Here is a 55898-nt window from a genome sequence, read left to right as displayed (position 1 = left end):
AAGGGCATGGCGAGGTACTCCTCCGGCACGCAGGCGAGGACGAGGGGGGTGACGAGGAGGTGGGCGGCCCCGGCCCATGGGGGCCGCTGCGGGCTCAGAGGCGGTTGCGGCCGACGGTGCGGTAGCTCAGCAGCAGGGCGGTGGCGGCCAGTGCCAGCATGATCGCGGCGGCGGTCCACTGCGTCGCCCAGAGCTGGCCGGCGTCGTGGTAGATCTCGAAGGTGCGCGATCCGGCAGGACAGCCGCCGGGCTCGCACTGGGCGTAGGAGAGCCGGTGGCCGTCGGTGGTGACGACGCCGTCGGCCATCAGCCAGTCGTCCGGGCGCAGGTCGTACCCGTGCGGCGGGAAGATGGTCCGGGCCGGCTGGAGGTCGCCCCGCAGTGCGGTCAACAGCAGTGCGACACCGCCGAATCCGGCCACGCTGGCGGCGATCGCCGGGAGGGTGCGCCGCCACAGCGCCCCGCACAGCACCCCGAGGGCGAAGGCCAGTACCGTGCCGGCGGCGAGCACCGGGCCGAAGGAGTTGAAGGGCAGCGGCGCGTAGCCGGACGACTCCCGCAGCACGGCCGGACTCGCGGCCAGGTACAGCCGGGTGCCGAGCAGCGCCGCCACGGCTCCCGTCAGCACGGACGCGCCGCCGAGAACCAGCAGTCGGCCGGTGAGCCAGCGGCCGCGGGGGACGGCCTGGGTCCAGGCCAGTCGGTACGTTCCCTGCTCGTACTCCCTGGCCAGCAGCGGCGCCCCGAGCAGCGCACCGACCAGCAGCGGGACCGCCAGGAGGGCGAGCTGCACGTCCTCGGCGGACAGGACCGCCCCGGTCAGGTCGAGGTTGAGCGCCTGGCAGACGTCGGCGAGGCGGGCCCCGCCGCAGTTCGCGGCGGACCAGGCGCTGTGCGCCGAGGCGACCGAGTCGGCCGTGGTCAGGACCGGACCGGCGAGCACCAGCAGGCCCAGGCCGAGGAGGGCGAGCAGGCGCCGGTGGTGGTGCAGGGCCTCCCCGGTCACGGCGAGAAGGCCGACGCGCACGGGCCGCTCCTCGCGCACCCTCAGCGGCACCTGTTCCAGCGTCGGCGCGCTCATGCGATCAACGCTCATGCGATCAGCGCTCCATGGGGCGCGTCGGGGCGCATTCCGGGCGCGAGCCAGCGCCCCGGGCCGGGGGCGTGCAGGTAGGAGACGACGAGCTCGTCGAGGGTGGGGCCGTCGGCGTCCGCCGCGGCGGCATCCGGCCGCTCGCGCCGGACCAGGACGCTGCTGCCGTCCCGGTCGACGAACCGGTGCGCGGTGAGCAGCTCGGACAGTTGGCCCGCGAGCCTGACCTGTCCGGCGTCGAGCAGCACCAGGTGGTCCACGACCTCGTCCAGGTCGGTGAGGATGTGCGTGGAGAGCATCACGGTGGCGCCGTGGTCGGCCACGTCGGCCAGGAGCAGGCCCAGGACGGCGCGCCGCACCAGCGGGTCGAGTTCCGCCAGCGGTTCGTCCAGGAGCATCAGTTGCGGCGCCTTGCCGCGGACCGTCGCGAGGGCGGCGAGGGTGCGCTGCCCGCCGGAGAGGGCGCCGATCCTGGCGTCGAGCGGCACCCGGCCGAGGCCGAGCAGTTCCAGGGCCCGGTCCTGGTGCCAGCGGACGTTGGTCCGCCGCCCCGTCGCCAGCAGCTCGGCGACGGTCATCCGCCGGTAGAGACTGCGGCGCTGGTCGAGGTAGCCGACCGCGGGCAGCGCCTGGGCGCTTCCCGCAGGCCTGCCGAGCACCGTGATCCGGCCGGAGTCCGGGCCGACCAGTCCGGCGGCCGCCGACAGCAGCAGGCTCTTTCCCGCACCGTTGGGGCCGACGACTCCGCACACCGCCCCGCGGGGCAGGCGCAGCGAGCACGCGTCGAGCAGGGTGCGTCGCCTGTGGCGCAGGGTCAGCTCCACCGCCTCCAGGGCGGCGGACCCGGGTATCACGCCGGCTCCCCGTTGCCCGAGTGGGACGGCTGGAACAGCCGCTCGACGGCGGAGGCCGTCAACGCCAGCACGTCCTCACGTTCCAGGCCGTGCTCGCGTGCCCGGGCGACCCAGGCGTCCAGCTCCTCCCGCAGCTCCTCGGTCGCCGCGCCCTCGGCGCGGCCGAGGGTGCGGACCACGAACGTGCCCAGCCCCTGGCGGGACTCGACGAGCCCGGCCCGCTGGAGCTCCTGGTAGGCCCGCAGCACGGTGTTCGGGTTCACCGCCGTGGCGGCCACGACCTCGCGGGCGGTCGGCAGCTTGTCGCCGAGGCGCAGCGTGCCGACCCGCAGGGCCTGCTGGGTCTGCTGCACGATCTGCTGATAGGCCGGGACGCCGCTCCCCTTGCGCAGCCGGAACTCCACCGCGATACCCCTTTCACTAATTGATTAGAGAAAGTAGTCAGGAGCGGCAGGCGTGTCAAACAAAAGTCGCCCGGCGCACCAGCGGTGCACCAGGCGACTTCCCAGGGGGCGGGCGCCCCGACCGACGCGCTAGCCGGCCACCATCTCCTCCGTCAGGCTCTGCTCGGTGTTCGGCAGCCCCAGCTCGCCCGCGCGCTTGTCGGCCATGGCCAGCAGGCGCCGGATCCGGCCGGCGACCGCGTCCTTGGTGAGCGGCGGGTCGGCAAGGGAGCCCAGCTCCTCCAGCGAGGCCTGCTTGTGCTCCATGCGCAGACGCCCGGCGGCGGCCAGATGCTCCGGCACGTCGTCGCCGAGGATCTCCAGCGCCCGCTGCACCCGCGCGCCCGCGGCCACCGCGGCCCGCGCGGACCGGCGCAGGTTCGCGTCGTCGAAGTTCGCCAGGCGGTTCGCCGTGGCCCGGACCTCGCGGCGCATGCGCCGCTCCTCCCAGGCGAGCACGGACTCGTGCGCACCCAGCCGCGTCAACAGCGCGCCGATCGCATCACCGTCGCGGATGACGACCCGGTCCACGCCGCGGACCTCGCGGGCCTTCGCCGGGATGCCGAGCCGGCGGGCCGCGCCGACCAGCGCCAGCGCCGCCTCCGAACCCGGGCAGGTGATCTCCAGCGACGAGGACCGACCCGGCTCCGTCAGGGAGCCGTGCGCGAGGAACGCGCCCCGCCACGCCGCCTCCGCGTCGCACGTCGCGCCGGAGACCACCGCCGGGGGGAGACCCCGGATCGGGCGCCCGCGCCCGTCCACCAGGCCCGTCTGCCGCGCCAGCAGATCGCCGTCCTTGACCACCCGCACCACGTACCGGCTGCCGCGGCGCAGCCCGCCCGGGGCCATCACCACCAGGTCCGAGGAGTGTCCGAAGATCTCCAGCAGGTCCTTGCGCAGCCGCCTTGCCGCTACCCCGGTGTCCAGCTCGGCCTCGATCACGATGCGTCCGCTCACGATGTGCAGACCGCCCGCGAAGCGGAGGATCGCCGACACCTCTGCCTTGCGGCAGCAAGCCCGGGTGACGGGAAGCCGACTGATTTCGTCCTTCACAGCTGCCGTCATCGCCATGGCGCGATCCTTCCATGCGTTCTGAAGATCCGGTCGTACGCGGCGGCCAGAAGCTCCGGGTCGTGTCGCGCGCCGTCGCTCGCCGCGACGGGCGCCAGGACGAGCTCGGCGCCGAGGCGCTTGGCCGCGTCCCGCAACGCCTCGCAGTCCGCGACGGCACCCACCGCCGCGGAGTCCGCGAGGACGAAGTCCAGCTCGACGCCGCGGGCGTGCTCCAGGAAGACCTCCAGGTGCCGCTGCGGCGAGAAACCCTCGGTCTCGCCGGGCTGGGCGACCAGGTTGAGCGCCAGCACCTTGCGGGCCTGCGTCCCGGTCACCGCGTCGCGCAGCTGAGGGACCATCAGATGCGGCAGAACGCTGGTGAACCAGGAACCGGGGCCGAGCACGACCCAGTCCGCGGCGTGCACCGCCTCCACCGCCTCGGGGACCGCGGGCGGATCCTCGGGCAGCAGCCTGATCGCCTCCACGGTACCCGGCGTCACGGCGACCTCGGCCTGACCGTGGACGATGCTCACCCCATCGGGCTCCGCCGGGTCCAGCCCGCGCACCGTCGCCTCGATGTGCAGCGGGACGGCCGACATCGGCAGCACCCGGCCGTGCGCGCCGAGCAGTCGGCCGACCCACTCCAGCGCGGCGACCGGGTCGCCCAGCTTCTCCCACAGCGCGACGATCAGCAGGTTGCCCAGGGCGTGGCCGTGCAGCTCGCCGTCGCTCTGGAAGCGGTGCTGGATGACCTCGGACCAGGTGCGGCCCCACTCGTCGTCGCCGCACAGCGCGGCCAGCGCCTTGCGCAGGTCACCGGGCGGGAGAACCCCCAGCTCGTCGCGGAGCCGACCGCTGGAGCCGCCGTCGTCCGCGACGGTGACCACCGCGGTCAGCTCGTCGGTGAGCCGCCGCAGGGCGCGCAGGGAGGCGGAGAGCCCCTGGCCGCCGCCGAGCGCGACGATCCGCGGGGCCCGTCTGTCACGACGACGTGCCGCTCGGAACGCTCCGCCCGGCCCGCCGGCCGCGCCGCTGTAGGTTCCCGCCAACCCGCGCCCCTATCGCCTCAGCGTGGCGAGACGCGGCCCGGTTACCGCCCGTGCCGCCGCCTCGTCACTCACGCCCCATGTCCCGGTGGACGAGCACCGTCTCCAGGCCGTCGGCGATCAGGCGCTTGGCCAGCCGTTCCGACATCGCCACACTGCGGTGCTTTCCTCCGGTGCAGCCTACGGCAATCGTCATATAGCGCTTTCCCTCGCGGCGGTAGCCCTCGGTGACGATCCGCAGCAGCTCGGCGTAGCCGTTGAGGAACTCCTTGGCGCCCGGCTGGTCGAAGACGTAGCGGGCGACCTCCTCGTCGGTGCCGGTGTGGGCGCGCAGCTCGGGGACCCAGTGCGGGTTGGGCAGGAAGCGGCAGTCCACGACCAGGTCGGCGTCGACGGGCAGGCCGTACTTGAAGCCGAAGGACATGACCGTGGCCCGGAGCTCCGGCTCCTCGTCGTCGGCGAAGTGCGCGTCCATCTTGGCGCGCAGCTCGTGGACGTTGAGGTTGGAGGTGTCGATCACGAGGTCGGCCTCGCCGCGCAGCTCGCGCAGCAGCTCCCGCTCGCGCTCGATGCCGTCGACGATCCGGCCCTCGCCCTGGAGCGGGTGCGGGCGGCGGACGTTCTCGAAGCGGCGGACCAGCGCCTCGTCGGAGGCCTCCAGGAAGACGACGCGCAGGCGGACGCCGCCCTTCTCCAGGTCGTCCAGGGCCGTGCGCAGGTCGTCGAAGAAGCTGCGCCCCCGCACGTCCACCACGGCGCTTATCCGGGCCACCGCGCCCTGGGAGCGCGCACCGAGGTCGACCATGGTCGGTATCAACGCCGGCGGCAGGTTGTCGACGACGAACCAGCCGAGGTCCTCCAGGCACTTGGCTGCCGTGCTGCGACCGGCCCCCGACATGCCCGAGATGATCACCAGCTCAGGCACCTCGGAACTGTCCTGTGGCTCGGTCTGCACCAGCCTCTCAGGCGTACTCACTTCTTTCTCCCCGCTTTCGGTCACATCAGTACAAACAACGCGCGTGGTCGTCTAGGGCTTCCCCTCATCACTCTCCGGAGTGACCAGAATCTCAGGAGTGACGCCCATGATGTCCGACTCTTCCATAATCTCGCCCGTCGCCATGTTCACCGCCGGAGCACTCGGTGTACGCGAGGCCAACGCTGCGGCAACGGCCTCCGCCGTACGCCGCCCCACCCCCGGCACCTCGCAGATCTCGTCGATCGTCGCCGCTCTGAGCTTCTTCAGCGAGCCGAAGTGCTTCAGCAGCGCCTGACGACGGGACTCGCCGAGGCCCGGGACGGAGTCGAGAGCGCTGCTCGTGGCGCGCTTGCCCCGCTTCTGGCGCTGGTAGGCGATGGCGAAGCGGTGCGCCTCGTCGCGCACGCGCTGCAACAGGTAGAGCCCCTCGCTGGAGCGCGGCAGGACCACCGGGTCGTCCTCGTCCGGCAGCCAGACCTCCTCCAGGCGCTTGGCCAAGCCACAGAGTGCCACATCGGTGACGCCGGCCTCCATCAGCGCCTGCTGTGCCGCGGCGACCTGCGGCTGGCCGCCGTCGACGACGATCAGCTGCGGCGGATAGGCGAAGCGCCGGGCCCGGCCCGTCTCCGGGTCTTTGAGATTTTCGGCCTTCGCCGGCGCCTGCTCCTGGTGCCGGAAGCGGCGGGTGATCACCTCGCGCATGGAGCGGACGTCGTCCTGGCCCTCGAAGCCCTTGATCGAGAAGCGCCGGTACTCGGACTTGCGGGCCAACCCGTCCTCGAAGACGACCATGGACGCGACCACGTCCTGGCCCTGGAGGTGGGAGATGTCGTAGCACTCGATCCGCAGCGGCGCGCTCTCCAGCCCGAGCGCGTCGGCGATCTCCTGCAGCGCGACGCTGCGGGTGGTGAGGTCGGCGGCCCGCTTGGTCTTGTGCAGCGCGAGCGCCTGCGCCGCGTTGCGCTCCACCGTGGTCATCAGCTCGCGCTTGTCGCCGCGCTGCGGCACCCGCAGGTCCACCCGGCTGCCGCGGCGCTCCGCGAGCCAGGCCAGCACCGGCTCGACCGGCTCGGGCAGCGCGGGCACCAGCACCTCGCGCGGGACGCCCTCGCCGCGCTCCTCGCCGTAGAGCTGGAGCAGGGCGTGCTCGACCAGGGAGGCGGTGTCGATCTGCTCGACCTTGTCCGTCACCCAGCCGCGCTGCCCGCGCACCCGGCCGCCGCGCACGTGGAAGATCTGCACGGCCGCCTCGAGCTCGTCCTCGGCGAGGGCGAACAGGTCGGCGTCGGTGCCGTCGCCGAGGACCACGGCGTTCTTCTCCATCGCGCGCCGCAGCGCCTCTATGTCGTCGCGCAGCCGGGCGGCCTTCTCGTACTCCATCTCCATGGCCGCCTCGCGCATCTGTGCTTCCAGGCGCTTGACGTAGGTGCCGGCGTGACCGGCCATGAAGTCGCAGAACTCCTCGGCGAGTTCGCGGTGCTCCGCACCCGAGATCCGCCCGACGCAGGGGGCGGAGCACTTGCCGATGTAGCCGAGCAGACAGGGCCGCCCGATCTGCTCCGCCCGCTTGAACACCCCGGCGGAGCAGGTGCGGACGGGGAAGACGCGCAGCATCAGGTCGACCGTCTCGCGGATCGCCCAGGCGTGCCCGTAGGGTCCGAAGTACCGCACGCCCTTCTTCTTCGACCCGCGCATCACCTGCACGCGCGGGAACTCCTCGTTCATGGTGACGGCGAGGAACGGGTAGCTCTTGTCGTCCCGGTACTTCACGTTGAAGCGTGGGTCGAACTCCTTGATCCAGGTGTACTCCAGCTGGAGCGCCTCGACCTCCGTGCCGACCACGGTCCACTCGACGGACGCGGCCGTCGTCACCATCGTCCGGGTGCGCGGGTGCAGGTTCGCCAGATCCTGGAAGTAGCTCGACAGACGCTGGCGCAGGCTCTTGGCCTTGCCGACGTAGATCACGCGCGAGTCGGCGTCGCGGAACTTGTAGACCCCGGGCGAGTCCGGAATCTGCCCCGGCGCGGGACGGTAGGTGGAGGGGTCGGCCATGCGTCCTACCGTACCGACCAGGTGTGACGACGGGGTCGCGTCCCGTGTGCGATCTCCGTCCCGGCTTCGTCCGCGCTTCGTCCGGGCGCCGGGAGTCCTCAGGCGGGGTACGGGTGGAAGGCCACCGTGGGAATCGGGAAGCCGAGCTGTTCGGGCAGCGGGATGGGCTGCCCGAAGACGCCCTTGGCGTGCTCGGCGTAGACGCCGTCGACGAGACGCAGGACCAGCCAGGTCCCGTCGCGCGGGTCGACGATCACGTAGACCGGGATGCCCGCGCGCTCGTAGGCCGCGCGCTTGTCCTCGTAGTCACGCCTGGCCGCCCCGCGCCCCGCACCCACCGTCTCGACCACTGCCCGGACGATCGCGGCCGGCCAGTCGCGGACGTCCTCCGGGATGTCGTCGCCGTGGGCGATCGCTACGTCGGGGCGCGGCTTGTCGGTGGGGCCGATGTCGATGCCGCGCTCGGAGAACGCCTGGAACGGCTCGGGCGTCGTGCGCACGAAGACCCGGCCGGGGACGTCGTGCAGGTGGGTGGGGTTCGCCTGCATCACGATCTGCGAGTCGAGCAGCTCCGCCCAGGCTCCGCCCGGCAGCTCCAGCTCGTCCCACAGGCGCAGGATCTCCCGCTCCTCGTCGCCCTGGTAGGTCATGTCCTCAGAATAGCCAGCCCGAAAACCGTTGGCGGCGAGCCGTCGCCGGACGGCACGATGGTGCGCATGTTCCCGGTCGCCATCGCCCAGTTCCCCGCACTCGCGGGCGCGATGGCTGCTGCCCTGACGGCGGCGACCGCCGCACACGCAGACGCAGGCGCACTGGCACTCGCAGGTGCTGCCGCGTTCGGCGGCGCGCGAAGCTGACCTTCCCCGGGTCGATCCCCCGGGACCTCTGCCGGGGAAGGTCGGCCCCGCCTTTGAGGTCCCGTCAGGAGCGAACCCCCGGAGAAGAGAAGCGTCATGGCCAAGCAGGCCTTCGTGCGGACCAAGCCGCACCTCAACATCGGCACCATGGGTCACGTCGACCACGGCAAGACCACCCTCACCGCCGCCATCACCAAGGTGCTGGCCGAGCACGGCGGCGCCGCCTTCGTGCCGTTCGACCGGATCGACCGCGCCCCGGAGGAGGCCGCCCGCGGCATCACCATCAACATCGCGCACGTCGAGTACGAGACGGCCACCCGGCACTACGCCCACGTCGACATGCCCGGCCACGCCGACTTCGTGAAGAACATGATCACCGGTGCGGCCCAGCTGGACGGCGCCATCCTCGTGGTCTCCGCGCAGGACGGAGTCATGCCGCAGACCTCCGAGCACGTGCTGCTGGCCCGGCAGGTCGGTGTCGAGCACGTCGTCGTCGCGCTGAACAAGGCCGACGCCGGCGACCCGGAGCTGCTGGACCTGGTCGAGCTGGAGGTGCGCGAGCTGCTCACCGCCCACGGCTACGACGGCGCGGGGCTGCCCGTCGTGCGGGTGTCCGGGCTGCGGGCGCTGGAGGGCGACCCGGCCTGGTCGGCGGCGCTGCTGGAGCTGCTGGACTCCGTGGACGCGTACGTGCCCACGCCCGTCCGGTACACCGACGCGCCGTTCCTGATGCCCGTCGAGAACGTGCTGACCATCACCGGCCGCGGCACGGTGGTGACCGGTGCGGTCGAGCGCGGCACGGTGCGCATGGGCGACCGGATCGACGTCCTCGGCTACGGCTCGGAGCTTGGCTCCGTCGTCACCGGTGTGGAGACCTTCGGCCGCACCATGGAGAGCGCGGAGGCGGGCGACAACGTCGCGCTGCTGCTGCGCGGCGTCCAACGCGGCCAGGTCCGGCGCGGGATGGTCGTCGCGGCGGCGGGCAGCGCCTCGGTGCACCGGGTGTTCACCGCCCGCGTGCACCTGCTCTCCGGCGCCGACGGGGGCCGCCGCACGCCCATCACCAGCGGCTACCGCCCGCAGTTCTACCTGCGGACCGGTGACGTCGTCGGCGACGTGCTGCTGCCGCAGGACGTGGCGGTCGCGCTCCCGGGCGAGACGGTCGAGATGACGGTGACGCTCGGTCAGGCCGTGCCGCTGGAGCCGGGGCTCGGCTTCGCGGTCCGCGAGGGCGGTCGCACCGTGGCGGCCGGCGCGGTCGAGACGATCGTCGAGTAGCGCCCGCAGCGCCGCACCGGGGCACGGCTCCACCGTGCGCGAGCGGCGTGACGCACGTGCAGGCCGGCCAGTGCGAACCGCGCTGTCCGGCCTGCACGGAGCACTCAGCCGCACGGGCTCGTATCCCCCGATCCGAGCCCGTGCGGCGGCGTTCCGACGCCCCGGAGCGAGCACCGAGTCCCGGCGATCCCCCCGCCTCGGTGCAACGGTGACGTCGGGGCACGCCCATGCCCCCGTCTGGCCGGCCGACGCTCCCCCCGGACCGTCGGCCGAGCCGATAACGGAATATTCCACGCACACGCCAACGGATCACCAACAGTCCACGCCCCCGCGGGGGAAACCCCAGTTGGGCGCGGGTCGGCCGCAGTCGAACCGGACTGTTAGCATCCTTCGCGCCTCCCTTTCGCGCACCAGGTCGCCGGGCGAGGTGAGGGGTGGGAGATGCGATTCGGGCTGCTCGGGCCGCTCATGGTCGAGGGTGCGGCGGGCACGGTGCCGCTGACCTCGCCCAAGGGACGGCTGCTGCTCGGCGCGCTGCTGCTGCGCGCCAACGAGACGGTGCCGACGCACGGCCTGCTCGACGCGCTGTGGGGCGACGCCGTGCCGCCGACGGCGCGCGCCTCGTTGCAGAACCATGTCGCCCGGCTGCGCGGCCTTTTCGGCCCGGCCGAGCAGGACCGCATCCGCACCACCCCCTCCGGCTACCTGATCCGGGTGGAGCCGGACGAGTTGGACCTCAAGGAGTTCCAACGCCGCGCCGAGGGCGCCCGGCTGGCCAGGGTCGAGCGCGACTGGGAGGCCGTCAGCAGCGAGGCTGCGCTGGCCCTGCGGCTCTGGCGCGGACGGCTGTTGGAGGACCTCCCCGCGCTGGCCGAGGCGGACGCGGCCGACACCTTCCAGCACGCGCTGGAGAACTCCCGCCTCCAGCTGCGCTCCTGGCGGGCTGCGGCCGAGCTGCGGTCCGGACGCCACCACGACCTCATCCCCGAGCTCACCAGCTGGGCCGCGGAGCACCCGCTCGCGGAGGAGCTGCAGCGCGACCTGATGACCGCGCTGCTGCGCGACGGCCGCCGGGCGGAGGCGCTCGACGTCTACGGCCGCCTGCGGCTGCGCCTGAGCGAGGAGTTGGGCGTCGACCCGGGCGCCGCCGTGCAGGAGGTCTACCTCCAGGCCCTCGCCGAGGACGCCCCGGTCGTTCCGGACACACCGACCGCCTCCTCCCCCGCGAAGACCGGCGCCGCGCCCACCATCCCATCGGCGCGCTGCCAACTCCCCTCTGAGGCTCGCGCGTTCACCGGCCGCGAAGGAGAGGTCCAGCGACTGCTCGACTGCGCCCGGCAGGCCGTGGAGGGCGACGAGACCGGCTGGGCCGTGGTCGCCGCCGTCGACGGCATGGCCGGGGTCGGTAAGTCGGCCCTCGCCGTCCACGTCGCGCAGCAGGTGCGCGCGGACTTCCCCGACGGCCAGCTCTTCCTGGACCTGCGCGGCTGGACGCCCAACGCCGCCCCGATGAGCACCGCCGAGGCCCTCGACGCGCTGCTGCGCTCACTCGACGTGCCACCGCAGACGATCCCCAAGGACCCGGCCGAGCGCGCGGTGCAGCTCCGCGACCGTCTCGCCGGGACCCGGACGCTGATCGTCCTCGACAACGCGCTCAGCAGCGCCCAGATCCGGCCGCTGCTCCCGGCCTCCTCGCGCTGCCTCGTGCTGGTGACCAGCCGCAAGCGGCTGACCGGGCTCGACGACTCGCACGCCGTGTCGCTGCGGGTGCTCAGCGAGCCCGAGTCGCTGACCCTGCTGCGCCGCGTCGCGGGCGCGGAACGGGTCCCCTCGGATCAGCCCGAGGCACGGGAACTGGCCGAGCTGTGCGGCTTCGTACCGCTGGCCCTGCGCATCGCGGCCGCACAGCTGCGCCGACGCCGGTCACTGCGGCTGTCGGACCTGGTGGAGCGCCTGCGCGACGAGCACCACCGGCTCCCCCGGCTCGACCAGCTGGACGGCTCCGACACGGACACCCCGCGTACGAACGGCCCGGACCGGCCCACGCTGAGCGCGGACGGCTCTCCGACGGACGGGGCGGACGCCTCGGAGGCGCTGGAGGACCGGGGGCTCAGCGCGGTGTTCGCGACCTCGTTCACCGCGCTGCCCGCCGCCGAGCAGCGCCTGCTCACCCTGCTCGCCCTGATCCCCGGGGCGGACGTCGACGCCACCGCCGCCGCGGCCCTGCTCGACGAGGACGCCTTCGCCACGGAGCAGTCGCTCGACTCGCTGCTCGACCAGAACCTGCTGATCCAGCACGTCCCCGGCCGCTACGGCTTCCACGACCTGATCCGGCTCTACTGCCGCGAGCCGCGGCGATGGGAGGCGGACGAGCACCAGACGGCGCTCGACCGGCTCCTGGCTCACTACGTGCGCAGCGCCGAGCGGGCCGCCGTGCTGCTGCGCCGCTCACCGCGGGCGGTGGCGGCGCCGGGCGGGGGCGGCGGGGACGCGCCGGACTGGGACGAGGAGTCGGCGCTGGCCTGGATGCGCGCCGAGCGCGAGAACCTGCTGGCCTCGGCACGGTCCGCCATCTCCGACGGTGCGACCGGCCCCGTCACCGGCGGGAGCGCTGACGGGGGCGTCGACGGACGGTCCGCGCACCGGCGCGGCGGCGGTATCGCCCTGGCCCTGGCGCTTGCGCCGCTGCTGCACCAGGAGGGCCCGCTGCCCGACGCCGCGGAGCTCCTGCGGCAGTGCGCCGACGCCGCGGACGCCTCCGGAGACCGGCTCGGCCAGGCCGAGTGCCTCACCGAGCTGGGCCGGATCCACATGCAGCGCGGCGACTTCGCCGACGCGCAGCGCGCCCACGACGTCTCGCTCGCTCTCTACCGCGCCCTGCGCTCGCAGTTGGGCGAGGCGAACGCGATCTACGAGAGCGGCTCCGTCCACATCTACCGAGGGGACTACGCGGCGGCCGCCCCGCTGCTCGAGCAGTGCCTCGAGCTCTACCGCGAGATCGGCAGCGACCTGGGCCAGGCCAACACGCTCTTCCAACTCGGCCGCGCCTACCGGCTCACCGGCGACCTCGCGCGGGGCGGCGAGCGCGGCGAGCGCGCCCTGCGCCTCTACGCCGCCCTGGGCAAACGGTGGGGTGAGGGCCACGTCCTCTGTGATCTGGCGCGCGTGCGCCAGCTGAGCGGCGAGATGCGCGCGGCGGTCGAGCTGGGCGAACAGGCACTCGCCGCGTTCCGCGCCATCGACAACCAGCTCGGCGAGGCCATCGCCTGCCAGACGCTCGGTCGCGTCCACCGGGACCTCGGCGAGCTGGACGCGGCGACGGACCTCTTCGAACGCGCGCTGCTGCTGTTCCGGGCCATGGCGGTCGAGTCGGCGGTCGCCCGCTCCCAGTGGGACCTCGGGCGGGTCCGCTTCGCCGCGGGCGACGTCGACTGCGCAGCCGATCTGCAGGAACAGTCCCTCGCCATCTTCCAGACCACCGGCAACCGCAACGGCCAGGCGAACGCCCGCCACGACCTCGGCCGGGCCCGGCACGCGCAGGGCCGCACGGCGGAGGCGGCGGAGCTGCTGGCCCAGGCGCAGGCCCTCTTCCGGGACCTCGGCGACCCCCACGGCGAGGCGGAGGTCCTCAACAGCACCGGCGCGCTGCGCTCGGACGTCTCCGGGCCGGAGGCGGCACTGCCCTGCTACGAGGAGGCACGGCGGTTGGCCCGCCGCGTCCCCAGCCCCCTGGAGGAGGCCCGTGCCCTGGAGGGCCTGGGCCGCGCGCACGCCGCCCTCGGTGATCCGGCCCGGGCGGAGACCGAACTCCGGCAGGCCCTGGAGCTCTACCGCCGCATCGGCGCCGCGGACGCGGCCGACGTCACGGAGACCCTGCTCGGAACGCTGCCGTTCGGGTAGCGGTACCGAGCCGCCGTTGCGGCCGTTGCGGCCGTTGCGGCCGTTCGCCCCGACCGGCGACCCTCTGCTCTGCCGCGTGGACGGCCGCCGGCACGCGAGCCCGGCTCCGGCCACGGTGCGAACGGCCGGGACCCAGCCACATTGGAGCGGAGTCCTCAGAGCGCCGGGGCGGGCAACGACCCGCGGCCCCAGGGGGCCTGCGGGCGTCGACTCGGGGCCCCTCGGCTCATGGCCGCGGTCGACATCGGGATGACGTGCGCCGCTCGGCGAGGCCGGCCTCCCCGGCTCTGGCCGGCCGGGCCCCGCTGGTGGCTGCCCCGGCTCCTGGAAAGCCGCCCCCGCGGGGCCTCAGCTCAGGGTCGCGACCAGCTTGCCGTTCTGGACGGCGACCGGGATGGAGGGCAGGGCCGTCTGTGCCGGGCCCTGGGCGACCGAGCCGTCGGTGGTCTTGAACTGGCTGCCGTGGCAGGGGCAGGTGATCAGGCCGTTCTGCACCCCGTCCACCACGCAGCCCGCGTGCGTGCAGATCGCACTGAAAGCCTTGTACGTGCCCGCGCTCGGCTGGGTCACGACCACCTGCTGCTCCCGGTAGACCTTGCCACCGCCGACCGGCACATCGCTGGTCGGGCCGAGGGTCACCGGACCCTTCTGCGTCGACCCCGAGGACGCCCCGCCGCAGGCGGACAGCACCGCGACGCCCGCACCGGCGATCCCGACGGCCGCCGCGCCGCGCAGCAGCTGGCGACGGCAGCAACCCGCTGCCTCGGCGCCGGTCGAGGGGTTTGCAGTCACACTGTTCACGGCGGCAGGGTCTCCTCAGGCTGGGGCGGCCCCCGCCCTCGCGGGGAACCGCCCACCACCCTATGCGGCGGGCCTGTGAAGGAGCTCAGGGCCCCGCCGCAGCTCCCGGGCCTCGATCCGCTGCCGGGCCCGCAGCCTCGGCCCGCGCTCCGGCCTACGCCTTGGACGCCGCAGCGGCCTTCTTCCGTGCGGTCGGCTTCTTCCGCGGCTTGGGAACGGAGTCGAAGACCCGCTCCTCGCCCAGGATGTCGCGGAGGAACTTGCCGGTGTGGCTCTCGCCCACGGCCGCGACCGCCTCCGGCGTGCCCTCGGCGACGACCATGCCGCCACCCGAGCCGCCCTCGGGGCCCATGTCGATGACCCAGTCCGCGGTCTTGATGACGTCGAGGTTGTGCTCGATGACGATCACCGTGTTGCCCTTGTCGACCAGGCCCGTCAGCATCTTGATCAGCTTGCTGATGTCCTCGAAGTGCAGGCCCGTGGTCGGCTCGTCCAGGACGTAGATCGTCCGGCCGTTGCTGCGCTTCTGCAGCTCCGAGGCGAGCTTGACGCGCTGCGCCTCGCCGCCGGAGAGCGTCGTCGCGGACTGGCCGAGGCGCACGTAGCCGAGGCCGACCTCGGACAGCGTCTTCAGGTAGCGTGCGATCGCCGGGACCGCCTCGAAGAAGCTGAGCGCCTCCTCGATCGGCATGTCCAGGACCTCGGCGATGGACTTGCCCTTGTAGTGGACGTCCAGCGTCTCCCGGTTGTAGCGGGCGCCGTGGCAGACCTCGCAGGGGACGTAGACGTCCGGCAGGAAGTTCATCTCGATCTTGATCGTGCCGTCGCCCGCGCAGTTCTCGCAGCGACCGCCCTTGACGTTGAAGGAGAAGCGGCCGGGCAGGTAACCCCGGATCTTCGCCTCCGTCGTCTCCGCGAAGAGCTTGCGGACGTGGTCGAAGACGCCCGTGTACGTGGCCGGGTTGGACCGCGGGGTGCGACCGATCGGCGACTGGTCGACGTGGACGACCTTGTCGACCAGATCCGTGCCCGTCACCCGGGTGTGCCGGCCCGGCACGCTCCGCGCACCGTTCAGCTCACGCGCCAGGTGCGTGTACAGGATGTCGTTGACCAGCGTCGACTTGCCCGAGCCTGAGACACCCGTGACGGCGGTGAACAAGCCCAGCGGGAAGGAGACGTCGACGTCGCGCAGGTTGTGCTCGCGGGCGCCGTGGACGGTGATCTGCCGCTTGGCGTCCAGCGGGCGGCGCACCTCCGGCAGCGGGATGGCCCTGCGGCCGGACAGGTAGGCGCCGGTCAGCGACTCCTTGTTCTTCAGCAGGCCCTCGCGGGAACCGGAGTGGACGACCTTGCCGCCGTGCTCGCCCGCGCCGGGGCCGATGTCGACGACCCAGTCCGCGGTGCGGATGGTGTCCTCGTCGTGCTCGACCACGATCAGGGTGTTGCCGAGGTCACGCAGCCGGACCAGGGTCTCGATCAGGCGGTGGTTGTCGCGCTGGTGCAGGCCGATGGAGGGCTCGTCCAGCACGTAGAGCACGCCGACCAGGCCCGAGCCGATCTGCGTGGCCAGGCGAATGCGCTGCGCCTCGCCGCCGGAGAGCGTGCCGGCGGCGCGGTCGAGCGAGAGGTAGTCCAGGCCGACGTCGACCAGGAACCTCAGCCGCTCGTTGACCTCCTTCAGCACCCGCTCGGCGATCGCCTTCTCGCGGTCGGACAGCTCCATCGCGCCGAGGAACTCGGCGCAGTCGGCGATCGACATGGAGGAGACGTCCGCGATCGACTTGCCGGCCATGCGGACGGCGAGGACGACCGGCTTCAGGCGGGCGCCGTGACAGGCCGGGCAGGCCGTCTCGCGCATGTAGCCCTCGAAGCGCTCGCGCGCGCTGTCGCTCTCCGCGTCGGCGTGGCGGCGCTGCACGAACGGCACCGCGCCCTCGAAGCCCGTGGTGTACGAGCGCTCGCGGCCGTAGCGGTTGGTGAAGGTGACCTCGATCTGCGTCTTGTGCCCGTACAGCAGCGCCTTCTTGGCGCGCGCCGGCAGGCCCGCCCACGGGATGTCGGTGCGGAAGCCGAGCTCCTTGCCCAACGCCTTGATCAGGCGCAGGTGGTAGTCCTTGATGTGCCCGTGCGACCAGGGGTGGAGGGCGCCCTCGTCGAGGCTCTTCTCCTCGTCGGGGACGATCAGCTCCGGGTCGACCTCCATCCGGGTGCCGATGCCGGTGCACTCCGGGCAGGCGCCGAAGGGCGAGTTGAAGGAGAAGGAGCGGGGCTCCAGCTCCTCGAAGGACAGGTCGTCGTAGACGCAGTAGAGATGCTCGGAGTACATGCGCTCGCGCTCCGGGTCGTCCTCGGCGAGGTCGACGAAGTCGAGCACGACCGTGCCCCCGGAGAGGACCAGCGCCGTCTCCACGGAGTCGGTCAGGCGGCGCTGCGCGCTCTTCTTGACCGTGAGGCGGTCGACGACCACCTCGATGGTGTGCTTCTCCTGCTTCTTGAGCGTCGGCGGCTCGCTCAGCTGGATCGTCTTGCCGTCGACGCGGGCACGGGAGAAGCCCTTGGTCTGCAGATCGGCGAAGAGGTCGACGAACTCGCCCTTGCGACCCTTGACCAGCGGGCTGAGCAACTGGAACCGGGTGCCCTCGGGCAGCTCCAGCACCTTGTCGACGATCTGCTGCGGCGACTGCCGCGAGATCGGACGGCCGCACTCCGGGCAGTGCGGGTGCCCGATGCGGGCGAAGAGGAGCCGGAGGTAGTCGTAGACCTCCGTGATCGTGCCGACCGTCGAGCGCGGGTTGCGCGAGGTCGACTTCTGGTCGATGGAAACGGCCGGCGAGAGGCCCTCGATGAAGTCCACGTCGGGCTTGTCCATCTGCCCGAGGAACTGCCGGGCATAGGAGGACAGCGACTCGACGTACCGGCGCTGGCCCTCGGCGAAGATCGTGTCGAACGCGAGGGAGGACTTGCCGGAGCCCGAGAGGCCGGTGAAGACGATGAGCGAGTCACGCGGCAGGTCGAGCGAGACGTTCTTGAGGTTGTGCTCGCGAGCACCGCGGACGATGAGGCGGTCTGCCACGCTACTGCGCCCTTCAAAAGCGGGATGTACGGGGAACCATCGGTAGTCAAGAGTAATGGGATCACGTGTTCGATTCTTCAGGCAATCGACCGTGTTCGCCCGAACGGATGAAACGCTAGCGCGTGGAACGCTCCGCTCGTGGGAACGACGGACAAGTGCTCCGAGTCACGACCGAACAGGTATGGGGGACATCCTTTGAGCATCGCACCCGCCACTGACATTCCCGTCCTGGCCGCCGCCACGGCCCGCCTGCTGGCCACCGTGGACGGCATGCGCGAGGAGCAGCTCGCCGAATCCTCGCTGCTCCCGGGCTGGACGCGCGGCCACGTCCTGGCCCACCTCGCCCGCAACGCGGACGGGCTCGGCAACCTGCTCACCGGTGCGCGCACGGGCGTGCCCACCCCGATGTACGCCGGCCCGGAGGCCCGCGAGCACGACATCGAGGCGGGCGCGAAGCGCTCGCTCGCCCAGCACGCGGCGGACCTGCGCGCAAGCGCGGCCCGCTTCGACGCGGCGGTCGCCGCGATGCCGGAGGCCGCGTGGGCGGTCGAGGTCCCGCACCGCCTCGGCGCGTTCCCCGCGAGCGGGGTGGTCGGCAAGCGGATCCAGGAGGTCGAGTACCACCACGTCGACCTCGGCCTGCCCCAGGCGTACGCTCCGCGGGACTGGCCGCAGGCGTTCGTCGACCTGGAGCTGAGCCGCCTGGCGGAGCGCCTCGCCGACCATCCCGACCTGCCGAGTCTCCGCCTGATCGACACGGACCACGCCTCCGACCCGGACGACGCGGAGGCCGACGCCGACCCCCGGGCGGCCCGCGACACCGGGGCGCCGCGACACTCGCCCGGCGCCGACGCCGACGTCAGCGTGACCGGCCCCGGCCCGGCCCTGCTCGCCTGGCTCTCGGGCCGCTCCGACGGCCACGACCTCGAGGTGCTGGTGGGCCGCGTCGTGGCAGCGGATCCGAAGGCCGCCCTCCCGGTGCTCCCGCCGCTAGGCTGATCCCATGACGTACCACGGAGCGGTGAAGGTCGGCGGCACGCCCGACGTCCGGGAGTTGGCCCACCTGGTGATCACCAAGATCGCCGTCGGTCCCATGAACAACAACGCCTACCTGCTGCGCTGCCGCGCCACCGACGAGCAACTGCTGATCGACGCCGCCGCGGACGCGCCGGTGCTGCAGGAGACGATCGGCGACAGCCTCGCCACCGTGGTCACCACGCACCGGCACCAGGACCACTGGAACGCCCTCGCCGACGTCGTCCGTGCCACCGGCGCGCGGACGGCGGCCGGCCGCATCGACGCCGACGGCATCCCGGTGCCGACGGACCTGCTGCTGGACGACGGTGACACGCTGCGCGTCGGCGAGGTCTCCCTCACCGTCCGCCACCTCGTCGGCCACACCCCGGGCGCGATCGTCCTCCTCTACGACGACCCGCAGGGTCACCCCCACCTGTTCACCGGCGACTGCCTCTTCCCCGGCGGCGTCGGCAACACCTGGGGCGACCCGGCCGCGTTCCGCAGCCTCTTCCACGACGTCAGCACCAAGCTCTTCGAGCCGCTGCCGGACGAGACCTGGGTCTACCCCGGCCACGGCGACGACACCACGCTCGGCGCGGAGCGCCCGCACCTGGCCGAGTGGGAGGCCCGGGGCTGGTGAGCGACGCCGCGAGCGCCCTCGCCAAGCTCGGCGCGCACCCGGGCCTGTGTCTGGGCTGTCGCCACCGCCTCCTGAACGAGACCCGCCGCGGCACCGCCTACCTCCGCTGCGGCCTCGCCACGACCGACGAGACCCTGCCGCGCTACCCGCGCCTTCCGGTGCGCGAGTGCCGCGGCTTCGCGGCGGCGGAAGATCAGGCTCCGCAGGGTATCGACAAATGATCATCCACCGTGCAGGATGACTCCCGCCTGCCCGTCCGCGCCACTCCCCCGTTGCCGCGGACGGGCAGTGCTGTCTCTGCTGACAGGCGCGGGAGGACTCGGCGATGGGACTGTTCGGCAACCGCCGACGCGAGCGGGCGAGAGCCGAACTGCAGGCCGCGTACGACGAGTTCTCCAGAATGCTGCGAGCCGAACGGCTCCGCCTGACGGAGCCGCGGATGCGGGCCGCCCGGGACCGGGCACGAGCCGAGCTCGGTGAAGGCGACCCGCTCACCCTTGAGCTGCGGCAGCTGTACGCCCACGCCCTGGGTGACCTCGGGCGTGGCCCGGAGGCCGAGCACGAGTTCCTCGCCGTGGCCGAGGCCGCCGGCCAGAAGAAGTCGGCCCACCCGGTACGGATGCTCGCCCTGACCAACCGGGCCGTTCAACTCTGCTTCCTGGAGCGGTTCGCCGAGGCCGACGCGCAGGCTCAGGAGGTCGTCGATGCGGCCGGAACGCTCCTGCCGCCGGACGACCTCCGTACCCGGCTGTCGGGGCTCAACACGCGGGCGATGGCCCTCCCCCACCTCGGCCGGGCGACCGAGGCCGAAGCCCTCGCCCGCGAGGCCATCGCCGAGGCGCGCTCCATCGGTGCGGTCGCCGGCAGCTTCCAGCGCGTCCTCGGGGTCAACCTGGCCTCCGCGTTGAACGCGCAGGGCCGCCACACCGAGGCGCTGGACGCCCTCGCCGAGGCCGAACAGGTCCGTGACACCGTCGGCAACCTGGGAGGGGCCAGCGCGATCGCGAAGGCGCGGGCCACCGCGCTGCTGGCCCTCGGCCGGATCGACGAGGCGCAGGACACGGCCCGTGCGGGCCTGACGGCCGCGCTCAGCGCCTACGGGGAGGACCACACCCGCGTGCGCGAGCTGCGCGGGCTGCTCGAGTCCGCTACCGCTTCCGCCACGTCATAGACGCCGGAGACGATCCCGACTCCGGCGGCTGGCACAATGGCGCGCCGGGGATCAAGGAGGGGTGGGCATGGGGCGTTTGCAGGACTGGAGGGCCCGGCAGCGGCTTGCGGCCGATCTGACGGCGAAGGTGCTGGGGACGCAGCCGTACTTCGAAAGCGGGCGGCAGGCCGAGATGGTGCCTCCGCTGCGGGCGTGGCTGGAGCAGGCTCTGGCCGGGCTCGGTGCGGAGCACGACGTGACGCTGGAGCTGCGCTACCGGCTGGCTGCCGCGCTGCGGGCGACGGGCGCCGTCGCGGAGTCGGGCGAGCAGGCCGCCGCGGTCGTGGCCGCCCGCGAGCGGCTCGGCACGAGCCAGACGCTGCTCCAGGCGTGGGTGCTGCACGCCGACGCGCTCGACAACCAGGGCCGCCACCACGAGGCCGCCGACTCCTGGGACGCGCTCGGCGAGCTGGCGAGGAACTGCATCGAGCGCAGTGACCTGGTCCGGATCTGCCGCGCGCAGCGGGCCGCCGCGCTGTGCCACGCCGAGCGCTTCGCCGAGGCGGAGGCGGAGGGCCATCGGCTCCTCGAGTCCGCCGCGACCGCGACGGGCCCGGCGGGTGTCGCCATCCGCCTCTCGGGGTTGATCCTGCTCTCCGTGGCCCTCACCGGCCAGGGCCGCGCGGTGGAGGCGGAGTCGGCGGCCCGCCAGGGCCTGGTGATCGCCATGTCGGAGAGCGGCTTCTCCGCCACCACCAACTCCCACGTGCTGCACGTGAACCTCGCCGACGCGCTGAACGCGCAGGGACGGCACCAGGAGGCGCTGGACCTGCTCGCGGTCATGCCCCGTCCCCCGCGCCTCACCACGGAGACCGCCGCGGCCACCGCGATCACGCAGGCCCGCGCGCTGCTCGCGCTCCACCGCCGCGAGGAGGCCGTGCAGGTGCTGCACGCCGTGCTGACGCCGACGGAGCAGAGCCTCGGCGCACAGCATGTCCGCCTCCGCGAGCTCCGCACCCTGCTGGGTCAGGCCGCGGCGACCGAGGGCCGGCTGTACGGCTAGACCAGGGCGGCAGTAAGGGTGTACTGCCGAACAGGGCTAGAGCGCAGGCTGCACGGCCGGGCCCGGCCGGAGGGGCAGGCGGACCTCGAAGGCGGTGCGGCCCGGCTCGGAGTCGACCGCGACCGTTCCGCCGTGGGCCGTCGTCACCGCGTGGACGATGGCGAGGCCGAGGCCGGTGGAGCCGGTGGCGCGGGAGCGGGCGCGGTCGCCGCGGACGAAGCGCTCGAAGACGTGGGCGGTGAGGTGGTCAGGGATGCCGGGCCCCGTGTCGGTGACGCTCAGCCGGACGCCGTCCGGCACGGCCTGGAGCGCGAGCACCACCTGTGTGCCCGCCGGGGTGTGGACCCGCGCGTTGGCGAGCAGGTTGGTGACGACCTGGCGGAGGCGGTTCGCGTCGCCGCGGATCAGCAGGGGCTCCGCGGGGAGCTCCAGTTGCCACTTGTGGTCGGGGCCGACGGCGCGGGCGTCGGTGACGCAGTCGAGGGCGATACGGGTGAGGTCGACCTCGGCGGAGGCGAGCGGGCGGCCCGCGTCCAGGCGGGCGAGCAGCAGCAGGTCCTCGACGATCGCGCCCATGCGCTGCGACTCCGCCTCGATCCGGCGCAGCGCGTGCCGCACGGGCTCGGGCGTCGGCTCGGGGTTGCGCAACGCCAGCTCCGCGTGGCCGCGGATCGAGGCGACGGGGGTGCGCAGCTCGTGGCTGGCGTCGGCGGCGAACTCGCGCAGGCGTTCCTCGACGGCCTGACGCTGGGCGAGGGCGTCCTCGACGTGACCGAGCATCAGGTTGAGGGCGACGCCGACGCGGCCGACCTCGGTCTGCGGGTTCTCGTCGGGGACGCGCTCGCGCAGCGTCACCTCGCCGCTGGCCAGCGGCAGCGCGCTGACCTGCTCGGCGGTGCGGGTGACCCGTTCCAGGGGGCGCAGCGCCAACCGGACCCAGAACGTGCCCGCCGCCGCGGTGAGGGCGAACAGCCCAGCGAAGACCAGCAGTTCGACCAGGAGCAGACGGCGGACCGTGCTCTCGACCTGGTTCAGCGGCAGGCCGCTGACGAGCGTGTCGCCCTCCTTGCCGCGCTGTGCGATGACGCGGTACCTCCCCAGCGGCCCGAGGTCGCGGGTGGTGGGGGCGCCGCCGACCGGGATGGTCTGCAGAGCGGCCTGGACGCGGGCGCCCAGGACGGGATGGTCGCGGGCGCTGCCGCCGACGGCGTCGTCCGCGTCCCCGTCGACGACCCCGTCCGCCTCGACCCGCCCGTCCCGCAGGGCGACGCCGAGGGTGCCGACGGCCTGGGCTCGGGTGTCGCCGTGCGGGTCCGTCTGCAGGCTCATGGCATAGCGGCCGCCGGTCTGGACGAGCTGCTGGTCGAGCTTGTCGACGAGGAAGCGGTGCAGCTCCGCGACGGTGACCAGGCCGATCGCCGTCCCGGCCAGCACCAGCAGGGCGAGCAGGCCCGCGACGAGCCGGCCGCGCAGCGTGCGCGGCAGGCGCAGGGACCCCGGACGGAGCGACCTCGGGTGCGTCCGGGCGAGGCCCGTCCGGCCGTTCACCGGACGCTCACGAGTGGGGGGCCTTGATCAGGTAGCCCGCGCCGCGCACGGTGTGGATCAGTGGCTCCCGCCCGTGGTCGATCTTCTTGCGCAGGTAGCTGATGTAGAGCTCGACGACGTGGGCCTGGCCGCCGAAGTCGTAGGACCAGACCGCGTCCAGGATCTGCGCCTTGCTCAGCACCCGGCGCGGATGCCGGAGCATGTAGCGCAGCAGCGCGTACTCGGTCGGGCTCAACTCGATCAGCTCGCCGCCCCGCACCACCTCGTGCGCGCGCTCGTCGAGGACCAGGTCGGCCAGGGTGAGCACGTCCTCGGCCTCCGTCTCCTCCGACGGCGCGGACACGGGCTGGGCCCGGCGCAGCAGACCGCGGAGCCGGACCACGACCTCGGCCAGGCTGAACGGCTTGGTCACGTAGTCGTCGCCGCCGGCCGCGATCCCCCCGATCCGGTCGTCGACCGCGTCGCGCGCGGTCAGGAAGAGCACCCGAACCTCGGGCTGCTCCGCGTGGACCCGGCGCAGCACCTCGAGGCCGTCGAAGTCGGGCAGCATCACGTCCAGGACGATCGCGTCCGGGCGCCAGTGGTCCGCGATGGCCACGGCCTCCTCGCCGCTTCCGGCGGCGCGCGTCTCCCAGCCTTCGTAGCGCAGGGCGCCGCACAGCACCTCGACGAGGTCGGGCTCGTCGTCGACGACGAGGATGCGTCGCGTCGGGGCCTGGGTCGGCATGAGAGTCTCCTGGGACATGGGGGCCATTGTGGTCCAGTCGGGCGGGCCGCCATGAGAATGCAATGAGATCACCCCGCCCGCCACGCGCACCGAATTCCACACGAACAAGCTGCTGACCTGCACAGATACCACAACGACGACCCCCTGGCCAGCTCTTACTCATAGGGAATTCTGAACCTGCGCTGTCAGGGTTGCTGCAGTACCGAACCAGGACAGTCAGGGACAGAGGAGCCGCAGATGAGCGCTGTCACGCAGCAGCGCGCCGTACGCACCGGCGCGCACCGCGGCGCCCCCTCCGGGTCCCAGCTGCCGGCGGACACCGTCCCCCGGCTGGTGCTCGCCGCGATCGCCCTCGGGGCCCTCGCCGTGGTCGCGATCTGGTGGAAGAACACCCTCGGCGTCGTCGGCCTCGACCAGTGGCTCACCAACGCGGGACGGATCACCGGCCTGCTGGCCGGGTACGCGGCGCCGGTCCTGCTGCTGCTGATGGCGCGGATCCCGCTGCTGGAGCGCGAGGTCGGCGCGGACCGGCTGGCCCGCTGGCACGCGATGGGCGGCCGGTACCTGGTCGGCCTGGTGACCGCACACGTGATCACGATCATCTGGGGCTACGCGCTGACGGCCCAGAGGAACGTGGTCGGCGAGGGCGTCAGCATCGTGCTGACCTACCCGGACATGCTCAAGGCCACCTTCGGCACCGTGCTGCTCCTCGCCACCGGCTTCTTCTCCGCGCGCGCCGCACGCAGGCGGCTCGGCTACGAGACCTGGTACTACCTGCACCTGGCCACCTACCTGGCGGTCACCCTCGGCTTCGCCCACCAGCTCAGCAACGGCGCCGACCTGGGCGAGGGACCGGAGAGGCTGCTCTGGTACGGGCTCTACCTGGGCACCGCCGGGCTGATCGGCTGGTACCGGCTGCTGCGCCCGTGGCGGCTCGACCGGCGGCACCAGCTGCGCGTCGCCGAGATCCGCCCGGAGGGCCCCGGCACCGTCTCGCTCTTCCTGACCGGACGCCACCTGGACGAGCTGGGCGCCGAGGCGGGCCAGTTCTTCCGGCTGCAGTTCCAGGCGAAGGGTCTGCGCTTCGCCGCCAACCCCTACTCCCTCTCGGCCCCGCCGAGCCGCGACTACCTCCGCTTCACGGTCAAGGACCTGGGCGGCCACAGCGCGGCCGTGGCCCGGCTCAGGCCCGGGACCAAGGTCCGCGCCGAAGGCCCGTACGGGGCGTTCACCGCCCGGCGGCGTCGCTCGCGGCAGGTGCTGCTGCTGGCGGCGGGGGTCGGCATCACCCCGCTGCGCGCGCTCTTCGAGACCCTGCCTGCCGCGCCCGGCGAGCTCACGCTGCTCTACCGGGCGAGCGCCGAGGAGGAGCTGCTCTTCCGACGGGAGCTGACCGCGATCGCCGAGGCACGCGGCGCGCGGCTGCAGTTCCTGGTCGGACGCCGCAGCGAGGTCGGCGACCCGATCCAGCCGACCGTGCTGCGCAACCTCGTCCCGGGCCTGGCCGGCCACGACGTGTACGTCTGCGGGCCGGAGGCGTTCATGGAGCAGGCCGTCACGGCGCTGCGCCAGGCGCGGGTGCCGCGCCACCACATCCACCACGAGTCGTTCAGCTTCTGATCCTTCTGATCCGCCCTGCGCTCTCCGGGAGGCCCCATGCGCCGCGCCATCGTCACCACCACCGCCACGGCGGCCGGCGTGGTCCTGCTGCTGTCCCTCAAGCCGCACGGGCAGACCGCGTCGGCCCAGGCGCCCGTCATCAGCTCCGGGAGCGACACGAGCAGTACGAACAGCACCACCAGCACGAACAGCTCCGGTTCCGGTGCGGGCGGGTCCGCCGCCGCCTCGCCGTCCGCCGGGCCCTCCAGCTCCACCAAGGCCGTCGGCGGCTCCTCGGGCACGTCGACGAAGGCCAGCTACACCGGCCAGGCCGTCGACACCCGTTACGGCCCGGTGCAGGTCCGGATCGACGTGAGCGGCGGCAGAATCAGCAAGATCGACGTACTCCAGTACCCCGACGAGATGCAGCGGGACCAGGACATCAACAGCTACGCGCTGCCCGTCCTCAACCAGGAGGCCCTCTCCGCGCAGAGTGCGCAGATCGACTCCGTCTCCGGCGCGACCTACACCAGCGACGGCTACACGCAGTCACTCCAGAGCGCGCTCGACCAGGCGGGTCTCAAGTGATCACCCGTCATGCGGAGCACGTGATGGGCACGGTCTTCTCGTTCGTCGTGCGCGACCCGAGCCCGGCCGTCGACGAGGCGCTGCACGCCGCCGTCGCCCGGCTCCACGCGATCGACGCGCGCTTCTCCCCGTATCGGGCGGACAGCGAGGTGAGCCGGATCGCGCACGGCGAGTCGGCGCTGGCGGACGCGAGCCCGGAGCTGGTCGAGGTGATGGCGCGCTGCGCGGAGATCGAGGCGCTGACCGGCGGCTGGTTCAGCCCCTACCCCGAGGGCCGGCTGGACCCGAGCGGCTGGGTCAAGGGTTGGGCCGTCGAGCAAGCCTGTGAACTGCTGTGCGAGGCCGGGTCGACGGAGCACTGCGTCAACGGCGGCGGTGACGTGCAGTCCGTCGGCGGGCCCTGGCGGATCGGCGTGGCCGACCCGTTCCGGCCGGGCGAGCTGGCGAGTGTGCTGGTCGGCCGGGACCTGGTGGTGGCCACCTCCGGCACCGCCGAGCGTGGCGCGCACATCCTCGACCCGCGCACGGGCGAGGCGCCGACCGGGTTGCTCTCGCTGACGCTGGTCAGCTCCGGCCCGGCCCGGCTGGCGCACACCGACGCCTGCGCGACGGCGGCCTTCGCGATGGGCGCGGAGCAGGGTCTGGCCTGGGCCGGGCGGCAGCCGGACCTCGAAGCCCTGGCGATCCTCCCCGACCCGGCGCTGCCGAAGCGCGCGACCAGCGGATTCCTGCGCTACGCGGTGTGACCCCGGCCGGAGACGGCGACGCCCCGCCCGGGGCGAACCGGGGCGGGGCGTCGACGTGAACCGGGACCGTCGGACGACGGCTCAGGCGTTGATGATCGTGATGTTCTCCGCCTGCGGGCCCTTCTGGCCCTGGGTGACGTCGAACTCGACCTTCTGGCCCTCGAGCAGCTCACGGAAGCCCTGGGCGTTGATGTTCGAGTAGTGAGCAAAGACGTCGGCGCCGCCGCCGTCCTGCTCGATGAAGCCGAAGCCCTTCTCAGCGTTGAACCACTTGACGGTACCGGTCGCCATGATTGTGTCTTTCTCCGTTCTGCGGTGATGCAAGCCACGACGGTACACGTTCGGCGATCACCTCACCACGAAGCTCGCGGCGCGCCACGCCGAAGAGTGATAGGAGCCCATCCTGTAGGCTTGCCGCAGTTGCAGTCGTGGTTCCCTAAGCTTCACCGCCCGTGGTCCCGATCACGGGCGTTCGTGCTTTCTGAGGTCTCTCCGACCAGGGTGATCATTCTGGCAGCTCGGCCTGCGCGCTCCTGCGACGGCCGACCAACTCTGGAGAATGGGGAAACCTATGGCCACCGGTACCGTGAAGTGGTTCAACGCCGAAAAGGGCTACGGCTTCATCGAGCAGGACGGCGGCGGCGCCGACGTCTTCGCCCACTACTCGAACATCAGCTCTCAGGGCTACCGCGAGCTCTTCGAGGGCCAGAAGGTCGAGTTCGAGGTCACGCAGGGCCCGAAGGGTCCGCAGGCCGAGAACATCGTCCCGCAGAGCTGATCTCAGCAGCACGCGCGAAAAAGCCCCGCTCCGGCCTGCCGGTGCGGGGCTCTTTCGTGTCGTTCAATTGTCGGGCGCGCTCTTGCGCTTGCTCTCGTCCGGGTACTTCAGGCCGCCCATGAGGAAGATCAGCAGCCCCACGGAGAAGGCCATGACGACGATCGAGAATGCGATCATCTCGAGGATCTTCACGTCTCGCCCCTTTCGTCCCTTCGGACCTTAGGCCCCCAGGGGCGCCCCTGCCAGTCCGACCCGAGCCGTCCCGTCACGCGGTCCGGCGCCGCAGGGTCACCGCCCCCAGGCCCAGCGCGAGCAGGGTGCAGCCCAGCACGACGGCCAGGTCCGCCGCCACCGCCCCGCCGAAGCCGGTCTCGGAGGTCAGCCGGTTCATCGCGTCGACGGCGTAGCTGAGCGGCAGCACGTCCGAGATCGCGTGCAGCCAGTCGGCCATCGTGTCCCGCGGCGTGAACAGACCGCAGAGCAGCAGCTGCGGCAGCAGGAAGGCCGGCATGAACTGGACGGCCTGGAACTCGGTGGCGGCGAAGGCCGAGACGAAGAGACCGAGCGCCATCCCCAACAGCCCGTCGGCGACGGCGACGGCGAGCAGCGCCCAGCTCGGCCCCGCGATGTCGAGCCCCAGCAGCCCGACCGTCAGCCCGAAGGCCAGCAGCCCCTGCACCAGTGCGACCAGCCCGAAGGCGAGCGCATAGCCGAGCAGCAGGTCCAGCCTGCCCAGCGGCATCGTCAGCAGCCGCTCCAGCGTCCCCGTGGTGCGCTCGCGGAGCGTGGCCACGGCCGTCACCAGGAACATCACGATCATCGGGAAGATCCCGAGCAGCGGCGCGCCGAGGCTGTCGAAGACCTCCTGCCGGCCGTCGAAGGCGTACCTGAGCAGCACGATCAGCAGGCACGGGACCAGCAGCAGCATGGCGACGGTCCGCGGGTCGCTGCGCAGCTGGAGCAGCACCCGGTGGGCCGTGGCGAGGGTCCGGCGGATGTTCATCGCGCACGCTCCGAGGTGGCGGGGGCGGCATCGGCGACGAGCGACAGGAACGCGCCCTCGATGTCCTCGGCGCCCGTCGCGTCGAGCAGGGCCCGCGGGGTGTCGTGGGCGAGCAGCCGCCCCTCGCGCATGAGCAGCAGTGCGGTGCAGCGGGCGGCCTCGTCCATGACGTGGCTGGAGACCAGCAGCGTCGCGCCGCCCGCGGCGAGCCGGTGGAACAGCCGCCACAGCTCCTGCCGCAGCACCGGGTCGAGCCCGACGGTCGGCTCGTCGAGCACGAGCAGCTCGGGCGTGCCGAGGAGCGCCGCCGCGAGGGAGACCCGTGCCCGCTGTCCTCCGGAGAGGCGTCCGACCAGGTCCTTCCCGTGCTCGCCCAGCCCGACCTCGTCGAGCACGCGGTCGGGGTCGGTGCGGGGAGCACCGAGCACCTCGGCGAAGTAGCGCAGGTTGGCCAGGACGGAGAGGTCGGTGTAGACGGACGGCGCCTGGGTCACGTACCCCACCCGATCGCGCAGGGTGGGCGCCCCGGCCGGCAGCCCGAGCACCCGCACCTCCCCGCTCTCGATCCGCTGCACGCCGACGATGCTGCGCAGCAGCGTCGTCTTGCCGCACCCGCTCGGCCCGAGCAGCCCGGTGACCGAGCCCCGCGCGACGGTCAGGTCGATCCCCTGAAGTACGGGTCTGCCGCCCCGCACGACGCACAGGGCGCGCACGTCGACGGCGGGAGCTGAATTCATCATGTGTTGAGTTTTGCGTGCCGGAGGACCGCCGTCAACCCACCGGCCCGGCCAGATACCTCTGGAACGTGGGGGCCAGCAGGGGGACGAGCTCCTCCTCCGTCGCGGAGGCGATCGGCTCCGCGCGGATCACGTAGCGGGCCACGGCCAGCCCGAGGATCTGGGAGAGCACCAACTCGGCGCGGAGCTCCGGGTGTTCGAGGTCCAGCTCGGCCGCCAGGCGGGTCACCAGCTCCCGGACCATGAAGTCCCGCAGCAGCGCGGCGATCTCCTCGCTGCCGACGGCGGTCCGCAGCACGGCCAACAGCCGGTCGAGGATCTCCGGCTGGCCCCAGATCGTGAGCAGGAAGCGCACGAGCCGCTCGCCCATCTGCTCCGGATCGCCGGAGGTGATCAGCGGGACGACGGCGGCAGGCTCGATCGGGAAGTCGAGCGCAGCGAGGAACAACCGTTCCTTGGTGCCGAAGTAGTGGTGCAGCAGGGCCGCGTCCACCCCGGCCACCCGCGCGATGCCGCGCATGCTCGCCTTGTCGTAGCCACGCGCGCCGAACTCCGCGCGAGCCGCCTCCAGCACCGCGCCGCGGGTGTCCGCCCCTCCCGGCCGGCGGCCGGTCCGGCGGGCTGCGGCAGCTCTCGGGGCCTCTTCCTTCTCGCTCATGCCCCCATCCTGGCCGAAGCCGTCGGATGATCCTTCATGCACGGGCCATGACTCTGCAACAGGACAGGTCCACGATGTCCTGAAACACGTTCTCGTTGGAAGGACGAAGGCCATGGCCACGGCACCAAATCCCGTGCAGATCACCCGACTCGGCGGTCGCATCGGTGCCCTCGTGCACGGCGTCAGGCTCGGTGGCGAGCTGTCCGGCCCGACCGTCGAAGCGATCCGGGCCGCGCTCCACACCCACAAGGTGATCTTCTTCAAGAACCAGCAGCACCTGGACGACGTGAGCCACGAGGACTTCGCGCGGCTGCTCGGACAGCCGGTCGGCCACCCGACCGTGCCCGCCGCCGACGGGCGGTACGTTTTCGAGCTCGACGCGACCAAGGGCGTGCGGGCCAACAACTGGCACACGGACGTCACCTTCGTCCCCGCCTACCCGGCCGCGTCGATCCTGCGGGCGGTCGAGCTGCCGCCCTACGGCGGCGAGACGGTCTGGGCCAACACCGCCGCCGCCTACAGGTCGCTGCCGCCCGCGCTCAAGGTCTTCGCCGAACACCTGCGCGCCGTCCACACCAACGACTTCGACTACGCCGCCCGGCTCGGGCTGCGCCCGGAGCTCGCGGAGAACCGCGAGGTGGCGGAGCTGTTCCGGCAGGTGTTCGTCGCGACGGCGTTCAAGACCGAGCACCCGGTGGTGCGGGTCCACCCGGTGACCGGCGAGAAGACGATCCTGCTCGGCGCCTTCACCCAGAGCCTGGTCGGCTTCTCCAGCGACGACAGCCGGGAGCTGATCGCCCTGTTCCAGCGCTTCGTCGAGAAGCCCGAACACACCGTCCGCTGGCGCTGGGAGGTCGGCGACGTCGCGATCTGGGACAACCGCGCCACGCAGCACTACGCCGTCAACGACTACGGCGACGAGCCGCGGCTGGTCCGCCGGATCACCCTCGACGGAGACATCCCCGTCGGCGTCGACGGGCAGGCCAGCCGACTGCTGGAGCCGGCGGATCCGCCGCGTGTCGCCGGGATCGTCCCGGCCGCCGAGCTGGAGCAACAGCTAACGCTGCCTCGCGTCTGAGAGCTCCTGCGCCTCGTCCCCGGAGGTGGCACGGGTTGCCCGCGCCGTTCGACGGGAGGAGAGCAGCGAGGTGGCGGTGGTGACCGCCAGCACGCCGACCACGACGGCGAGCGAGAGCGGGGTGCCGATCTCCGGCGCGCCGTGGACGCCCGCCTCGTGGAGGGCGTGCAGCAGGAGCTTCACGCCGATGAAGCCGAGGATCACCGACAGGCCGTAGGAGAGGTGCACCAGGCGGTCCAGCAGTCCGCCGACGAGGAAGTAGAGCTGGCGCAGGCCCATCAGCGCGAAGGCGTTGGCGGTGAAGACGATATAGGCGTCCTGCGTCAGCCCGAAGATCGCGGGGATCGAGTCCATCGCGAAGAGCACGTCCGTGGTGCCGATCGCCAGGATCACCAGCAGCATCGGGGTGACCAGCCGCCGCCCGCCCTCGACGACGGTGAGCCGGGTGCCGCGGTAGCCGTCCGTGGTCGGAAAGCGCCGCTCGACGGAGCGGAGCAGCTTGTTCTCCTCGTACTCCTCGTCCTTGTCCCCGCCCCTGGCCTCCTTGATCAGCTTCCAGGCGGTCCAGATCAGGAAGGCGCCGAAGAGGAAGAAGATCCACGAGAAGGAGGCGATGACGGCTGCCCCGGCGGCGATGAAGACCGCGCGCAGCACCAGGGCTATCAGCACGCCGATCAGCAGCACCCGCTGCTGGAGGACGCGCGGGACCGCGAACTTCGCCATGATGAGCACGAAGACGAAGAGGTTGTCGACGCTGAGCGACTTCTCGGTGACCCAGCCGGCCAGGAACTGCCCGGCCGGCGCCGAGCCGGAGTGCCACCACAGGAAGCCCGCGAAGAGCCCGGCGAGGCCGATCCATATCGCGGACCAGATGCCCGCCTCGCGCAGCGAAACCTCGTGCGGCTTGCGCCCGCCGACGAAGAAGTCGACGGCGATCAGCACCACGAGCACCACGACGGTGGCGACCCACATGGTCAGGGAAACGTCCATGGACGGTTACTCCTCCGGCAGAAGACACGCTTGTCTGCCGGAGGTCTCCTCCACCCGCTCTCACGAGCCGGGCCGACGAACCCGGACGGTCCGTGGACCGTCGTGATGACGGGAACGCCGTTTCAGGGAGTACTCCCCTCCGCTGGCTCCACCAGCCTAACAAACAGGGGCCGACGAGCTGCGGGGAGGACGGTGTCAGCGGTAGACGCGCAGGTAGTCGACCGCGAAGGTGATCGGGGCGCTGCCGCTCGGCGCCGGGTGGTACCGGCCGGCGCAGACGGACAGGTTGAGGATCAGGTAGGCGGACCAGTCCTCGCCGACACCGGTGTCGTCCGAGTAGACCTTGACGCCGCCCACGTACCAGTCGACCGAGTCCGCGCCGTACGTGGTGCCGACGGTGACCCAGGCGCCCGGCGTGATCGCGTTCGCGTCGGTGTAGTAGGTGCCGCCTCCGTTGACGTGGTTGGTCAGCTCCAGCAGGTTCGGGTTGTCCGGGTGGTACTCGAAGGAGTCGATCTCGCCGTTGCCGTCCTTCCAGGTCCACAGCGCCGGCCAGGCGCCCAGACCGGTCGGCAGCTTCACCCGGGTCTCGATGTGGTCGCCGGCCTGGACCTGGAAGCCCTCCTGCGAGCCCTCGGTGGTGAGCAGACCGGTGGTCCAGGCGTGCCTGCGGTTCCGCAGGAGGTGCGAGCTGGGCTGCGCGGTGAAGGTGGCGACGCCGTTCGCCACGGACACCTCGTTCGGATCCAGCCAGTCGAGCTTGTTGTCGTTGGGGTTGTGGTTGCCGTACTGGTACGCCGAGGTGGTGTCGCCCACCCAGCGTCGGCCCCAGGCGATCGGGCCGCTGAACTCCTCTGACCAGAAGGGCGTGCCCCAGGAGGCCGCCCGGGGCGGGACGGCGGCGGTGGCGGCGTCGGGCGCAGAGGCGGGGGACGGAATGAACGGTGTGGCGGCGGCGGTCGGAGTACCGGAGGTGGAGGGGGTGTCGGAAGTGGAGGACGGGTCCTGACGTGACGTCGACATGGGCGTGCTCACAGGTGGTTCTCGATCACGGGCAGCATCTCCCGGAAGGTCTGCCCCTGGCTGGGCACGCCAATCGCGGTGAGCTCCCACGCGCCCCCCTCGTCCCGGCCGACCTTGGCCAGCACCTGGCCGCGGTGCTCGCCGCCGCCGCTCAGCGTGAAGCGGGCGAACTCGGCCCCGGTGCTCTGCTCCACCAGGCGGCAGTTGAAGTGCTGGACCTCGGCGAAGCTCTGGCCGCTGTAGGAGTTCACCGTGAAGACGATCTGCGTGATCCGGTCGGGGACCCTGGCCAGGTCCACCGTGATCGACTCGCTCTCGCCGGTGTGCCGCACCGAGCCGTCGTTGCTGACCAGGTGCTGGAAGAAGACCACGTCCGCCAGGACCCTGCCGGCGAAGAGCACCGCGGACGCGTCGAGGTCAACCTCGCGCCGGCGCGAACCGAACATGCCCCGGCGCGGAGCACCCTGCCAGTCGAGGTCGAGCCGGATCGCGGGCGGGCCGCCCTCCCCGTCCGCGTGGTCGAGGCGGATGCTCTGGCCCGTGCTCAGACTCACCGACATGGCTCGGCCCTCCCCTTTGTCGGACGCCCGTGGACCTGTGTCCGTTCCATGCAGCTTCTATCGAGCACCATAGGCGCTCCGTCGGAGCTTGGGGTGGAGTAAACGGGCGTCCGTCACTCAGGCGATTCCGGCTTCCCGCATCTGGCGCAACTCCTTCTTGAGTTCGTTCACCTCGTCGCGGAGCCGGGCGGCCACCTCGAACTGCAGCTCGGCCGCCGCCGCGTGCATACGTTCCGTCAGTTCGCCGATCAGTTCCGCGAGCTCGGCGGCCGGGAGGCTCTTCGCCTCCTTGACGTCCGCCTTGAGGCCCAGCACCGGAACCGCGGCCTTCTGACCGCGACCGCCGCCCCCACTCCCCCGGTAGCCCGTGCTGAGCAGCTCGGCGGTGTCCATGTCCTCGCGGGTGAGGGTGTCCAGGATGTCGCCGATCTTCTTGCGCAGCGGCTGCGGGTCGATGCCGTGCTCGGTGTTGTACGCCTGCTGGATCTCGCGACGACGGTTGGTCTCCGAGATCGCGTGCTCCATGGCCGGGGTGATCCGGTCCGCGTACATGTGGACCTGGCCGGAGACGTTGCGCGCGGCACGGCCGATCGTCTGGATCAGCGACCGGGGCGAGCGCAGGAAGCCCTCCTTGTCCGCGTCCAGGATCGCGACGAGCGAGACCTCGGGCAGGTCGAGGCCCTCACGGAGCAGGTTGATGCCGATCAGCACGTCGTAGTCGCCGACGCGCAGCTGACGCAGCAGCTCGACGCGGCGCAGCGTGTCGACGTCGCTGTGCAGGTAGCGGACCCGGATGCCGAGCTCCAGGAGGTAGTCCGTCAGGTCCTCGGCCATCTTCTTGGTCAGCGTGGTGACCAGGACGCGCTCGTCCTTCTCCGTGCGCAGCCGGATCTCGTGGACCAGGTCGTCGATCTGGCCCTCGGTCGGCTTGACCACGATCTCCGGGTCGATCAGACCCGTCGGGCGGATGATCTGCTCGACGTGGCCGTCGCTCCGGGAGAGCTCGTACTCGCCCGGCGTGGCGGAGAGGTAGACCGTCTGACCGATGCGCTCGACGAACTCCTCCCACTTCAGCGGACGGTTGTCCATCGCCGAGGGCAGCCGGAAGCCGTGCTCGACCAGCGACCGCTTGCGCGAGGCGTCGCCCTCGTACATCGCGCCGATCTGCGGCACGGTGACGTGCGACTCGTCGATGACCAGGAGGAAGTCCTCAGGGAAGAAGTCCATCAGGGTGTTGGGCGCGCTGCCGGCGGTGCGGCCGTCGATGTGACGGGAGTAGTTCTCGATGCCGGAGCAGGTGCCGATCTGACGCATCATCTCGATGTCGTACGTCGTGCGCATGCGCAGCCGCTGGGCCTCCAGCAGCTTGCCCTGCTTCTCCAGCTTGGCCAGGGTCTCCTCCAGCTCCGCCTCGATCCCGGAGATGGCCCGCTCCATCCGCTCCGGACCCGCGACGTAGTGGGAGGCCGGGAAGACGTGGACCGTCTCGTCCTCGCTGATCACCTCACCGGTGAGCGGGTGCAGGGTGCTCAGCGCCTCGATCTCGTCGCCGAACATCTCGATGCGGATCGCGAGCTCCTCGTAGACCGGGAAGATCTCGATCGTGTCGCCCCGGACGCGGAAGGTGCCGCGCGTGAAAGCGACATCGTTGCGGTTGTACTGGATCTCGACGAACCTGCGCAGCAGCGCGTCCCGGTCGATCTCGTCGCCGACCTTGAGCTGGACCATCCGGTCCGCGTACTCCTGCGGCGTACCCAGGCCGTAGATGCAGGAGACGGAGGCGACCACGACGACGTCGCGCCGGGTGAGCAGCGAGTTGGTGGCCGAGTGGCGCAGCCGCTCGACCTCCTCGTTGATCGAGGAGTCCTTCTCGATGTAGGTGTCCGTCTGCGCGATGTACGCCTCGGGCTGGTAGTAGTCGTAGTACGAGACGAAGTACTCGACCGCGTTGTTCGGCAGCAGCTCGCGGAACTCGTTCGCCAGCTGGGCGGCGAGCGTCTTGTTCGGCGCCATGACGAGGGTGGGGCGCTGCAGCTTCTCGATCATCCACGCCGTGGTGGCGGACTTGCCGGTGCCCGTCGCGCCGAGCAGGACCACGTCCTTCTCGCCCGCGCGGATCCGGCGCTCCAGCTCCGCGATGGCGGTGGGCTGGTCGCCGTTGGGCTGGTAGGGACTGACGACCTCGAAGGGCGCCACGGACCGCTGAAGCTCGGTGATGGGTCTCACGCCACCAACCGTACGACCCGCCACTGACAAACGGCCGCGAAATTGGGAGGCGGCCCCCTCGGCGGCACTGGCAGCATCCCGTCATGAGCGTCCAATCAGAGATCATCGAGTTCTACACCGACGCCTACGACGAGTCGATGCGCCTCCAACGCAACGCCCGCGGCCGCGTGGAACGGCTGCGCACCCTGGAGCTGCTGGCCCGCCATCTGCCACCCACCCCCGCCCGGGTGCTCGACATCGGCGGCGGCCCGGGGGTCTACGCGGCGGAGCTGGCCGCGCGAGGTCACGAGGTCACGCTGCTCGACCCGGTCCCGCTGCACCGATCCCAGGCCGCGCGCCACGGCGGCTTCACCGTCGCGGACGGCGACGCCCGGAGCCTGGAGCAGGCGGACGCCTCCTGCGACGCGGCGCTCCTGCTCGGCCCGCTCTACCACCTGCCGGAGCGCTCGGACCGGATCGCGGCGCTGCGCGAGGCGCGGCGCGTGGTGCGCCCCGGGGGCGTGGTGCTGTCGGCCGTGATCTCACGCCACTCACCGCTGCTGCACCTCTCCGCGCTGGGTCGGCTGACGACCGACGAGGCGGCGGAGAACCTCGCCGCCGAGCTGGCCGAGAGCGGAGTGAACGACCCTGAGACCGGCTTCACGGTCGCCTACTTCCACACCGTCGCGGAGCTGCGGTCCGAGTACCGCGACGCGGGCCTCGGCGACCCCCGGGTCTACGGCATCGAGGGGCCGCTCTGGCCGCTGCTCGCCTCCGAGCTGGTCGAGGACCGCGAGGACCTGGTCACGGCGGCCCTGCGCGCGGCACGCGCGGCCGAACAGGACCCGGCGTTGATCGCGTCGAGCGCGCACATCATGGCGGTGGCCACGGTCTAGGTGGCCACGGTCTGGGTGGCCACGGTCTGGCGGATCAGGGCAGGAACGGCGCGGTGGTCAGGTCGGCCACGCTGCGGCGCTCCCGTGCGAGGGACGGCCCGTCGGCCGCGCGGCCGACGGCGAGCATCGAGACGATCTCCCAGCCGGGGCCGGGCCGCAGCTCGGCGGTGAGCCCGTCCAGGTCGAACGCCCGGAACTGGTGCACGGCGAGGTCCAGCGCCTGCGCCTGGACGGTGAGGTGGGCGACGGCCTGCCCGAGGTCGTAGTCGGCGAACTCCGAGTACGCGATCCCCGGCTCGTCGACCCAGCGCCGGGTGAGCGTCACCACCAGCAGCCCGGCGTCCAGCGCCCAGCGGGCGGAGCTGCGCGCGAGGTGCGGGGCCACCTGGTCGTGGGCGGGCTCCCCCGGGCGCGCCGCCAGGAAGCCCCACGGCTGCGAGTTCCCCGCGGAGGGCGCCCACCGCGCCGCCTCGAGCAGCAGCTCCAGCGCCTGGTCGTCGACCCTGCCCGCGGGGTCGAACTTGGTCGGGCTGAAGCGCGTGCCCAGCAGCGGGTGGATCAACGCGCGGCGGCTATCTGCCTGCTGTCGCGCGCGAGCGCGACCAGGCGGGAGATGGCGCGGAAGTACTTCTTCTTGTACCCGCCGTTCAGCATCTCCTCGCTGAATATGGAGTCGAACGCGACGCCGGAGGCGACGACCGGCAGTTCGCGGTCGTACATGCGGTCCGCGAGGACGACCAGGCGCAGGGCGGTGCTCTGGTCCGGGACGGCCGTGACACCGCGCAGGAAGACGGCGTCGACGCCGTCGAGGAGCGCACCGTAGCGGGAGGGGTGGACCTCGGAGAGGTGCGCGAGCAGCCGGTCGAAGTCGTCCAGGGACGCGCCGTCGCCGTAGGCCGTCGCCAGGTCCGTGACCTGGGCGTCGCTGTACGGCGGCGGGGCCTCGGGGAGGCCGCGGTGGCGGTAGTCCTGGCCGTCGATGCGCAGGCTGCGGAAGCGGGAGGCCAGGCCCTGGATCTCGCGCATGAAGTCGGAGGCGGCGAACCGGCCCTCGCCGAGCTTGCCGGGCAGGGTGTTGGAGGTGGCCGCGAGCTTGACGCCGGCCTCGGCGAGGCGGGTCAGCAGGGTGGAGACGAGGACGGTGTCACCCGGGTCGTCGAGTTCGAACTCGTCGATGCAGAGGAGCGTGTGCCCGGAGAGCGCCTGCACGGCCTGCTGGAAGCCCAGCGCGCCGACGAGGTTGGTCAGCTCGACGAAGGTGCCGAAGGCCTTGGGGCCGGGGGTGGCGTGCCACAGGGAGGCGAGCAGGTGGGTCTTGCCGACGCCGTAGCCGCCGTCGAGGTAGACCCCGCCCGGGCCGGCGGGCGCCGCGGGCTGCGCGGGGCGGCCGAACCAGCGCTTCTTCGCGGGCTTGGGGGCGCCGTCGCGCGGGGTGAGGCCTGCTGCGAAGGACTCGAGCACCCGAACGGCCTCGGCCTGGCTGGGCTGCTGCTGGTCCGGTATGTAGGTGCTGAAGCGCGCCTGCTCGAAGCGGGGCGGCGGGATCATCTCCGCGATCAGCCGCTCCGTGGCGACGACGGGCCGACGCTCGGCCAGGGCTATGTGAGGGGCAGGCGACACGAGTCCCAAGGGTACGTTCCGCGGGGGCGTGGAAGACTGCCCCATGTGCGCAGACTGCTTCCGTACGCCCCGGATGTGACGGACCTCACCTCCAGACCGGGCCAGAACGAGACCGCACCGGCCGGTGCCGACGAGGACCTGTGGAGCCTCGAGGCGCTGGCCGACGCGTATGCCTATCCCGCCGGGGTGGGCGACGCCGACCGGCCGTGGCTGCGGGCGAACATGGTCGCCAGCGTGGACGGGGCCGCCCGTCTGGACGGTCTGTCGGACGGCCTCTCCTCCCCCGCCGACAAGCGGATCTTCGGCGTGCTGCGGGCGCTCGCGGACGTCGTCCTGGTCGGGGCGCAGACGGTCCGGGCCGAGGGCTACCGCCCGGCCATGGCCCGCGCCGAGTTCGCCTCGGAGCGCGCGGCCCGCGGCCAGGGGCCCGCCCCCGTGATCGCGGTGGTCAGCCGGAGCCTGGACCTCGATCTCACGCTGCCGCTGTTCACCTCGCCGAAGGTGCCGACCGTGGTGGTGACGGCGGAGGCCGCCCCGGCCGACGCGCTGGCCGCGACGCGGCGGGTCGCGGACGTCGTCGTCGCCGGCGAGGAGCAGGTCGACGTCGGCCGGGCCGTCGCGGCGCTCGCGGAGCGCGGCTGGACGCGGCAGCTGACGGAGGGCGGGCCCCGGCTCCTGGGTCAGCTGGCCGAGGCGGACCGTCTCGACGAACTCTGTCTGACCCTCGCACCCCTGCTCGCGGCCGGTGACGCACCCCGGATCGCGCACGGTTCGAAGTCGATCGCCCAGCGCATGGAACTGGTCGGACTGCTGGAGGAGAAAGGTTTCCTCTTCGCTCGCTACGCCCGTAGCGTGAAGATTGCGCAATAACGGAGGGATTGCCTCCGGATATTGCGAGAGGATGCAGGGGCAGCGCAGAGCAGCACGCCGTGGCGGTTGGACGACAGTTTCTCCGGCTGACGAGGGAAGAAGGACTCACGTGTTCACTACCGTTCTGTTGATCGAGAAGGCGCTGTCGGAAGCCGACGTCGAGCTCGTCACCACGCTCCATGCCGACGAGAACGTCTTCTTCCACGTGGTGATGCAGCCGCGCGGCAAGCAGGACGAGTTGCTGCGCGCGATCGACGACGTGGCGTTCGGCTACCTGGACCAGGCAACGAAGGAACGGGAGGAGCCACACGGACAGGCGGCGCTGGGCGCCGCCGACGCGGCGCTCGAGCACACGCTGCGCGCGCTGCGGCACGCCGGCGCGGCCGGCGCGGAGGGCGCCGTGGTGGACCACAACCCGCTGGAGGGTCTGCAGGACCTGGTCAAGGAGGTCTCGGCGGACGAGGTGATCGTGCTGGCCGCTCCGCACTGGGTCGAGGGCCTCTTCCACCGGGACTGGGCCTCGCAGGCTCGGCACAAGGTCGGTGTGCCGGTGCTCCAGCTCTTCTCCCAGCAGGACTAGGCACGGTCGCTCCCGGGCGCGGTGGCGCTGTCGAGGGGCGCGGGGCCGTGCGAGCTGCCCGACCGAGGAGGACGGCCCTGTCCGCTCGGGATCTGACCGCGGCGGCCGGCCTGTCGCGCAGTTCCCCGCGCCCCCTTAGGTGCACGGTCCTGCGCCTGCATCGTGTCCATCCTTGGATGCGGCAGAATCGAGGGCGACCGCCCGTCGTCGATGCGACCCACCGGAGCCCGACACCATGACCGCCTCGTCCGCGCCCCTGGGCGCCCCGCACTTCATCGGCATCGGGGGCGCCGGCATGTCCGGGCTCGCCAAGATCCTCGCGCTGCGCGGGGCGCAGGTCTCCGGCAGCGACGCCAAGGAGTCGACCGTGGTGCTGGCCCTGCGCCAGCTCGGGGCGGAGGTGCACGTCGGCCACGCCGCCGAGAACGTGCCGGCCGGCGCCAGCGCCGTCGTCGTCTCCAGTGCGATCCGCGAGGACAACCCGGAGATCGCCGAAGCCCGCCGGCGCGGCCTGCCGATCGTGCACCGCTCCGACGCGCTGGCCGCACTGATGGAGGGCCGCCGGGCGCTGGCCGTCGCGGGCACCCACGGCAAGACCACCACGACGAGCATGCTGGCGGTCAGCCTCACCGCGCTCGGGCTGGACCCGTCCTTCGCGATCGGCGGCGACCTCAACGAGCCCGGCAGCAACGCCCACCACGGCACCGGCGAGATCTTCGTCGCCGAGGCGGACGAGAGCGACCGCAGCTTCCAGAAGTACACGCCCGAGGTCGCCATCGTGCTCAACGTGGAGCTGGACCACCACGCCAACTACGCCTCCATGGACGAGATCTACGAGTCCTTCGAGGCCTTCTGCGACCGGATCACGCCGGGCGGTGCGCTGGTGGTCGACACCGACCACGCGGGCGCGGCCGAGCTGGCCGCGCGGGTGTCGGGGCGGCAGTTCGACATCGTGAAGGTCGGGGAGGGCGAGCGCGCGGACCTCCGGATCCTGGGGATCACCCCGCGCGGTATGACCAGCGAGGTCACCGTCCTGCTGCCGACGGGCGAGGAGCTGACCTTCACGGTCAACGTCCCGGGCCGTCACTACGCGCACAACGCCGTCGCGGCACTCGCGGCGGGCGTCAAGCTCGGCGTCCCGGCCGCTGAGCTGGCCCCGGCGCTCAGCACCTACCAGGGCGTGCGCCGCCGCCTCCAGCTCAAGGGCGAGTCGGCCGGCGTGCAGGTGATCGACTCCTACGCGCACCACCCGACCGAGATCGCCGCCGACCTCCAGGCGATCCGGGAGGCCGCGGGCGAGGGCCGGGTCGTGGTGGTCTTCCAGCCGCACCTGTTCAGCCGCACCCGCGAGCTGGGCCTGGAGATGGGCGAGGCGCTGTCGCTGGCCGACCAGGTCGTGGTGCTGGACATCTACCCGGCGCGCGAGGACCCGATCCCGGGCATCACCAGCGAGATCGTCATCGAGGCGGCCCGCGCGAAGGGCGCTGACGTGGAGGGCGCCCACTCGCTCGCGGCGGTTCCGGACCTCGTCGCGGGAATCGCGAAGCCGGGCGATCTCGTTCTGACCATGGGCGCCGGGGACGTCACCTTCCTCGGTCCGGAGATCCTCTCCCGCCTGGACACCCTCGGCTGACCGAAGGAGCGCGACCATGGGCTACGAGATCGAGAAGACCGACGCGGAGTGGCGCGACGAGCTGACGCCCGCCGAGTACGCGGTGCTGCGCGAGGCCGGCACGGAGCGTCCCTTCGTGGGTGAGTACACCGACACCAAGACGGTGGGCGTCTACTCCTGCCGCGCCTGCGGCAACGAGCTGTTCAGCTCGGAGACGAAGTTCGACTCGCACTGCGGCTGGCCCAGCTACTTCGCGCCGCTGGCCGAGGACCGGGTCGAGTACATCCAGGACGACACCCACGGGATGCGCCGGGTCGAGGTGCGCTGCGCGAAGTGCGGCTCGCACCTGGGCCATGTCTTCGAGGGCGAGGGCTACGGCACCCCGACCGACCAGCGGTACTGCATCAACTCCATCTCCCTGAAGCTGCGCCCCGCGGACGCGTGACGGCAGCGGACGTGTGACGTCAGGACGGCCCCGGGCACGAGCCCGGGGCCGTCGTGCGCACGGGCGGGCTCACGAGCGAGCGGAGAGCCGGCCGTTCGAGCGGACCTGGTCGAAGGAGTGCGCCATGCCGCGCTTGAGCAACGGGCCGAGCGGGCGCTCCACCAGCCGGTGCAGCAGCCAGGCCGTCACCAGCATGACCGAGAGCGAGGCGGCCACCGTCGCGTAGGGCGGCAGGTAGGTGCTGAGCCGGTTGATGATCTCGAAGCCGATCTCCTGGTGGACCAGGTAGAGCGGGTAGGTGAGGGAGCCGGCCACGGTGAGCCAGCGCCACCGCACCCCGTTCATCGCCCCCATTGCTATGGCCCCGACCAGCACGAAGGACAGGGTGATCACCACGGCGGCGACCCGCCAGGACAGCGGCCGCTCCGCGCCGCCCTGGTTCGTCTGGACCATCGACTGGATCCGGTCCAGGGACATCAGCCAGCAGAACCCGACCATGCCGAAGAGCAGCAGGTTCGGACCGAACCTGTGGATCAGGAAGAACGCGATCCCGGCGATGAAGTACCAGGAGTAGTCGGCCTGCACGAGATTGCTCAGCAGCGAGAAGTTCGAGGCGATCGCCATGATCGAGGCGAAGCCCCAGATCCCGCAGAAGGCGAGCACCCGGCGGTAGGTCAGGCCGAAGGCGGTGACGACGCCGAAGAGCACGTAGAAGCAGAGCTCTATCCAGAGGGTCCAGTAGACCTGGTCGATGTTGGACTGCCCGACCGGGGACGGCATCATCGTCAGGTTGGTCAGCACCCGTACCAGCGTCGGCTTGTGTGCGTCGACGCCCCAGCGCTGCGGGGCGAGGTACAGCACGGCCGAGGTCAGCAGCACGGCGACCCAGAAGGCCGGGAACAGGCGGGTCACGCGTGAGGTCACGAACTCGCCGACGGTGCGGCCCCAGCATGTCATGCAGATGACGAAGCCGCTGATCAGGAAGAAGAGTTCGACCCCGAGCCAGCCGTAGGCGCCGATCGCGGAGCCCACCGGCATCAGCCGGCCGGTCTTCCCGTGCCATATCGCCGGCCAGTGCTGGACGCCCATCCAGTGCCAGGAGAGCACGGCGAGCGCGGCGAGAAGCCGTAGTCCGTCCAGAACGGCGAGGCGGGGACGTGCTGTACCAGGCCGTGGTGTGGCCTTGGGTGCGGCAGGGGCGGTCGGTTGGTCCAGGAGGGTGCTGGTCACGACTGTCTCTTCGCGTGGGGAACACTGCCGGGCGACCATACCCACGCATCTGTCCGATTCTCCAGATACGGAACCAAGCGTTCACAGGGTTCCCACAGCCCGGCCACCCGGGCGTGGCCGGGGCGACGGACGCCCCCGCGCCTCCGGGAGGGCGGGCCCACGCCCGCCGCTCCCCGGGGCCGTCCGCGCAGGTCAGCAGCGGCTCAGTCGCAGCGCAGATCAGTCGCGGATCAGCCGTTGAGCGGCATGGTCATCGTCGGCTTGATCGGGTTGGCGTCCGGGCGGACCTTGCTGACCGCCGTGCCGACCGCGAAGAACTCGACGCCGTGCTCGCCCCAGTAGCGGAAGTCGTCGACGAAGGTGCCGACGATGCCGTCCGCGCCCAGCTGCTGGCCCTCGTACTGCATGCGCGCCATCGCCAGCTCGCGGGCGTCGTAGAGGGCCTGGGTGAACTGCGGCATCTCCGCGTTCTGGCCGATCTGGGCGAGGGTCTGCCGCAGGGTCTGGTGGGCCACGTGGTAGACGCAGTTGCCGAGCACGAGCCGGCGGGGCAGCCAGCCGTGCTCCCAGAGCGTCCAGAAGTCCTGACCGGAGAGGCTGGTGGTGAACGGCTTGCCGTTCGGGGCGCGGTAGTTGGCGCCGTCGGTGGCCTTGACCGCGGTGCCGACCGCGATGAACTCGACGACGTCGGACAGGAATCCGTAGTTCATCGGGCGCAGCGACACGCCGATGACGCCGTCCGCGCCGAGCTGCGCGGCCTCCGCCTCCATGCGGGCCATGGCCAGTTCGCGCACGTTGTACATGGCCTGGGTGAGGATGCCGAGCTCCTGGCTGACCTTCCAGTTCCCGTTCTGGACGCCGACGTGGTAGACGCTGGTGCCCATCACCATGCCGAGCGGCTCGAAGCCCGACTCGGTGACCAGCACGAACTCGTTGACCGACAGGTCGGAGGTGAAGCAGGGACGCCCCTGCCGCGAGCCGTCGAGGCGGCCGCGCGCGATCTCGGAGACCTGCACCTGCTGATACCCGGGCGTGCTCATGGCCGCCTCCCCCTTCGGTCATGGGCCCGTCCGCGGGCCCGTCGGCTGAACCGTAGCAGCGTTGCGATTCTCGCAACACGGCCGTACCGTGGGGTCATGGACGAATCCGTCTCCGGGCGGGTACGCGAGGTGATCCGGGCGGCCGGTATGAGCCAGGCCGCCTTCGCCGCGCGCGCGGGAATCACGCCCGACAAGCTCTCCAAGTCACTCGGCGGCGTCCGGCGCTTCAGCTCGCTCGACCTCGCGCTCATCGCCGAGACGGCCGAGGTCAGCGTCGACTGGCTGCTCACCGGCCGACAGCACGCCCCGGCCGGCGTCGCCGCGCGCGGCGACGCCGTCGCGCACGGCCGGAGCCTCACCGAAAGCGCCGAGCGTTTCACCGCGGCCTACGACGTGCTCGAACTACTGGGCCGCGCGCCCGCGTTGCCCGAGCTGCCGACGCTGTCCCGCGGCGGCCCCGACGAGCAGGGCGAGTCTCTCGCAGCCGAGGCGCACGCCCGCGTCCCCGCGGCGGCGGGCGCGGAGGCCGCGCTGCTGCCCACCGGCGACCTGCTCTCGGTCCTCGAGCACGCCTTCGGCGTGGACTTCGCGGTGACCGAGCTCCCGGCCGCCGTCGACGGGTTCGCTTGGCAGGAGGACGGCTTCCGGCTCGCGCTGGCCCGCCGCGACGAGCGCTGGACCAGGCAGCGGTTCACCCTCGCCCACGAGCTCGGCCACCTGCTCGCCGGGGACGCTGCCGAGCCGCTGGCCGAGTCCCCCGTCGCGCCCGGCCGCCAGGCCGAACCGGACGAGGTGCGCGCCAACGCCTTCGCCGCCGCACTGCTCATGCCCGGGCCGGAGGTCCGCGCGGCCGCCGCCGTACTCGACTTCGCCGAGCTCGTGGTCAGGTTCCGGGTCTCGCCCAGCGCCCTCGCCGCGCGGCTGCGCCGCCTCGGCCTGGTCGACGCCGCCGAGCACGCCCGGCTGCGACGCCGCACCACCGCCGAGTGCCATCTGGCCGCCGGCGCCATGGACGCCTACCTGCGCGAGGCCGCACTCGCGGCCGCGGAGCGCCCGCCGGCGCGCCTCGCCGACGGCCTGTGGTCCGCCTTCGAGGCGGGCGAGACGACGCTGCGTCCGCTCGCAGCGCTCCTCGGCATGGAGCCCCGAGAGCTGGAGGGCCGGCTGGCCGCCTCGGAGACCGGACCGAACCCCTCGGAACCCCGTGCCGACGAGGGGGAGTTGATCTACCAGCCATGACCGGCCGGACCCAGTGGTGGTTCCCCGACAACACGGTGCTCTGCAACTTCGCGGCCGTCGACCGGCTGCCGCTGCTGGAGAAGGTGCTCGACGGGCGAGGCCGCTGGTCCGAGGCGGTCGCCCGGGAGGCGAGGCTCTCCGCTCGTCGACTGCCGCCGTTGACCGGCCTGGTGGACCGCGGCTCACTGGGCGAGCCGATCGAGATCACGGACGTGGACGTCCGCGCCGAGGTGGAACGCCTGCGCCGGGCCGTCTTCGGCGGCGACCGGCGTCGCCCCACCCAGCACCTCGGCGAGGCCGAGACGCTCGCGCTGATCACCAGGGCGCCGGGGTTCCGCCGCTCCGTCTGGATCTCCGACGACCGCGACGCCGCGCGCTACGCCCGCCGCCGCGGCATCACCACGCTGGAGACCTACGATCTCGTCGCGGCGGCCGTCCGCGAGCGGCTGCTCTCCCCCGCCGAGGCCCATGAGCTGCTGCACCGGATGACGGTAGCGGGCCGTCACCTGCATCGAACCAGTTCGGGGCCGGAGGAGTTCGGCACCGGGCACATTCCGCCGAGCTGAGGAAAGCTCAAATTTACCTCTGAGAATCGGGTCCGGCTCTTCCCGGTGAACGGCCCAGCCGACATGCTCTCCCCATGGAGCCAGGTGCGGGGGACCTGGCTCCTTCCCTCTTTGGAGGAGGTGTCCGGATGAGCCTCGATCCACTCTTCGTCGCCGCGGCGGTCATCGTCGTTCCGGCGGCCGCGCTGCTCCTGTGGACCAGCTCCCGATCCAGGTGCGGCGCGCGAGTCTTCCTCGCCGCCCGGCGGCTGCTCGGCGGCTCCCTGCTGCTGACCCTGCTGCTGGCGGCGGTCGCCACCTTCCGGTGGTCCGACGCCACGATGGGCGCGACCGCGTCCCTGACGGGTCCGTCGGCGCCCACGGCGGGGCTTCCGCCGCTCGCCGGCTTCGTCGCCCTGGCCGCGCTGGCCGGGATCGCGCAGCTCGTGGCGGCGCGTCGGCGCAGTGACGCCGGGTCACGGTTGCGTATCCGTCGACCTGCGCATCTTGAGCAACCGACGGCGCTCGGGTTGGTTGGCGACCATGCCGTACCTGTTCCTGGTGCCCGCGGTGCTGCTCGCGGCCCTGTCGTCGCTCCGCCTGTGCCGCCTGGCCGCGGCGAGCGACCCGCTCCCGGGCCTCGGCCCGGAGGTGCTCCCGCCCGACGCATCGGCGCCGAGCACGCCGCCTGAGCCGTCCGCGTCGCGCGGGCCGGTGCCGGTGGAGGCGGCGTACCTGGCAGGCGGCCCGCACCGGGTCGTCGACGTGACCCTCATCGACATGACGGGGCGCGGCCTGCTCCACCTCGCCCACACCGGCTGGACCTCGGTGGCCCGCCCGAACCCGGACAGCGCGCTGGAGTCGGAGGTCCTCGCCGCGCTCGGCCCCGAGGGCCAGCGCCGGACCGACGAGGTCCGCGGCCAGGTCGCCACCGGCCCCGCGGTCGCCGCGCTCGCCCGGTCGCTGGCCGACGGCGGCCTCGCGGTTCCTCCCGGCGCACGCGCGGCGCTGGCCGAAGCGGTCGCCGGGGTGCGGTTCGCGCTGGTCGCCTCGGTGGCGCTGCTGGTCACGGCGGTGGCCGTGCTGGGCGCGCGCAACCTGCTCACCGGCGCGCACGAGGGCCTGCTCCTGCCCGCGGCCTGGTTCGTGCTGCCGGTGCTCCTGAGCGGCGGAACGCTGCTGATGGCCCGCGCCGAGTTCCACCCGATCACGCCGTGGGCCGCGCCCGCGGGCCAGGACCTGCTGCGCGCGCTCCGCCCGGGCCGCCGTCGGCTGCGCCGGGCGGCGGACCCGCTCCTCGCGGTCATCCTGCGCGGGCCCTCGGCGCTCCACGACCCGCGGCTCCGGGCGGCGTTGACCACCCGCTCACCCAAGCACCGGGGCTCGGAGGGCCGCTGACGCGGTCCTCCGAGCCCCGGTGTCTCGCATGCCTCGGACCCGACGTCACAGCCCCGACCTCTCAGGCGGGACGTCTCGGGCCAGGCAGGTCTCTCAGGCCAGGCAGGCGATGAGCTCGCCGACCGGCCGACGGCGGCCCGTGTAGAACGGGACCTCCTCGCGGACGTGCAGGCGGGCACGGCTCGCGCGCAGGTGGCGCATCAGGTCGACGATGCGGTACAGCTCGTCCGCCTCGAAGGCGAGGAGCCACTCGTAGTCGCCCAGCGCGAAGGACGCGACGGTGTTGGCGCGGACATCGGGGTAGCCGCGGGCCATCTTGCCGTGCTCGGCCAGCATCTCTCGGCGCTCGGCGTCCTCCAGCAGGTACCAGTCGTACGAGCGCACGAACGGGTAGACGCAGATGTAGCCGCGCGGCGTCTCGTCCGCGAGGAACGCGGGGATGTGCGACTTGTTGAACTCGGCGGGGCGGTGCAGGGCCATGTTCGACCAGACCGGCTCCATGCGGCGCCCGAGCTCCGTGCGGCGGAAGCGGTTGTACGCCTCCTGCAGGTTGTCGCTGTCGCCGGAGTGCCACCAGATCATCAGGTCGGCGTCGGCGCGCAGGCCGGAGACGTCGTAGGTGCCGCGCACGGTGACGTCCTTCTCGGCGAGCTGCGCGAACAGCTCCTCGACCTCGGTGGCCATCGCGGCGCGGTCGTCCGGCAGCACGTCCTTGAGACGGAAGACCGACCACAGGGTGTAGCGGATGACGTCGTTCAGCTCGCGAGCCTTCGGCTTCGCCTTATCGGTGTGCTCGTCACTCATGGGCTCATTGTCTCCCTTGCTCACTCTGCTCCGGACACCAGGTCCTCCGTCACCGCGGCCGCCGCACGCCAGCCGTCCGCGATGCAGGCGGGGATGCCGACGCCGTGGTAGGCAGCGCCGCACAGCGCGAGGCCCGGCAGCGTGGCGGCGGCCGCCTCGATCCGGGCGACCCGCTGGGGGTGTCCGACGGGGTACTGCGGCAGGCCGGCGCGCCAGCGGGTCACCGCGTGCGCGTACGGGGTGGCGGTGATGCCGGCCGCCTCGCGCAGGTCCGCGCGGGAGCGGGCCACCAGCTCGGCGTCGTCGAGGTCCAGCACCGCCTCCTCGCCCTGGCGTCCGAGCGAGGTGCGCAGCACGAAGCGGTCGGGCGCGGCCTTGTCGAGCCAGCCCCACTTGTTGCTGGAGAAGGTGGACGCCTTGATCGCGCGGCCGTCGACGGGCGGGACCAGGAAGCCGCTGCCGGGCAGCGGGCCCAGGTCGGCCCGGTGGTAGGCGAGGGTGACCAGGGCCATGCCCGCGTACTCGATCCGGCCCAGCTCGGCGGCCGCGCCGGGAGCGAGCTCGGCCAGCAGCCGCGCGGCGACCGGCGCGGGAACGGCCAGCACCACGGCGTCGGCGGTCAGCGTCTGCCCGCCGGACGACGGGCCGGTCTCGGTCACCACGGTCCAGCCGTCCGCGGTGCGCCGCAGCGCGGCGACGGGGGTGTCGGTGCGCAGCTCGGCCCCAGCGGCGCGACAGGCGTCCGCGACCGCGCCCGGCAGGCGGCCGATGCCTCCGTCGACGCCGGTGAAGACGGGCGCGGGATCGGGGTTCTTCGCGGCGGCCGCGAGCGCCGCGTGGACGCCCTTGATCGCGGACCGCTCGCGCTGCGCGATGGCGAGCAGCTGCGGCACGGCCGCGCTCAGCGAGATCGCGTCGGCGTGACCGGCGTAGACGCCGCCGAGCAGCGGCTCGACCAGGCGGTCCACGACCTCGCGACCCAACCGCGCGGCCACATACTCCCCGACGCCGATGTCCTCTCCGATCTCGGTGCGCGGCAGCGTCTCGTCCTCGGCGGCCCGGGCGAGGCCCTCGGGCGAGAGCACCCCGGTGGCCGCGAGCGCGTCGAGGTCGCCGGGGACGCCCATCAGGTGCCCGGTGGGCATCGGGCGCAGCTCGCCGCGGGTCCAGATCGACGCCTTCGCGGTGGTCGGCGGCTGCAGCGCCTCGCCGAGGCCGACCGCCCGCGCCAGCGTGATCGCCTCCGGGCGCCGGGCCAGCATCGACTCCGCACCGAGGTCCACGCCGACCCCGCCGACCTCCCCCTGGAGCAGCTTGCCGCCGAAGCGCGGCGAGGCCTCCAGCAGCGTCACGCGCGCCCGCTCCGTCCCGTCGACGATCCCGCGCAGCCGCGCGGCGGCCGCGAGGCCGGCGATCCCGCCGCCGATCACCAGGACGTGCGGGAGTCGACCGGTCGTGCCGCCGGAGGGGACGGGCGTCGTGCTGTGCATGTCCCTCACTCTCGCACACCCGGTCGGGGCCGCCGACCGCAGCCGGGTCTCAACCCTTTCGTTATGGCCTTGTTGACACCACGTCGGGAACCCACGCCCCGCTCCGGGCATCCAATGCGCGAGTGAGTGACGAGGGGAGCGGACACATGCGAACGAGGGACCACAGACGTCGGCCGGCGACATCCGTCGCCGCGGGCATCCTGGCGGCGGGCTTGGCGCTCGCCGGATGCTCGGCGTCGAGCGGCAGCAACAGCAGTGCGGCGGGTGCGCCGCGTGCCGCCGCTGGTGCGGCGGGATCGGGGGCAGGCGGGTCACAGGCCCAGCCGAAGAGCGGTACGGCAGGCGGCGCACCGTCCTCCGCGCCGTCGCCGGGGGCGACGGGCGCGGCGGCGTCGAACCGGTCGGTGATCTACAGCGGGGAGATCCAGCTGCGGTCCGCGCACGTCGACGCGGCGGTGCAGCAGGCGCAGACGCTGGTCCGGTCGGTCGGCGGTTACATCGACTCCGAGCAGGTCGGAGACGCCACGACCATGCCGTGGTACGGCGGCGTGGCCTCGGACTCGGGCTCGGGCTCTGACTCCGGGACAGTGCAGCCCACACCACTCGCTCCGCCGTCCGACGCGTCGGGCGAGGCGGCGGTCCTGGAGTTGCGCGTCCCGTCCGCGTCCTACGACGCGGTCTTCACCCAGCTGTCCTCGCTCGGCGCGGTGCTGGCCCGCGAGCGCGCCAGCCAGGACGTCACCGAACAGGTGGTGGACCTCGACGCCCGCATCACCAGCGAGAAGGCGAGCCTCGAACGGCTCGACGCGCTGATGAAGCAGGCCGGTTCGCTGAACGACCTGCTCACCCTGGAACAGGCGGTGACCCAGCGGGAGTCCGATCTCAACTCGCTGGAGTCCCAGGTCGCGTCACTGCAGAGCCAGGTCGCGATGTCGACCGTGACGGTCGAGCTCTTCCAGACCGCGACCCCGCATCCTTCGGCGAAGCCGAAGCCCTCGGGCGCGTGGGGCGCGGCAGGGCACGCGCTGGGCGCGGGCTGGCACGGCCTGTACCTGGTCGGCCGCGGCCTGCTGGTCGCGATCTCGGCCGGCCTGCCGTTCCTGGTGCTGTTCGCCCTGCTGGGCTACGGCACCTACCGCTTCTCCCGCCGCCGGAAGGGAAAGCCGGAGGCGGACGAGGAGTGACCACCGACCCCAGGGGCGCAAGGCTCTACTCGATCAGCTGCGCGCGCGAGCAACCACCCTGTGCGGGCGGCCCTGCGCTTTCGGCGACTCACCACACCGGGTGGCTTGTCGTGCACACAGTTGATCGTGCAGAGCCCCGCGCCCCTGGACAGTGCAACCGTGCCCGGGAGCCAACGGCTACTTCGCCGTCTGCTCGTGGACGTAGGCCGTGAGGCGGGTGAGGGCGTCCGGGTTCGTGGTCGGGTGGACGCCGTGGCCGAGGTTGAAGATGTGGCCGCGGCCGGAGGCCTTCGCCGAGGCGAGGACCTCGTCCGTCTTCGCGCGGACCGCGAACTCGGGGGCGAACAGGACCGTCGGGTCCAGGTTGCCCTGGAGCGCCTTGCCGGGGGCGACCCGGCGGGACGCCTCCTCCAGCGGGACGCGCCAGTCCACGCCGACCACGTCCGCGCCCGCCTCGCCCATGAGGCCCAGCAGCTCGCCGGTGCCCACGCCGAAGTGGACCCGCGGGACGCCGTACGACGCGACCTCCGCGAAGACCTTCTGCGAGGCCGGCATCACCGAGCGCCGGTAGTCGTCCGGCACCAGCCCGCCCGCCCAGGAGTCGAAGAGCTGCACGGCCGAGGCCCCCGCCTCGATCTGCACCTTGAGGAAGCCCGCCGTGATGACCGCGAGGCGGTCGACCAGCTCGGCCCAGAGCTCCGGGTCGCCGTACATGATGGCCTTGGTGTTCTCGTACGTGCGCGACGGGCCGCCCTCGACGAGGTAGCTGGCCAGCGTGTACGGCGCGCCGGCGAAGCCGATCAACGGGGTGCTGCCGAGCTCGGCGACGAGCAGGCCGACGGCCTCGGTGACGTAGGGGACGTCGGAGGGCTCCAGCGGACGCAGCTGCGCGAGGTCCTCGCGGGTGCGCACGGGGTGGGCGATGACGGGGCCGACGCCGGGCTTGATGTCGAGGTCGACGCCGATGGCCTTGAGCGGCACCACAATGTCGCTGTAGTAGACCGCCGCGTCCACGCCGTGCCGGCGGACCGGCTGCAGGGTGATCTCCTTGACCAGCTCCGGCATCATGCAGGAGTCCAGCATCGCGATGCCCTCGCGGACCTTGCGGAACTCCGGCAGCGAACGGCCCGCCTGGCGCATGAACCAGACGGGGGTGTGCGGAACCTCCTCCCCACGGCAGGCGCGCATGAACGCGGAGTCGTACGTGGGGCTGCTCTGGCCGATCGGGCCGCTCTCGCTCTGGGTCACCCTGAAATCTTCGCACGCTCGAAGCGGGCGTCTTCCGTGGTGTCTGCGCTGCGCGGACGGGCCGGGCGCATAGTCTTCCGGCATGGCTGGGGTGAGCGGCGGAAAGCCGAGGTACGAGGGCGGTTCCGGGTTCGGTGACGGGGCGTCGGGGGAGCAGTCCGTTCCCGAGGCGTTCCGTGCGGCCGTCACCGATCTGCTCGGCACCCGGATGCGGTCCGAGATCACGCTCGGGAACACCCCCGCCCCGCGCCGTCTCGCGCCCTACGCCTACGCGCTGACCGCGACCGTCGAGTCCGACGGCGAGGAGCTGGCCGACGGCCGGCTGGTGCTGCTGCACGACCCCGCCGGGCACGAGGCCTGGCGGGGCGAGTTCCGGCTGGTCTCGCTGACGCAGGCGGAGCTGGAGCGCGAGATCGCAGACGACCCGCTGCTCGCGGAGGTCGGCTGGTCCTGGCTGACGGACGCGCTGGACCAGTTCGGCTGCGCCTACACCGAGCCCAGCGGCACGGTATCGCGCGCGTACTCGCAGTACTTCGGAGCGATCGCGGACCGTCCCTCCAGCACCGAGATCGAGATCCGTGCGTCCTGGACGCCCGTCCCGCGCGGTGACGGCTCGCTCGACCTGGGCGCGCACCTGCGTGCGTGGGGCGAGCTGCTGTGCCAGTGCGCGGGCCTGCCGCCGTCACCGCTGCCGCTGCCCGCTCCGGGCGCACCGTCACCGGCCGCGCCCTCGCAGGTGAGCAGCGTCGTGCCGATGCCGACGCGTCGCCAGCCGCGCGGCGGGGCCTGAGCCGGAGCTCCGCTCTTCTCACGTTCCTCACGCCGATCAGGTGAAGGTTCGTCAGCTTCGGCGTACGCTGGGGTATCCGATTTCGGACATTTGGGCCACATGTTCGGCGTGTCGACCGCTTTTGATCACTTTCGGGTGACTTAGGCTCAATCAGGCTGAACAAAACATCCGAACTGCCCGATTTGCCCCTCACTCAATCGTGATCATTCGCTAAAGCCGGGCACCGATGGTGCCGAAGCAGACAGTGACCCTCTTCCCGGCACCTCACCACAGGAGGCCTGGTGTCCGTTCTCCTTGAGCACCCCGCAAACCTGGTCGCCTACCGTCCGACGAAGCCCACCGCCATGGTGGTCATCGCGGACCCGCGCGTTCGCTCCACGGTCACCCGGCATCTCTGGGCCCTCGGCGTGCGCGACGTGATCGAGGCCTCCTCTCTCGCCGAGGCCCGGCCACGGGTCGGCACCCCCCGTGACATCTGTGTCGCCGACGTCCACCTCCCCGACGGCTCCGGCCTCGCCATCCTGGCCGAGACCCGCGCCGCGGGCTGGCCCAACGGCCTCGCGCTCTCCGCAGCCGACGACATCGGCGCGGTCCGCAGCGCGCTCGCCAGCGGGGTCAAGGGCTACGTCGTGACCGGCACCCGCGTCGGCAACGGCGTCCCGCAGCGCCCCGGCATGAACGGCGTCCCCGCGCTGCGCCCGGGCCTGCCCGGCTCGGCGTCCCACCTGCGCCGCCCCGGCATGCAGCTGCCGCCCGGCGCCGGCGGGGTTCCGGCCTCCGGCTCGGTCCAGGGCCAGCCGGCGCCGCAGGCGTACCGGGAGCTCTCCGGCCGCGAGGTCGAGGTCCTGCGCCTCGTCGCGGAGGGCCAGTCCAACAAGGCGATCGGCGTCGCCATGGGCCTCTCCGCCCTCACCGTGAAGTCCCACCTGGCCCGCATCGCCCGCAAGCTCGGCACGGGCGACCGCGCGGGCATGGTCGCGGTGGCGCTGCGGACGGGCATCATCCACTGATCCCGCCCCTCCCCGGAGGGAACGTTTCGGCGGACCTCCGGTCGCACCTCCTCAGGGGCGCGGGGAACTGCGCGAGAAACCAACGATGTGCGGATGGCCCTGCTCGCTCTGGGCTCCGTCGCGGCCGGTGGCTTGTCGCGCAGTTCGTCGCGCCCCTGACGGTGCAACCGGTCGGCGCACCGGAAGAGCATCCACCGGCTGCGGGCGTAGTCTTTGTTCGTGACCGACGCCCGTGAAGACGCCATCGACCAAGCAAGCAGCGATGCCCCCGGGCAGGCGGTCCACGCGGTGCCTCTGCTTGAGCCCAGCGAGGGGATTCCGCCCGTCGTCGCGGACGCCGACGCGCTCGACGCGGTCGTCCGGCGGTTCGCCCACGGGCACGGGCCGGTGGCGATCGACGCCGAGCGGGCCTCCGGGTACCGGTACGGGCAGCGGGCGTATCTCGTGCAGCTGCGCCGGGAGGGCTCCGGCAGCACGCTGATCGACCCGGTCGCCTGTCCGGACCTCTCCGCGTTGGGAGCCGTGCTCGCCGACACCGAGTGGGTGCTGCACGCGGCCAACCAGGATCTCCCCTGCCTCTCCGAACTCGGCATGCGGCCGACCCACCTCTTCGACACCGAGCTGGCCGGACGCCTCGCGGGCTTCCCGCGCGTGGGCCTCGGGCCGATGGTGGAGAACGTGCTCGGGCTGAGCCTGGAGAAGGGCCACTCCGCCGTCGACTGGTCGACGCGTCCGCTGCCGGAGCCGTGGCTGCGCTACGCGGCGCTCGACGTGGAGGTGCTGGTCGAGCTGCGCAACGCGCTGGAGCAGGAGTTGAGCGATCAGGGCAAGCTCGAGTGGGGGCAGCAGGAGTTCGCCGCCATCGTCGCCGCTCCCCCGCCCGCGCCGCGGGTGGACCCCTGGCGGCGGACGTCGGGCGTGCACAAGATCCGTCGGCGTCGCCAGCTCGCGGCCGTACGGGAGTTGTGGCAGGTGCGGGACCGGCTGGCGCGCGAGCGCGACGTCTCCCCGGGGCGGGTGCTCTCCGACGCCGCGATCGTGGCGGCCGCGCTGGCGATGCCGTCCTCCGTCGCCGGGCTGCAGGCCGTGCCGGGCTTCGGACCGCGCATGCACCGCCGTGCGCTGGACCAGTGGATAGCCGCGATCGAGGTCGCCCGCGCGCTGCCGGAGCTGCAGCTGCCGCCGGCCACCGCCGCGCACGAAGGACCGCCGCCGCCCCGCGCCTGGGCCGACAAGGACCCCCTCGCCGCCGCCCGGCTCTCCGCCGCCCGCGCCGCCGTGACCACGCTCGCGGAGCGCCTCCACCTGCCGCAGGAGAACCTGGTCACGCCCGAGCTGGTGCGACGCGTCGCCTGGACGCCGCCCTCCCGGGTCACCGACGCGTCGGTCGCGGACGCACTCGCCGCACTCGGCGCGCGTCCGTGGCAGGTGCAGCAGGTCTCCCCGGTGATCGCCCGGGCCTTCGTCACCGCGCGGGTGAGCCCGAACGGCGTCTCTGCGAGCACCGCCGCCGTGGAGTGACGCCGGAGAGTGACCCACGGCTCATCCTTCCCCTCCTTGGCGCGTTGGTTACCGGCGGGTAGCATCACTCTCGGGACGTCGCAGTCGTGAGCCGCAGTCGCGCGCTTCTGCTGCCGTCGGCTGCTCCGTTCCCCTGTGACCACACCGTGCCCGCTGCGAACGGGCGCTTGGGAGGAGAGCCACCGTGCCTCGTACCGCGAGGGACGTCGTCTTCGTCGACGGCGTCCGCACCCCCTTCGGCAAGGCCGGCCCCAAGGGCATCTACGCCGAGACCCGCGCCGACGACCTGGTGATCAAGGCGATCCGGGAGCTCATGCGCCGGAACCCGAACCTGGACCCGGCCCTCGTGGACGAGGTCGCGATCGCCGCCACCACCCAGATCGGCGACCAGGGCCTGACCCTGGGCCGCTCGGCCGCGCTGCTGGCGGGCCTGCCCAAGACCGTCCCGGGCTACTCCATCGACCGCATGTGCGCCGGCGCGATGACCGCCGTGACGTCCGTGGCCGGTGGCATCGCCTTCGGCGCCTACGACATCGCCCTCGCCGGCGGCGTCGAGCACATGGGCCGTCACCCCATGGGTGAGGGCGTCGACCCCAACCCGCGCTTCCTCTCCGAGAAGCTGGTCGACGAGTCCGCCCTGTTCATGGGCATGACGGCGGAGAACCTGCACGACCGGTTCCCGCACCTGACCAAGGAGCGCTGCGACGAGTACGCCGTCCGCAGCCAGGAGAAGGCCGCCAAGGCCTACGCCGACAACAACATCCAGCCCGACCTGGTGCCGGTGGCCATCCGCCGCACCGACTCGGCGGGCGGCGAGACCGGCTGGGGCCTGGCCACCGC

At 72.4% G+C, this 55898-nt stretch carries 54 protein-coding genes (1 of these 54 cut by a window edge); 26 read left to right on the top strand and 28 right to left on the bottom strand.

Features of this window, described 5'->3' with window-relative positions:
* The 9 genes from TR49_RS00765 to TR49_RS00725 form a co-directional block, all read right to left on the bottom strand.
* Nucleotides 1-8: the beginning of an acyltransferase family protein gene (locus TR49_RS00765; protein WP_084724426.1), read on the bottom strand. The gene continues 1261 nt to the left of window position 1, outside the view; only the first 8 of its 1269 coding nucleotides appear in the window; the start codon lies at nucleotides 6-8; the stop codon falls past the left edge of the window.
* 86 nt (nucleotides 9-94) lie between these two features.
* Complete coding sequence (locus tag TR49_RS00760) at nucleotides 95-1096, bottom strand: ABC transporter permease (protein ID WP_152627001.1); 1002 nt, start codon at nucleotides 1094-1096, stop codon at nucleotides 95-97.
* Complete coding sequence (locus TR49_RS00755; RefSeq protein WP_052433826.1) at nucleotides 1093-1947, bottom strand: ATP-binding cassette domain-containing protein; 855 nt, start codon at nucleotides 1945-1947, stop codon at nucleotides 1093-1095. The genes TR49_RS00760 and TR49_RS00755 overlap by 4 nt, the downstream gene beginning before the upstream one ends.
* Nucleotides 1944-2351: a GntR family transcriptional regulator gene (locus TR49_RS00750; RefSeq protein WP_042375985.1), complete on the bottom strand. Its 408-nt coding sequence runs from the start codon at nucleotides 2349-2351 to the stop codon at nucleotides 1944-1946. Before TR49_RS00750 ends, TR49_RS00755 begins: the two co-directional genes overlap by 4 nt.
* Nucleotides 2352-2480: 129 nt before the next feature.
* A complete protein-coding gene (whiA, locus tag TR49_RS00745; RefSeq protein WP_042375984.1) occupies nucleotides 2481-3461 on the bottom strand; it encodes a DNA-binding protein WhiA in 981 nt (326 codons plus the stop codon).
* Nucleotides 3452-4492: a gluconeogenesis factor YvcK family protein gene (locus tag TR49_RS00740; RefSeq protein WP_042375983.1), complete on the bottom strand. Its 1041-nt coding sequence runs from the start codon at nucleotides 4490-4492 to the stop codon at nucleotides 3452-3454. The genes whiA and TR49_RS00740 overlap by 10 nt, the downstream gene beginning before the upstream one ends.
* Before the next feature lie 64 nt (nucleotides 4493-4556).
* A complete protein-coding gene (gene rapZ / locus TR49_RS00735) occupies nucleotides 4557-5465 on the bottom strand; it encodes an RNase adapter RapZ (RefSeq protein ID WP_268874041.1) in 909 nt (302 codons plus the stop codon).
* Between the two features lie 51 nt (nucleotides 5466-5516).
* Nucleotides 5517-7517 (bottom strand): excinuclease ABC subunit UvrC, encoded by a 2001-nt coding sequence (uvrC, locus tag TR49_RS00730; RefSeq protein ID WP_042375981.1) that lies wholly within the window; start codon nucleotides 7515-7517, stop codon nucleotides 5517-5519.
* Nucleotides 7518-7615: 98 nt separating this feature from the next.
* Nucleotides 7616-8167, bottom strand: a complete 552-nt coding sequence (locus TR49_RS00725) for a Uma2 family endonuclease (protein WP_042375980.1) — start codon at nucleotides 8165-8167, stop codon at nucleotides 7616-7618.
* A 66-nt stretch (nucleotides 8168-8233) separates the two neighbouring features.
* Here TR49_RS00725 and TR49_RS43450 point away from each other — a divergent pair, with 66 nt between their 5' ends.
* The 3 genes from TR49_RS43450 to TR49_RS39530 all read left to right on the top strand — a co-directional run bounded on the left by TR49_RS43450 (nucleotide 8234) and on the right by TR49_RS39530 (nucleotide 13552).
* Nucleotides 8234-8374 carry a hypothetical protein gene (locus TR49_RS43450; protein WP_160311521.1) on the top strand — a complete coding sequence of 47 codons (141 nt, stop codon included), beginning with the start codon at nucleotides 8234-8236 and terminating at the stop codon, nucleotides 8372-8374.
* Between the two features lie 96 nt (nucleotides 8375-8470).
* A complete protein-coding gene (gene tuf / locus TR49_RS00720) occupies nucleotides 8471-9652 on the top strand; it encodes an elongation factor Tu (protein ID WP_042375979.1) in 1182 nt (393 codons plus the stop codon).
* Between the two features lie 441 nt (nucleotides 9653-10093).
* Nucleotides 10094-13552: an AfsR/SARP family transcriptional regulator gene (locus tag TR49_RS39530; protein WP_052433825.1), complete on the top strand. Its 3459-nt coding sequence runs from the start codon at nucleotides 10094-10096 to the stop codon at nucleotides 13550-13552.
* A gap of 348 nt (nucleotides 13553-13900) precedes the next feature.
* On the opposite strand, the gene TR49_RS00710 is transcribed toward TR49_RS39530, so the two are convergent.
* Together TR49_RS00710 and uvrA are read right to left on the bottom strand one after the other, a co-directional pair.
* A complete protein-coding gene (locus TR49_RS00710) occupies nucleotides 13901-14353 on the bottom strand; it encodes a Rieske (2Fe-2S) protein (protein ID WP_169789965.1) in 453 nt (150 codons plus the stop codon).
* Between the two features lie 154 nt (nucleotides 14354-14507).
* On the bottom strand, nucleotides 14508-17426 hold the full coding sequence (uvrA, locus tag TR49_RS00705; RefSeq protein ID WP_042375978.1) for an excinuclease ABC subunit UvrA: 2919 nt from the start codon (nucleotides 17424-17426) through the stop codon (nucleotides 14508-14510).
* Between the two features lie 195 nt (nucleotides 17427-17621).
* Between uvrA and TR49_RS00700 the strand changes: the two genes are divergently transcribed.
* From TR49_RS00700 to TR49_RS00680, 5 genes are all read left to right on the top strand, one after another.
* On the top strand, nucleotides 17622-18425 hold the full coding sequence (locus tag TR49_RS00700; RefSeq protein WP_236653154.1) for a maleylpyruvate isomerase family mycothiol-dependent enzyme: 804 nt from the start codon (nucleotides 17622-17624) through the stop codon (nucleotides 18423-18425).
* A 4-nt stretch (nucleotides 18426-18429) separates the two neighbouring features.
* Entirely contained in the window at nucleotides 18430-19083 is a 654-nt protein-coding gene (locus TR49_RS00695; RefSeq protein WP_042375976.1) for an MBL fold metallo-hydrolase, read from the top strand.
* Nucleotides 19080-19304 (top strand): hypothetical protein, encoded by a 225-nt coding sequence (locus TR49_RS00690; RefSeq protein WP_152627000.1) that lies wholly within the window; start codon nucleotides 19080-19082, stop codon nucleotides 19302-19304. The genes TR49_RS00695 and TR49_RS00690 overlap by 4 nt, the downstream gene beginning before the upstream one ends.
* Nucleotides 19305-19408: 104 nt before the next feature.
* Nucleotides 19409-20254 carry a tetratricopeptide repeat-containing protein gene (locus TR49_RS00685; RefSeq protein WP_052433823.1) on the top strand — a complete coding sequence of 282 codons (846 nt, stop codon included), beginning with the start codon at nucleotides 19409-19411 and terminating at the stop codon, nucleotides 20252-20254.
* A gap of 67 nt (nucleotides 20255-20321) precedes the next feature.
* Complete coding sequence (locus tag TR49_RS00680) at nucleotides 20322-21296, top strand: hypothetical protein (protein ID WP_042375971.1); 975 nt, start codon at nucleotides 20322-20324, stop codon at nucleotides 21294-21296.
* A 36-nt stretch (nucleotides 21297-21332) separates the two neighbouring features.
* On the opposite strand, the gene TR49_RS00675 is transcribed toward TR49_RS00680, so the two are convergent.
* On the bottom strand, nucleotides 21333-22844 hold the full coding sequence (locus TR49_RS00675; RefSeq protein ID WP_236653153.1) for a sensor histidine kinase: 1512 nt from the start codon (nucleotides 22842-22844) through the stop codon (nucleotides 21333-21335).
* A gap of 7 nt (nucleotides 22845-22851) precedes the next feature.
* Nucleotides 22852-23598: a response regulator transcription factor gene (locus tag TR49_RS00670; protein ID WP_042375970.1), complete on the bottom strand. Its 747-nt coding sequence runs from the start codon at nucleotides 23596-23598 to the stop codon at nucleotides 22852-22854.
* A 210-nt stretch (nucleotides 23599-23808) separates the two neighbouring features.
* Between TR49_RS00670 and TR49_RS00665 the strand changes: the two genes are divergently transcribed.
* The 3 genes from TR49_RS00665 to TR49_RS00655 are packed head-to-tail and all read left to right on the top strand — an operon-like array spanning nucleotide 23809 to nucleotide 26504.
* On the top strand, nucleotides 23809-25191 hold the full coding sequence (locus TR49_RS00665; protein WP_052433821.1) for a ferredoxin reductase family protein: 1383 nt from the start codon (nucleotides 23809-23811) through the stop codon (nucleotides 25189-25191).
* A gap of 36 nt (nucleotides 25192-25227) precedes the next feature.
* Nucleotides 25228-25758, top strand: a complete 531-nt coding sequence (locus TR49_RS00660) for an FMN-binding protein (RefSeq protein WP_042375968.1) — start codon at nucleotides 25228-25230, stop codon at nucleotides 25756-25758.
* Between the two features lie 23 nt (nucleotides 25759-25781).
* A complete protein-coding gene (locus tag TR49_RS00655; protein ID WP_042375966.1) occupies nucleotides 25782-26504 on the top strand; it encodes an FAD:protein FMN transferase in 723 nt (240 codons plus the stop codon).
* A gap of 81 nt (nucleotides 26505-26585) precedes the next feature.
* Here the strand turns inward: TR49_RS00655 and TR49_RS00650 are convergent, their stop codons facing one another.
* The gene (locus TR49_RS00650; RefSeq protein ID WP_042363791.1) at nucleotides 26586-26795 is read right to left on the bottom strand and encodes a cold-shock protein; all 210 of its coding nucleotides are present in this window, start codon (nucleotides 26793-26795) and stop codon (nucleotides 26586-26588) included.
* A gap of 280 nt (nucleotides 26796-27075) precedes the next feature.
* Between TR49_RS00650 and TR49_RS00645 the strand changes: the two genes are divergently transcribed.
* Nucleotides 27076-27282, top strand: coding sequence for a cold-shock protein (locus tag TR49_RS00645; protein ID WP_042375965.1), 207 nt, complete (start codon nucleotides 27076-27078; stop codon nucleotides 27280-27282).
* A 265-nt stretch (nucleotides 27283-27547) separates the two neighbouring features.
* Here the strand turns inward: TR49_RS00645 and TR49_RS00640 are convergent, their stop codons facing one another.
* Genes TR49_RS00640 through TR49_RS00630 form a run of 3 tightly spaced genes read right to left on the bottom strand, consistent with a single transcriptional unit; the run spans nucleotide 27548 to nucleotide 29680 of the window.
* Nucleotides 27548-28285, bottom strand: a complete 738-nt coding sequence (locus tag TR49_RS00640) for an ABC transporter permease (RefSeq protein ID WP_042375964.1) — start codon at nucleotides 28283-28285, stop codon at nucleotides 27548-27550.
* Nucleotides 28282-29025, bottom strand: coding sequence for an ABC transporter ATP-binding protein (locus TR49_RS00635; RefSeq protein WP_042375962.1), 744 nt, complete (start codon nucleotides 29023-29025; stop codon nucleotides 28282-28284). The genes TR49_RS00640 and TR49_RS00635 overlap by 4 nt, the downstream gene beginning before the upstream one ends.
* Before the next feature lie 31 nt (nucleotides 29026-29056).
* Entirely contained in the window at nucleotides 29057-29680 is a 624-nt protein-coding gene (locus tag TR49_RS00630; RefSeq protein ID WP_042375961.1) for a TetR/AcrR family transcriptional regulator, read from the bottom strand.
* Nucleotides 29681-29792: 112 nt separating this feature from the next.
* Between TR49_RS00630 and TR49_RS00625 the strand changes: the two genes are divergently transcribed.
* Nucleotides 29793-30758, top strand: a complete 966-nt coding sequence (locus TR49_RS00625; RefSeq protein ID WP_042375959.1) for a TauD/TfdA dioxygenase family protein — start codon at nucleotides 29793-29795, stop codon at nucleotides 30756-30758.
* On the opposite strand, the gene TR49_RS00620 is transcribed toward TR49_RS00625, so the two are convergent.
* From TR49_RS00620 to uvrB, 4 genes are all read right to left on the bottom strand, one after another.
* Nucleotides 30738-31748, bottom strand: a complete 1011-nt coding sequence (locus TR49_RS00620; RefSeq protein ID WP_042375957.1) for a TerC family protein — start codon at nucleotides 31746-31748, stop codon at nucleotides 30738-30740. The genes TR49_RS00625 and TR49_RS00620 overlap by 21 nt on opposite strands.
* 195 nt (nucleotides 31749-31943) lie before the next feature.
* Nucleotides 31944-32771, bottom strand: a complete 828-nt coding sequence (locus TR49_RS00615; RefSeq protein ID WP_084724424.1) for a glycoside hydrolase family 16 protein — start codon at nucleotides 32769-32771, stop codon at nucleotides 31944-31946.
* Nucleotides 32772-32779: 8 nt separating this feature from the next.
* A complete protein-coding gene (locus tag TR49_RS00610) occupies nucleotides 32780-33331 on the bottom strand; it encodes a TerD family protein (protein WP_042375955.1) in 552 nt (183 codons plus the stop codon).
* 117 nt (nucleotides 33332-33448) lie between these two features.
* Complete coding sequence (uvrB, locus tag TR49_RS00605; RefSeq protein ID WP_042375954.1) at nucleotides 33449-35557, bottom strand: excinuclease ABC subunit UvrB; 2109 nt, start codon at nucleotides 35555-35557, stop codon at nucleotides 33449-33451.
* 83 nt (nucleotides 35558-35640) lie between these two features.
* Here uvrB and TR49_RS00600 point away from each other — a divergent pair, with 83 nt between their 5' ends.
* On the top strand, nucleotides 35641-36432 hold the full coding sequence (locus TR49_RS00600) for a class I SAM-dependent methyltransferase (RefSeq protein WP_042375953.1): 792 nt from the start codon (nucleotides 35641-35643) through the stop codon (nucleotides 36430-36432).
* Between the two features lie 34 nt (nucleotides 36433-36466).
* Here the strand turns inward: TR49_RS00600 and TR49_RS00595 are convergent, their stop codons facing one another.
* Both TR49_RS00595 and zapE read right to left on the bottom strand, forming a co-directional pair.
* Nucleotides 36467-36994 (bottom strand): nitroreductase family protein, encoded by a 528-nt coding sequence (locus TR49_RS00595; RefSeq protein WP_042375952.1) that lies wholly within the window; start codon nucleotides 36992-36994, stop codon nucleotides 36467-36469.
* Nucleotides 36991-38097, bottom strand: coding sequence for a cell division protein ZapE (gene zapE / locus TR49_RS00590; RefSeq protein ID WP_042375950.1), 1107 nt, complete (start codon nucleotides 38095-38097; stop codon nucleotides 36991-36993). Before zapE ends, TR49_RS00595 begins: the two co-directional genes overlap by 4 nt.
* Between zapE and TR49_RS00585 the strand changes: the two genes are divergently transcribed.
* From TR49_RS00585 to msrB, 4 genes are all read left to right on the top strand, one after another.
* Nucleotides 38098-38922 (top strand): pyrimidine reductase family protein, encoded by an 825-nt coding sequence (locus tag TR49_RS00585; protein WP_042375948.1) that lies wholly within the window; start codon nucleotides 38098-38100, stop codon nucleotides 38920-38922. It begins immediately after the preceding gene.
* Nucleotides 38923-39031: 109 nt separating this feature from the next.
* Complete coding sequence (locus TR49_RS00580) at nucleotides 39032-39502, top strand: hypothetical protein (RefSeq protein ID WP_042375947.1); 471 nt, start codon at nucleotides 39032-39034, stop codon at nucleotides 39500-39502.
* 235 nt (nucleotides 39503-39737) lie between these two features.
* The gene (murC, locus tag TR49_RS00575; RefSeq protein ID WP_042375945.1) at nucleotides 39738-41135 is read left to right on the top strand and encodes a UDP-N-acetylmuramate--L-alanine ligase; all 1398 of its coding nucleotides are present in this window, start codon (nucleotides 39738-39740) and stop codon (nucleotides 41133-41135) included.
* 16 nt (nucleotides 41136-41151) lie between these two features.
* Entirely contained in the window at nucleotides 41152-41559 is a 408-nt protein-coding gene (gene msrB / locus TR49_RS00570) for a peptide-methionine (R)-S-oxide reductase MsrB (RefSeq protein WP_042375944.1), read from the top strand.
* Between the two features lie 69 nt (nucleotides 41560-41628).
* Here msrB and TR49_RS00565 read toward each other — a convergent pair whose 3' ends face one another.
* Both TR49_RS00565 and TR49_RS00560 read right to left on the bottom strand, forming a co-directional pair.
* Nucleotides 41629-42789 carry an acyltransferase family protein gene (locus TR49_RS00565; protein ID WP_042375943.1) on the bottom strand — a complete coding sequence of 387 codons (1161 nt, stop codon included), beginning with the start codon at nucleotides 42787-42789 and terminating at the stop codon, nucleotides 41629-41631.
* Nucleotides 42790-43019: 230 nt separating this feature from the next.
* Nucleotides 43020-43829, bottom strand: coding sequence for a heavy metal-binding domain-containing protein (locus TR49_RS00560; protein ID WP_084724422.1), 810 nt, complete (start codon nucleotides 43827-43829; stop codon nucleotides 43020-43022).
* Nucleotides 43830-43925: 96 nt separating this feature from the next.
* Between TR49_RS00560 and TR49_RS00555 the strand changes: the two genes are divergently transcribed.
* The 3 genes from TR49_RS00555 to TR49_RS00545 all read left to right on the top strand — a co-directional run bounded on the left by TR49_RS00555 (nucleotide 43926) and on the right by TR49_RS00545 (nucleotide 47011).
* A complete protein-coding gene (locus tag TR49_RS00555; RefSeq protein WP_042375941.1) occupies nucleotides 43926-45068 on the top strand; it encodes a helix-turn-helix domain-containing protein in 1143 nt (380 codons plus the stop codon).
* Nucleotides 45065-45634, top strand: a complete 570-nt coding sequence (locus TR49_RS00550; RefSeq protein WP_042375940.1) for a PIN domain-containing protein — start codon at nucleotides 45065-45067, stop codon at nucleotides 45632-45634. Before TR49_RS00555 ends, TR49_RS00550 begins: the two co-directional genes overlap by 4 nt.
* 522 nt (nucleotides 45635-46156) lie before the next feature.
* Entirely contained in the window at nucleotides 46157-47011 is an 855-nt protein-coding gene (locus tag TR49_RS00545; protein ID WP_042375939.1) for a TIGR04222 domain-containing membrane protein, read from the top strand.
* A gap of 93 nt (nucleotides 47012-47104) precedes the next feature.
* On the opposite strand, the gene hemQ is transcribed toward TR49_RS00545, so the two are convergent.
* Together hemQ and hemG are read right to left on the bottom strand one after the other, a co-directional pair.
* Entirely contained in the window at nucleotides 47105-47815 is a 711-nt protein-coding gene (gene hemQ, locus TR49_RS00540) for a hydrogen peroxide-dependent heme synthase (protein ID WP_042375937.1), read from the bottom strand.
* Nucleotides 47816-47835: 20 nt separating this feature from the next.
* A complete protein-coding gene (gene hemG, locus TR49_RS00535; RefSeq protein ID WP_042375936.1) occupies nucleotides 47836-49305 on the bottom strand; it encodes a protoporphyrinogen oxidase in 1470 nt (489 codons plus the stop codon).
* Between the two features lie 146 nt (nucleotides 49306-49451).
* On the opposite strand from hemG, the gene TR49_RS00530 reads away from it, so the two are divergent.
* Nucleotides 49452-50489: a DUF4349 domain-containing protein gene (locus TR49_RS00530; protein ID WP_084724421.1), complete on the top strand. Its 1038-nt coding sequence runs from the start codon at nucleotides 49452-49454 to the stop codon at nucleotides 50487-50489.
* A 177-nt stretch (nucleotides 50490-50666) separates the two neighbouring features.
* On the opposite strand, the gene hemE is transcribed toward TR49_RS00530, so the two are convergent.
* Nucleotides 50667-51677 (bottom strand): uroporphyrinogen decarboxylase, encoded by a 1011-nt coding sequence (gene hemE, locus TR49_RS00525; protein WP_236653172.1) that lies wholly within the window; start codon nucleotides 51675-51677, stop codon nucleotides 50667-50669.
* A 142-nt stretch (nucleotides 51678-51819) separates the two neighbouring features.
* Between hemE and TR49_RS00520 the strand changes: the two genes are divergently transcribed.
* The 4 genes from TR49_RS00520 to TR49_RS00505 all read left to right on the top strand — a co-directional run.
* Complete coding sequence (locus TR49_RS00520) at nucleotides 51820-52527, top strand: DUF3000 domain-containing protein (protein ID WP_052433819.1); 708 nt, start codon at nucleotides 51820-51822, stop codon at nucleotides 52525-52527.
* Nucleotides 52528-52808: 281 nt separating this feature from the next.
* A complete protein-coding gene (locus TR49_RS00515) occupies nucleotides 52809-53537 on the top strand; it encodes a response regulator transcription factor (protein WP_042375930.1) in 729 nt (242 codons plus the stop codon).
* Nucleotides 53538-53756: 219 nt separating this feature from the next.
* Nucleotides 53757-55058 (top strand): HRDC domain-containing protein, encoded by a 1302-nt coding sequence (locus TR49_RS00510; protein WP_439654061.1) that lies wholly within the window; start codon nucleotides 53757-53759, stop codon nucleotides 55056-55058.
* Between the two features lie 184 nt (nucleotides 55059-55242).
* A partial coding sequence (locus TR49_RS00505) for a thiolase family protein (RefSeq protein WP_042376263.1) occupies nucleotides 55243-55898 on the top strand: 656 nt, incomplete at its 3' end.

This window comes from Streptacidiphilus melanogenes (assembly GCF_000787835.1).
Lineage (GTDB): Bacteria > Actinomycetota > Actinomycetes > Streptomycetales > Streptomycetaceae > Streptacidiphilus > Streptacidiphilus melanogenes.
Note: the sequence above shows the minus strand (reverse complement) of the source record. Positions and strands in the feature narration are given on the sequence as shown.

Bases quoted from the DNA above. Each gene is read 5' to 3' on its own strand.
- TR49_RS00630 (WP_042375961.1), bottom strand. From the start codon at position 29,680: ATGAGCGAGAAGGAAGAGGCCCCGAGAGCTGCCGCAGCCCGCCGGACC.
- TR49_RS00680 (WP_042375971.1), top strand. From the start codon at position 20,322: ATGGGGCGTTTGCAGGACTGGAGGGCCCGGCAGCGGCTTGCGGCCGAT.
- TR49_RS00610 (WP_042375955.1), bottom strand. From the start codon at position 33,331: ATGTCGGTGAGTCTGAGCACGGGCCAGAGCATCCGCCTCGACCACGCG.
- TR49_RS00685 (WP_052433823.1), top strand. From the start codon at position 19,409: ATGGGACTGTTCGGCAACCGCCGACGCGAGCGGGCGAGAGCCGAACTG.
- TR49_RS00625 (WP_042375959.1), top strand. From the start codon at position 29,793: ATGGCCACGGCACCAAATCCCGTGCAGATCACCCGACTCGGCGGTCGC.
- whiA (WP_042375984.1), bottom strand. From the start codon at position 3,461: ATGGCGATGACGGCAGCTGTGAAGGACGAAATCAGTCGGCTTCCCGTC.
- TR49_RS00695 (WP_042375976.1), top strand. From the start codon at position 18,430: ATGACGTACCACGGAGCGGTGAAGGTCGGCGGCACGCCCGACGTCCGG.
- uvrC (WP_042375981.1), bottom strand. From the start codon at position 7,517: ATGGCCGACCCCTCCACCTACCGTCCCGCGCCGGGGCAGATTCCGGAC.
- TR49_RS00650 (WP_042363791.1), bottom strand. From the start codon at position 26,795: ATGGCGACCGGTACCGTCAAGTGGTTCAACGCTGAGAAGGGCTTCGGC.
- TR49_RS00560 (WP_084724422.1), bottom strand. From the start codon at position 43,829: ATGAGCACGCCCGGGTATCAGCAGGTGCAGGTCTCCGAGATCGCGCGC.
- msrB (WP_042375944.1), top strand. From the start codon at position 41,152: ATGGGCTACGAGATCGAGAAGACCGACGCGGAGTGGCGCGACGAGCTG.
- TR49_RS00725 (WP_042375980.1), bottom strand. From the start codon at position 8,167: ATGACCTACCAGGGCGACGAGGAGCGGGAGATCCTGCGCCTGTGGGAC.
- TR49_RS00545 (WP_042375939.1), top strand. From the start codon at position 46,157: ATGCCGTACCTGTTCCTGGTGCCCGCGGTGCTGCTCGCGGCCCTGTCG.
- TR49_RS00600 (WP_042375953.1), top strand. From the start codon at position 35,641: ATGAGCGTCCAATCAGAGATCATCGAGTTCTACACCGACGCCTACGAC.
- TR49_RS00670 (WP_042375970.1), bottom strand. From the start codon at position 23,598: ATGGCCCCCATGTCCCAGGAGACTCTCATGCCGACCCAGGCCCCGACG.
- TR49_RS00550 (WP_042375940.1), top strand. From the start codon at position 45,065: ATGACCGGCCGGACCCAGTGGTGGTTCCCCGACAACACGGTGCTCTGC.
- TR49_RS00520 (WP_052433819.1), top strand. From the start codon at position 51,820: ATGGCTGGGGTGAGCGGCGGAAAGCCGAGGTACGAGGGCGGTTCCGGG.
- TR49_RS00615 (WP_084724424.1), bottom strand. From the start codon at position 32,771: ATGTCGACGTCACGTCAGGACCCGTCCTCCACTTCCGACACCCCCTCC.
- TR49_RS00655 (WP_042375966.1), top strand. From the start codon at position 25,782: ATGGGCACGGTCTTCTCGTTCGTCGTGCGCGACCCGAGCCCGGCCGTC.
- TR49_RS00555 (WP_042375941.1), top strand. From the start codon at position 43,926: ATGGACGAATCCGTCTCCGGGCGGGTACGCGAGGTGATCCGGGCGGCC.
- TR49_RS00760 (WP_152627001.1), bottom strand. From the start codon at position 1,096: ATGAGCGTTGATCGCATGAGCGCGCCGACGCTGGAACAGGTGCCGCTG.
- hemG (WP_042375936.1), bottom strand. From the start codon at position 49,305: ATGCACAGCACGACGCCCGTCCCCTCCGGCGGCACGACCGGTCGACTC.
- TR49_RS00530 (WP_084724421.1), top strand. From the start codon at position 49,452: ATGCGAACGAGGGACCACAGACGTCGGCCGGCGACATCCGTCGCCGCG.
- TR49_RS00660 (WP_042375968.1), top strand. From the start codon at position 25,228: ATGCGCCGCGCCATCGTCACCACCACCGCCACGGCGGCCGGCGTGGTC.
- TR49_RS43450 (WP_160311521.1), top strand. From the start codon at position 8,234: ATGTTCCCGGTCGCCATCGCCCAGTTCCCCGCACTCGCGGGCGCGATG.
- TR49_RS00635 (WP_042375962.1), bottom strand. From the start codon at position 29,025: ATGATGAATTCAGCTCCCGCCGTCGACGTGCGCGCCCTGTGCGTCGTG.
- TR49_RS00645 (WP_042375965.1), top strand. From the start codon at position 27,076: ATGGCCACCGGTACCGTGAAGTGGTTCAACGCCGAAAAGGGCTACGGC.
- hemE (WP_236653172.1), bottom strand. From the start codon at position 51,677: ATGCGCGCCTGCCGTGGGGAGGAGGTTCCGCACACCCCCGTCTGGTTC.
- hemQ (WP_042375937.1), bottom strand. From the start codon at position 47,815: ATGAGTGACGAGCACACCGATAAGGCGAAGCCGAAGGCTCGCGAGCTG.
- TR49_RS00640 (WP_042375964.1), bottom strand. From the start codon at position 28,285: ATGAACATCCGCCGGACCCTCGCCACGGCCCACCGGGTGCTGCTCCAG.
- zapE (WP_042375950.1), bottom strand. From the start codon at position 38,097: ATGGGGCAGTCTTCCACGCCCCCGCGGAACGTACCCTTGGGACTCGTG.
- TR49_RS39530 (WP_052433825.1), top strand. From the start codon at position 10,094: ATGCGATTCGGGCTGCTCGGGCCGCTCATGGTCGAGGGTGCGGCGGGC.
- TR49_RS00620 (WP_042375957.1), bottom strand. From the start codon at position 31,748: ATGGACGTTTCCCTGACCATGTGGGTCGCCACCGTCGTGGTGCTCGTG.
- TR49_RS00665 (WP_052433821.1), top strand. From the start codon at position 23,809: ATGAGCGCTGTCACGCAGCAGCGCGCCGTACGCACCGGCGCGCACCGC.
- tuf (WP_042375979.1), top strand. From the start codon at position 8,471: ATGGCCAAGCAGGCCTTCGTGCGGACCAAGCCGCACCTCAACATCGGC.
- murC (WP_042375945.1), top strand. From the start codon at position 39,738: ATGACCGCCTCGTCCGCGCCCCTGGGCGCCCCGCACTTCATCGGCATC.